This window comes from Pseudomonas sp. IPO3774 (genome assembly GCF_013386835.1).
GTDB lineage: Bacteria > Pseudomonadota > Gammaproteobacteria > Pseudomonadales > Pseudomonadaceae > Aquipseudomonas.
Genome location: NZ_JACAQY010000028.1, coordinates 1 through 57,671 on the forward strand (window position 1 = coordinate 1; position 57,671 = coordinate 57,671).

Annotated in this window: 49 protein-coding genes (1 of these 49 running past the window's edge); 14 read left to right on the top strand and 35 right to left on the bottom strand. The window is 60.5% G+C overall.

Translation table 11 applies throughout. From position 1 onward, the window contains the following. Positions 1–291 precede the first annotated feature (291 nt). Together HYE77_RS16500 and pdeM are read left to right on the top strand one after the other, a co-directional pair. Entirely contained in the window at positions 292–2,769 is a 2,478-nt protein-coding gene (locus HYE77_RS16500) for a ligase-associated DNA damage response DEXH box helicase (RefSeq protein WP_177036970.1), read from the top strand. After that, positions 2,769–3,425, top strand: coding sequence for a ligase-associated DNA damage response endonuclease PdeM (pdeM, locus tag HYE77_RS16505; protein ID WP_003219271.1), 657 nt, complete (start codon positions 2,769–2,771; stop codon positions 3,423–3,425). Before HYE77_RS16500 ends, pdeM begins: the two co-directional genes overlap by 1 nt. Positions 3,426–3,456: 31 nt before the next feature. Here pdeM and HYE77_RS16510 read toward each other — a convergent pair whose 3' ends face one another. Together HYE77_RS16510 and dcd are read right to left on the bottom strand one after the other, a co-directional pair. Then, a complete protein-coding gene (locus HYE77_RS16510) occupies positions 3,457–3,660 on the bottom strand; it encodes a hypothetical protein (RefSeq protein WP_003219272.1) in 204 nt (67 codons plus the stop codon). 107 nt (positions 3,661–3,767) lie between these two features. Continuing rightward, positions 3,768–4,334 carry a dCTP deaminase gene (dcd, locus tag HYE77_RS16515; protein WP_003219273.1) on the bottom strand — a complete coding sequence of 189 codons (567 nt, stop codon included), beginning with the start codon at positions 4,332–4,334 and terminating at the stop codon, positions 3,768–3,770. Between the two features lie 378 nt (positions 4,335–4,712). Here dcd and HYE77_RS16520 point away from each other — a divergent pair, with 378 nt between their 5' ends. Continuing rightward, positions 4,713–4,922: a cold-shock protein gene (locus tag HYE77_RS16520; protein ID WP_002554837.1), complete on the top strand. Its 210-nt coding sequence runs from the start codon at positions 4,713–4,715 to the stop codon at positions 4,920–4,922. Positions 4,923–5,256: 334 nt separating this feature from the next. Here HYE77_RS16520 and rpoS read toward each other — a convergent pair whose 3' ends face one another. From rpoS to HYE77_RS16560, 8 genes are all read right to left on the bottom strand, one after another. Beyond that, positions 5,257–6,261: an RNA polymerase sigma factor RpoS gene (gene rpoS / locus HYE77_RS16525; protein ID WP_003219274.1), complete on the bottom strand. Its 1,005-nt coding sequence runs from the start codon at positions 6,259–6,261 to the stop codon at positions 5,257–5,259. A gap of 105 nt (positions 6,262–6,366) precedes the next feature. Further along, on the bottom strand, positions 6,367–7,203 hold the full coding sequence (locus HYE77_RS16530) for a peptidoglycan DD-metalloendopeptidase family protein (protein WP_032898924.1): 837 nt from the start codon (positions 7,201–7,203) through the stop codon (positions 6,367–6,369). 210 nt (positions 7,204–7,413) lie between these two features. Further along, positions 7,414–8,049: a protein-L-isoaspartate(D-aspartate) O-methyltransferase gene (locus tag HYE77_RS16535; protein ID WP_010176736.1), complete on the bottom strand. Its 636-nt coding sequence runs from the start codon at positions 8,047–8,049 to the stop codon at positions 7,414–7,416. Between the two features lie 41 nt (positions 8,050–8,090). After that, on the bottom strand, positions 8,091–8,840 hold the full coding sequence (surE, locus tag HYE77_RS16540) for a 5'/3'-nucleotidase SurE (protein WP_003219278.1): 750 nt from the start codon (positions 8,838–8,840) through the stop codon (positions 8,091–8,093). After that, complete coding sequence (truD, locus tag HYE77_RS16545) at positions 8,828–9,886, bottom strand: tRNA pseudouridine(13) synthase TruD (protein ID WP_003219280.1); 1,059 nt, start codon at positions 9,884–9,886, stop codon at positions 8,828–8,830. The genes surE and truD overlap by 13 nt, the downstream gene beginning before the upstream one ends. Next, positions 9,883–10,356 (bottom strand): 2-C-methyl-D-erythritol 2,4-cyclodiphosphate synthase, encoded by a 474-nt coding sequence (gene ispF, locus HYE77_RS16550; protein ID WP_003219282.1) that lies wholly within the window; start codon positions 10,354–10,356, stop codon positions 9,883–9,885. The genes truD and ispF overlap by 4 nt, the downstream gene beginning before the upstream one ends. Before the next feature lie 54 nt (positions 10,357–10,410). Then, positions 10,411–11,256 carry an S-formylglutathione hydrolase gene (gene fghA, locus HYE77_RS16555; RefSeq protein WP_003219284.1) on the bottom strand — a complete coding sequence of 282 codons (846 nt, stop codon included), beginning with the start codon at positions 11,254–11,256 and terminating at the stop codon, positions 10,411–10,413. 8 nt (positions 11,257–11,264) lie between these two features. Further along, positions 11,265–12,377: an S-(hydroxymethyl)glutathione dehydrogenase/class III alcohol dehydrogenase gene (locus HYE77_RS16560; RefSeq protein ID WP_008432216.1), complete on the bottom strand. Its 1,113-nt coding sequence runs from the start codon at positions 12,375–12,377 to the stop codon at positions 11,265–11,267. 109 nt (positions 12,378–12,486) lie between these two features. On the opposite strand from HYE77_RS16560, the gene HYE77_RS16565 reads away from it, so the two are divergent. Together HYE77_RS16565 and HYE77_RS16570 are read left to right on the top strand one after the other, a co-directional pair. Beyond that, a complete protein-coding gene (locus tag HYE77_RS16565; RefSeq protein ID WP_003219287.1) occupies positions 12,487–13,383 on the top strand; it encodes a LysR substrate-binding domain-containing protein in 897 nt (298 codons plus the stop codon). A 69-nt stretch (positions 13,384–13,452) separates the two neighbouring features. Next, on the top strand, positions 13,453–16,491 hold the full coding sequence (locus HYE77_RS16570; protein ID WP_177069005.1) for a dermonecrotic toxin domain-containing protein: 3,039 nt from the start codon (positions 13,453–13,455) through the stop codon (positions 16,489–16,491). Positions 16,492–16,494: 3 nt separating this feature from the next. On the opposite strand, the gene ispD is transcribed toward HYE77_RS16570, so the two are convergent. The 23 genes from ispD to rpsB all read right to left on the bottom strand — a co-directional run bounded on the left by ispD (position 16,495) and on the right by rpsB (position 42,672). Further along, positions 16,495–17,205: a 2-C-methyl-D-erythritol 4-phosphate cytidylyltransferase gene (ispD, locus tag HYE77_RS16575; protein ID WP_003219291.1), complete on the bottom strand. Its 711-nt coding sequence runs from the start codon at positions 17,203–17,205 to the stop codon at positions 16,495–16,497. After that, positions 17,202–17,480: a cell division protein FtsB gene (gene ftsB / locus HYE77_RS16580; protein ID WP_003219292.1), complete on the bottom strand. Its 279-nt coding sequence runs from the start codon at positions 17,478–17,480 to the stop codon at positions 17,202–17,204. The genes ispD and ftsB overlap by 4 nt, the downstream gene beginning before the upstream one ends. A gap of 171 nt (positions 17,481–17,651) precedes the next feature. Continuing rightward, on the bottom strand, positions 17,652–18,941 hold the full coding sequence (eno, locus tag HYE77_RS16585) for a phosphopyruvate hydratase (RefSeq protein WP_003219294.1): 1,290 nt from the start codon (positions 18,939–18,941) through the stop codon (positions 17,652–17,654). A 156-nt stretch (positions 18,942–19,097) separates the two neighbouring features. Then, positions 19,098–19,943: a 3-deoxy-8-phosphooctulonate synthase gene (gene kdsA / locus HYE77_RS16590; protein ID WP_003219295.1), complete on the bottom strand. Its 846-nt coding sequence runs from the start codon at positions 19,941–19,943 to the stop codon at positions 19,098–19,100. A 5-nt stretch (positions 19,944–19,948) separates the two neighbouring features. Then, positions 19,949–21,580 (bottom strand): CTP synthase, encoded by a 1,632-nt coding sequence (locus tag HYE77_RS16595; protein WP_003219298.1) that lies wholly within the window; start codon positions 21,578–21,580, stop codon positions 19,949–19,951. A gap of 273 nt (positions 21,581–21,853) precedes the next feature. Beyond that, positions 21,854–23,173: a tRNA lysidine(34) synthetase TilS gene (gene tilS / locus HYE77_RS16600; protein ID WP_177069006.1), complete on the bottom strand. Its 1,320-nt coding sequence runs from the start codon at positions 23,171–23,173 to the stop codon at positions 21,854–21,856. Between the two features lie 175 nt (positions 23,174–23,348). Continuing rightward, entirely contained in the window at positions 23,349–24,296 is a 948-nt protein-coding gene (locus HYE77_RS16605) for an acetyl-CoA carboxylase carboxyltransferase subunit alpha (protein WP_003219302.1), read from the bottom strand. A gap of 139 nt (positions 24,297–24,435) precedes the next feature. Continuing rightward, positions 24,436–27,957 carry a DNA polymerase III subunit alpha gene (dnaE, locus tag HYE77_RS16610; protein ID WP_177008896.1) on the bottom strand — a complete coding sequence of 1,174 codons (3,522 nt, stop codon included), beginning with the start codon at positions 27,955–27,957 and terminating at the stop codon, positions 24,436–24,438. 75 nt (positions 27,958–28,032) lie between these two features. Continuing rightward, positions 28,033–28,665, bottom strand: a complete 633-nt coding sequence (rnhB, locus tag HYE77_RS16615; protein WP_003219305.1) for a ribonuclease HII — start codon at positions 28,663–28,665, stop codon at positions 28,033–28,035. Next, the gene (lpxB, locus tag HYE77_RS16620; RefSeq protein ID WP_087694922.1) at positions 28,662–29,801 is read right to left on the bottom strand and encodes a lipid-A-disaccharide synthase; all 1,140 of its coding nucleotides are present in this window, start codon (positions 29,799–29,801) and stop codon (positions 28,662–28,664) included. Before lpxB ends, rnhB begins: the two co-directional genes overlap by 4 nt. A gap of 2 nt (positions 29,802–29,803) precedes the next feature. Further along, positions 29,804–30,580, bottom strand: a complete 777-nt coding sequence (gene lpxA / locus HYE77_RS16625; protein WP_003219308.1) for an acyl-ACP--UDP-N-acetylglucosamine O-acyltransferase — start codon at positions 30,578–30,580, stop codon at positions 29,804–29,806. Further along, on the bottom strand, positions 30,577–31,017 hold the full coding sequence (gene fabZ, locus HYE77_RS16630) for a 3-hydroxyacyl-ACP dehydratase FabZ (RefSeq protein WP_003219309.1): 441 nt from the start codon (positions 31,015–31,017) through the stop codon (positions 30,577–30,579). The genes lpxA and fabZ overlap by 4 nt, the downstream gene beginning before the upstream one ends. A gap of 110 nt (positions 31,018–31,127) precedes the next feature. After that, a complete protein-coding gene (lpxD, locus tag HYE77_RS16635; protein ID WP_102368229.1) occupies positions 31,128–32,183 on the bottom strand; it encodes a UDP-3-O-(3-hydroxymyristoyl)glucosamine N-acyltransferase in 1,056 nt (351 codons plus the stop codon). Between the two features lie 3 nt (positions 32,184–32,186). Beyond that, positions 32,187–32,690 (bottom strand): OmpH family outer membrane protein, encoded by a 504-nt coding sequence (locus HYE77_RS16640; protein ID WP_003219314.1) that lies wholly within the window; start codon positions 32,688–32,690, stop codon positions 32,187–32,189. 45 nt (positions 32,691–32,735) lie between these two features. Beyond that, the gene (gene bamA, locus HYE77_RS16645) at positions 32,736–35,123 is read right to left on the bottom strand and encodes an outer membrane protein assembly factor BamA (RefSeq protein ID WP_008432225.1); all 2,388 of its coding nucleotides are present in this window, start codon (positions 35,121–35,123) and stop codon (positions 32,736–32,738) included. A 74-nt stretch (positions 35,124–35,197) separates the two neighbouring features. After that, entirely contained in the window at positions 35,198–36,550 is a 1,353-nt protein-coding gene (gene rseP, locus HYE77_RS16650; RefSeq protein WP_177069007.1) for a sigma E protease regulator RseP, read from the bottom strand. A 53-nt stretch (positions 36,551–36,603) separates the two neighbouring features. Then, entirely contained in the window at positions 36,604–37,794 is a 1,191-nt protein-coding gene (gene ispC, locus HYE77_RS16655) for a 1-deoxy-D-xylulose-5-phosphate reductoisomerase (RefSeq protein WP_087694925.1), read from the bottom strand. Then, positions 37,791–38,597: a phosphatidate cytidylyltransferase gene (locus tag HYE77_RS16660; protein WP_008432232.1), complete on the bottom strand. Its 807-nt coding sequence runs from the start codon at positions 38,595–38,597 to the stop codon at positions 37,791–37,793. Before HYE77_RS16660 ends, ispC begins: the two co-directional genes overlap by 4 nt. Further along, entirely contained in the window at positions 38,597–39,352 is a 756-nt protein-coding gene (uppS, locus tag HYE77_RS16665; RefSeq protein ID WP_003219323.1) for a polyprenyl diphosphate synthase, read from the bottom strand. Before uppS ends, HYE77_RS16660 begins: the two co-directional genes overlap by 1 nt. Before the next feature lie 17 nt (positions 39,353–39,369). Next, on the bottom strand, positions 39,370–39,927 hold the full coding sequence (frr, locus tag HYE77_RS16670) for a ribosome recycling factor (protein WP_003219325.1): 558 nt from the start codon (positions 39,925–39,927) through the stop codon (positions 39,370–39,372). After that, entirely contained in the window at positions 39,924–40,667 is a 744-nt protein-coding gene (gene pyrH, locus HYE77_RS16675) for a UMP kinase (RefSeq protein ID WP_003219327.1), read from the bottom strand. The genes frr and pyrH overlap by 4 nt, the downstream gene beginning before the upstream one ends. Before the next feature lie 211 nt (positions 40,668–40,878). Beyond that, entirely contained in the window at positions 40,879–41,742 is an 864-nt protein-coding gene (tsf, locus tag HYE77_RS16680; protein ID WP_008432237.1) for a translation elongation factor Ts, read from the bottom strand. Positions 41,743–41,934: 192 nt separating this feature from the next. Next, positions 41,935–42,672: a 30S ribosomal protein S2 gene (rpsB, locus tag HYE77_RS16685; protein ID WP_003219330.1), complete on the bottom strand. Its 738-nt coding sequence runs from the start codon at positions 42,670–42,672 to the stop codon at positions 41,935–41,937. 385 nt (positions 42,673–43,057) lie between these two features. On the opposite strand from rpsB, the gene map reads away from it, so the two are divergent. The 3 genes from map to dapC all read left to right on the top strand — a co-directional run bounded on the left by map (position 43,058) and on the right by dapC (position 47,850). Beyond that, positions 43,058–43,840, top strand: coding sequence for a type I methionyl aminopeptidase (gene map, locus HYE77_RS16690; RefSeq protein WP_003219332.1), 783 nt, complete (start codon positions 43,058–43,060; stop codon positions 43,838–43,840). Positions 43,841–43,901: 61 nt separating this feature from the next. After that, a complete protein-coding gene (locus HYE77_RS16695; RefSeq protein ID WP_003219334.1) occupies positions 43,902–46,604 on the top strand; it encodes a [protein-PII] uridylyltransferase in 2,703 nt (900 codons plus the stop codon). Between the two features lie 46 nt (positions 46,605–46,650). After that, complete coding sequence (gene dapC, locus HYE77_RS16700; protein ID WP_177069008.1) at positions 46,651–47,850, top strand: succinyldiaminopimelate transaminase; 1,200 nt, start codon at positions 46,651–46,653, stop codon at positions 47,848–47,850. A gap of 138 nt (positions 47,851–47,988) precedes the next feature. On the opposite strand, the gene HYE77_RS16705 is transcribed toward dapC, so the two are convergent. Then, a complete protein-coding gene (locus tag HYE77_RS16705) occupies positions 47,989–49,632 on the bottom strand; it encodes a Na+/H+ antiporter (RefSeq protein ID WP_003219338.1) in 1,644 nt (547 codons plus the stop codon). Positions 49,633–49,845: 213 nt separating this feature from the next. Between HYE77_RS16705 and HYE77_RS16710 the strand changes: the two genes are divergently transcribed. From HYE77_RS16710 to HYE77_RS16725, 4 genes are all read left to right on the top strand, one after another. Further along, positions 49,846–50,208 (top strand): ArsC family reductase, encoded by a 363-nt coding sequence (locus tag HYE77_RS16710; RefSeq protein WP_003219341.1) that lies wholly within the window; start codon positions 49,846–49,848, stop codon positions 50,206–50,208. A 33-nt stretch (positions 50,209–50,241) separates the two neighbouring features. Then, positions 50,242–51,276 (top strand): 2,3,4,5-tetrahydropyridine-2,6-dicarboxylate N-succinyltransferase, encoded by a 1,035-nt coding sequence (dapD, locus tag HYE77_RS16715; RefSeq protein WP_003219342.1) that lies wholly within the window; start codon positions 50,242–50,244, stop codon positions 51,274–51,276. Positions 51,277–51,345: 69 nt separating this feature from the next. Beyond that, the gene (locus HYE77_RS16720) at positions 51,346–52,551 is read left to right on the top strand and encodes an aminotransferase class V-fold PLP-dependent enzyme (protein WP_177069009.1); all 1,206 of its coding nucleotides are present in this window, start codon (positions 51,346–51,348) and stop codon (positions 52,549–52,551) included. Then, positions 52,548–52,961, top strand: a complete 414-nt coding sequence (locus HYE77_RS16725) for a SufE family protein (RefSeq protein WP_177069010.1) — start codon at positions 52,548–52,550, stop codon at positions 52,959–52,961. The genes HYE77_RS16720 and HYE77_RS16725 overlap by 4 nt, the downstream gene beginning before the upstream one ends. A gap of 117 nt (positions 52,962–53,078) precedes the next feature. Here the strand turns inward: HYE77_RS16725 and tcdA are convergent, their stop codons facing one another. Next, complete coding sequence (tcdA, locus tag HYE77_RS16730) at positions 53,079–53,888, bottom strand: tRNA cyclic N6-threonylcarbamoyladenosine(37) synthase TcdA (RefSeq protein WP_003219345.1); 810 nt, start codon at positions 53,886–53,888, stop codon at positions 53,079–53,081. A 219-nt stretch (positions 53,889–54,107) separates the two neighbouring features. Between tcdA and HYE77_RS16735 the strand changes: the two genes are divergently transcribed. Further along, on the top strand, positions 54,108–56,699 hold the full coding sequence (locus HYE77_RS16735; RefSeq protein ID WP_003219347.1) for a glycosyltransferase: 2,592 nt from the start codon (positions 54,108–54,110) through the stop codon (positions 56,697–56,699). A gap of 238 nt (positions 56,700–56,937) precedes the next feature. Then, positions 56,938–57,671, top strand: partial view of a succinyl-diaminopimelate desuccinylase gene (dapE, locus tag HYE77_RS16740; RefSeq protein ID WP_008430488.1) — the 5' portion only. The gene runs 418 nt beyond the window's last position; only the first 734 of its 1,152 coding nucleotides appear in the window; its start codon is at positions 56,938–56,940; its stop codon lies beyond the right edge, outside the window.

Genomic DNA, 57,671 nt, shown 5'->3' on the forward strand with positions numbered 1-57,671 from the left:
GGTAAATCGGCAAGGATGCCGATTTAGCCGCGCCGGGCCATGGATGGCCCGTCGCGGCGGCCCGCGGAGCCGTGCCGGAGTGCGGGCATGCCGAGCCTAGGCGAGGCACCGAGTGGTGGGGCAAAGACCTTTTGGTTACTTTTGGGGCGTTTGCCAAAAGTGACCCGCTGTAAGAGCGGAACCATAGGCGGCCGTTACCTAAATAACGGATATACACCCCCCCCAAAAAATCGCAGTTAAACCTTTCCCCCACCCCACAGGTCTCTGAATTACACCCCCAGAGCCCCAAGCATGGCCAAATCCCCCAACTTCGCCAAAGACTGGTTCACCGCCAAGGGCTGGAAACCGTTCGCCTTCCAAAAAGACGTATGGCACGCAGTCAAGGAAGGCCAGTCGGGACTGCTCCACGCCAGCACCGGCGCCGGGAAAACCTACGCCCTGTGGTTCGCCGCCCTCAACCGCTTCGCCATCACCGAAACCACACCCCGCAAACGCAAAGCCCCCGCCGAACCGCTGGCCGTCCTGTGGATCACCCCAATGCGCGCCCTGGCCGCCGACACCGCCCGCGCCCTTGAGGCCCCGCTCGAATCACTGAAAATCCCCTGGACCGTCGGCCTGCGCACCGGCGACACCAGCAGCAGCGAACGCGCCCGCCAAACCCGCCGTCTGCCCACCACCCTGATCACCACCCCGGAAAGCCTCACGCTGATGCTCGCCCGCGCCGACAGCCAGCCCAGCCTGTCGCACCTGCGCATGGTGGTAGTGGACGAATGGCACGAACTGATCGGCAACAAACGCGGCGTGCAATTGCAACTGGCCCTCGCCCGCCTGCGGCAATGGCACCCCGAGCTGATTGTGTGGGGCATTTCTGCAACCCTGGGTAATCAGGCCCACGCGTTGGAGGTGTTGATCCCACAAGGCGGCGGGATCAACGTCCAAGGCCAAACCACCAAACAGTTGCGAGTGGACACCCTGTTGCCACCGGTTATCGAGCGCTTTCCGTGGGCCGGCCATATCGGCCTGAAAATGCTCCCGCAAGTGGTGGCCGAAGTCGATGCCAGCAGCAGTTGCCTGGTGTTCACCAACACACGGGCACAATCGGAAATCTGGTACCAGGCCCTGCTCGACGCGCGCCCCGACTGGGCCGGAGTGATTGCCCTGCACCACGGCTCGCTGTCCCGGGAAACCCGGGACTGGGTGGAGCGAGCCCTGAAGGAGGGGCAACTGAAGGCCGTGGTGTGCACGTCGAGCCTGGACCTGGGGGTAGATTTCCTGCCGGTGGAACGGGTACTGCAGATTGGCTCCGCCAAGGGCGTAGCCCGGCTGATGCAGCGCGCAGGGCGCTCCGGCCACGCACCGGGCCGGCCTTCGCGGGTCACGCTGGTGCCAACCCACAGCCTGGAAATGGTGGAAGCCGCTGCCGCGCAGGACGCCATCGCTGAACGGCGCATAGAAGCGCGCCAGTCGCCTCACAAGCCGCTGGATGTGCTGGTGCAGCATCTGGTGAGCATGGCGCTGGGCGGCGGCTTTGTGCCGGATGAGCTGCTGGCGGAGGTGCGCACCGCGTGGGCCTATCGTGACCTGAGCGCAGCAGACTGGGCCTGGGCCCTGGGCTTCGTGCGCCATGGTGGCCTGTCGCTGACGGCCTACCCGGATTACCGCCGGGTCGAGCCGGACGAACACGGCATCTGGCGCGTCCCCGACGCACGCCTGGCGCGGCGCCATCGCATGAGCGTGGGTACGATCGTCAGCGACGCCAGCATCCAGCTGAAATTCTGGAGCAAAGGCGGCGGTGGCAAGACCCTGGGCAGTGTCGAGGAAGGCTTTATTGCACGACTGAAGCCAGGGGATGGTTTCCTGTTCGCCGGCCGCTTGCTGGAGTTGGTACGGGTGGAAAACATGACTGCTTATGTGAAGCGCAGCACCGCGAAAAAGGCTGCCGTGCCACGCTGGAACGGCGGGCGCATGCCTCTTTCCAACGAGCTGGCCCAGGCGGTGGTCGAGCGCTTTGATGCAGCTGCCCACGGTCACTATCTCGGCCCGGAGATGCAAGCGGTGCAACCCTTGCTGGAAACCCAGCTGCGCTGGTCCGGACTGCCGACCCGCGATCACTTGCTGGCCGAGGCCCTCAAGTCCCGGGAGGGCTGGCATCTGTTCCTGTATCCGTTTGCCGGGCGCCAGGTGCATCTGGGGCTGGCGAGCCTGCTGGCCTGGCGCGTCAGCCGGCGGCAGGCGGTGACGTTCTCGATTGCGGTCAATGACTATGGGCTGGAACTGCTGAGTGCCACCGAAGTGGATTGGCCTGAGTTATTGGGCGGCGAACTGCTGAGCGCGGATCATCTGCTGGATGACGTGGTAGCCAGCCTGAATGCCGGTGAGCTGGCCCTGCGACGTTTTCGCGAGATCGCGCGGATCGCCGGGCTGGTGTTCGCAGGCTATCCGGGCGCGCCGAAAAGTACGCGTCAGGTCCAGGCTTCCAGCGGTTTGTTCTTTGAGGTATTCAAGCAATATGACCCGCAGAACCTGCTGCTGACCCAGGCCGGGGAAGAAGTCCTGCGGGATGAGCTGGATATTCGTCGCCTGGAAGAGACCTTGCGCCACCTGTCTGGGTTGAAGCTGGACCTGCATCGCATCAAACGGCCTACGCCGTTGGCCTTTCCGCTGCTGGTGGAACGTTTTCGGGAAAGCCTGAGCTCGGAAAAACTCTCGGAGCGGATTGCGCGGATGGTCAAGGATCTGGAAAAAGTCGCCGATAACGGGAAGCCCTGATGCCCGCTCATTACCCGATACATCTGGCGGAAGAAGCGCTGTGGTTGCTGGCGGACAAGGCAGTGTACTGGCCTGCGAGAAAGTGCCTGCTGATCGCCGACGCGCATTTTGGCAAGGCGTCGGCCTATCGCAGCCTGGGCCAGCCAGTGCCACAGGGCACGACGACGGCCAACCTGCAGCGCCTGGACCGGTTGTTGGCGGCTTTCCCCGGCGCGCAGGTGATCTTTCTCGGCGACTTTCTCCACGGGCCCGGCTCTCACGCCAGCGGCACCCTGAACGCCCTGAGAGCCTGGCGTGAGCGTCATGCAGGCGTGGCGCTCACGCTGATTCGCGGCAACCACGACAAACGCGCTGGCGACCCGCCTGGCGATCTGAATATTGAGGTGGTGACCGAACCCTTGCTGATGGGCCCGTTTGCCTTGCAGCACGAGCCCGACGCCCATGCCAGCCACCATGTGCTGGCCGGGCACGTGCATCCGGTGTATCGCCTGCGGGGCAAGGGCCGGCAAAGCTTGCGCCTGCCGTGCTTCCTGATCGGCAACCAAGTCAGCCTGCTACCGGCGTTCGGCGCTTTTACCGGGGGTTATTCAGTGACGCAGGAAGAAGGCAGCCGGATCTTCGTGATCGGAGACCAGGAAGTATGGCCAGTGCGTTGAGCAACTGACCATTGGCGACACGTGCAGGAAATCAGGCCACAGGGGCGGGAGGCGGTTCGTCAGGGAGAGTGGGTTCGCCAGGCTCTTCAGGCTGGTTGGGCCAGGGATCATCGGGACCTGGCTGGCCGGGAATGCCGCCTGCGGCGGGATCGGCCATCAAGGACCAGGCCATCACACCAATCTGGTTGGGTTCAAGCCGGGCGAGTTCGGCGCTGATTCGCGGATCGAGCTTCATAGGGGACTCCTCAAGCGTGGCCCGGCGCGTTGTGCACGCGTCGGGGCAGTACACCCAATAGAGTGCATGCCCGCTGACAAATTCCCTTAGCCTGTAAGACGATTCGATCAAGTGCGTGGGAGAGTGACGCCGCGCTGGCCCTGATACTTGCCGCCACGGTCCTTATAGGACACTTCGCACTCTTCGTCGGATTCGAAGAACAGCATCTGCGCCACGCCTTCGTTGGCGTAGATTTTTGCCGGCAAGGTGGTGGTGTTGGAGAACTCCAGGGTGACGTGCCCTTCCCATTCCGGCTCCAGCGGCGTCACGTTGACGATGATGCCGCAGCGCGCGTAGGTGCTTTTGCCCAGGCAGATAGTCAGGACATTACGCGGGATACGGAAGAATTCGACGGTGCGCGCCAGGGCAAAGGAGTTTGGCGGGATGATGCAGACGTCGCTCTTGACGTCGACGAAGCTTTTTTCGTCGAAGTTTTTCGGATCGACGGTTGCCGAGTTGATGTTGGTGAACACCTTGAACTCATCGGCGCAGCGTACGTCGTAGCCGTAGCTGGAAACCCCGAACGAGATCAGCCGCTCAGCGCCTTCGCCACGCATCTGGCGCTCCACGAAGGGCTCGATCATGCCGTGCTCTTGCGCCATGCGGCGAATCCACTTGTCCGATTTGATGCTCATGGCGGGTGTCCTGAATAGCGAGGTGAAAAAATTCTGTTGGGCATCTTACCGGGGCTGGCCCCGTGGTTCAAAGGGGCGGCTGTTTTTCTTGGCGCCGCGCAGCCCCTGCTGGGCGGGGCGCACCTTCAATTGTGGGGTGTTGGTGCGGTATCAGGGTGCCGCCAGTCACGAAAATAGAGAAACCTTCGGAAATACCATTGGCACGTTCCGGAAAAAGGGTTAAGGTGGCGCCACTGTGCTGCTTGTGTCACTGAGAATCTCTACACGATATGTTGAATTTCGATCCAACCATCTCCAAGAATTTTTCCTGCTCTTTGCACTCAGTCTCGGCCAGGGCTTTTCCTGAGTCGCAGTTAACTTTGTCCAAGGAGATACACCATGTCTAATCGCCAAACTGGTACCGTTAAGTGGTTCAACGATGAAAAAGGCTTCGGCTTCATCACTCCACAATCCGGTGACGACCTGTTCGTTCACTTCAAAGCTATCCAATCCGACGGCTTCAAAAGCCTGAAAGAAGGCCAACAGGTTTCTTTCATCGCTACCCGCGGTCAGAAAGGCATGCAAGCTGAAGAAGTTCAAGTTATCTAACTTGTACTGATTTAGTCGAAAAGCCCCGCCCTCAAAAGCGGGGCTTTTTTGTGCCCGCTCGTTCCTACGCTCTGCGTGGGAATGCCTCTTGTGACGCTCTGCATCACGCTTTGAGACGCGGAGCGTCCTGGGCTGCATTCCCACGCAGAGCGTGGGAACGAGCAAAGAGGGGCTTTTTTTGTGCTCGGGATTTGCCAATCACACGATGTAATTCCATGCACAAAAAAATGTGGGAGCGGGCTTGCTCGCGAAAGCGGTGAATCAGTCGCCAGATAGGCTGACTGAAACACCGTATTCGCGAGCAAGCCCGCTCCCACATTTCATCCTGCGTCGTTTATTGAAACAACGACTCACTCGACAAGCCATTCTTCTCGAGGATCTCGCGCAAGCGCTTGAGGCCCTCGACCTGGATCTGCCGCACCCGCTCACGGGTCAAGCCAATCTCCAGGCCAACATCTTCCAGGGTGCTGCTTTCGTGGCCGCGCAGCCCGAAGCGGCGAATCACCACCTCACGCTGTTTGTCCGTCAGCTCCGAAAGCCACTGGTCGATGCTTTGCGACAGATCGTCGTCCTGCAGCAACTCACATGGGTCCGTAGGACGATCATCGGTCAGGGTGTCCAGCAGGGTTTTATCCGAATCCGGACCCAGCGAGACATCGACGGAAGACACCCGCTCATTGAGACCGAGCATGCGCTTGACCTCTCCCACCGGTTTTTCCAGCAGGTTGGCGATTTCTTCAGGCGAAGGTTCATGATCGAGTTTCTGTGTCAGCTCACGCGCCGCCCGCAGGTAGACGTTGAGCTCCTTGACCACATGGATCGGCAACCGGATCGTACGGGTCTGATTCATGATCGCCCGTTCGATGGTCTGACGAATCCACCAGGTGGCGTAGGTCGAAAAGCGGAAGCCCCGCTCAGGGTCGAACTTTTCCACCGCCCGGATCAGGCCGAGATTGCCTTCCTCGATCAAGTCCAACAGGGACAGCCCACGATTGACGTAGCGTCGGGCGATTTTCACCACCAGTCGCAGGTTGCTCTCAATCATGCGCTTGCGCCCAGCCGGATCGCCCTTTTGCGACAAGCGCGCAAAATGGACTTCTTCTTCGGGAGTGAGCAGAGGGGAAAAGCCGATTTCATTGAGGTACAACTGAGTCGCGTCGAGCGCCCGTGTGTAATCAATGTACTTGTGTTGCTTTAACGCGGTGGAGTTCTTGGATTTGGTGCGAACTGAAGGTACAGCAGGTCCCTCATTCGACATCGATTCCGTATCGATGACAGTCTCCATAAGGAGAACCTCATCGTCGATGTCAAACTCCGGCGCTTCTTTACTGAGAGCCATTGTTATAGTCCTTTGGTGAGTTCGACCTCAAGCTCAAGCGACGCCTTTATCCTTGGCAACGCTGGAGCCTGTTCCTACTACGTAAGGAACAGGCTGTGCAACACATCAACGACGGGGAAGGAATTGCAGCGGATCAACAGGCTTCCCTTGGCGGCGAATCTCAAAGTGCAGTTTCACCCGGTCTGTACCAGTTGACCCCATTTCGGCAATTGTCTGTCCGACTTTGACCTGCTGCCCCTCCCGAACCAACAGCCTGCGGTTGTGACCGTAGGCACTGACGTAGGTATCGCTGTGTTTGATGATGACCAGCTCGCCGTAGCCCCGTAAACCACTCCCGGCGTACACCACTGTCCCATCAGACGCAGCTAAAACAGGCTGTCCCAAATCCCCGGCGATATCAATGCCTTTATTCAAACTACCGTTTGAAGAGAATTTTCCAATAAGGATGCCATTTGAGGGCCATCCCCAGCCGGTCGGTGCGGGCCCCGCCGGCGGCATCGGCGCAGGTGCCGGCTTGCTCGCAACGCTAGGCGCGGCGGTGCCTGCAGGCCGGGTGATGATGGTGGTCTTGCTCGAAGACGACGGCGAAGAAGCCGTGTTTGTGACTACCGCGGTCGGTGTTGAACCGGTTCGTCCATCGAAACGAATGGTCTGACCTGGATGTATCGTGTATGGCACAGGGATGTTGTTACGGGCGGCGAGCGCCTTGTAATCCCAGCCATAACGAAAGGCGATCGAGAACATCGTATCGCCCTTGCGCACGACGTATTGGCCTGTGGTAACGGTAGGTTTCTGCGGTACCGCGTTATTGCGGTCGACCACCCGCGCACCACCGGATGGCGTGCTTGAACAAGCCGCCAGCAAGGAACTCAAGACAAGGCCAATCACCAGTCGCTGAAAGCTTGTTTGACTCATACGCTGTGCAATGACCGTGAGACTCACCCGCCGCTCCCTTTGTGGTGGCTGACTATGAACGCCTGTATCAGGCTTGAAATATGACGCAAGTATAACTGGCCGTTGGGTTTTTACTGGAAACACGACTCTAAAGAAAATTTCATCATGTTTAACTCCGACGGCTGATGGTGTGGACTCAACAGACCCCGCTGTAAGACACATACCCGGCAATAGAATTCAGTACGCAGAAATAATTGATCAGGCCAGCGGACCGTTGAGCAGCGGGACAAAACGCACGGCGCCGAGCACATGCCGGGAAAAGCCCTCTTCCTCGCGAATGATCAACATTAATTGTTGCACTTCGCCGGAGCCCACCGGAATCACCAGCCGCCCGCCGGGAGCCAGTTGATCGAGCAAGGCCTGGGGCACGTCGGTCGCCACCGCGGTGACGATAATGCCGTTGTATGGCGCCAGTGCCGGCCAGCCTTCCCAGCCATCACCCCAACGGAACACCACGTTGCGCAGGTTCAACTCCACCAGGCGTTCCTTGGCCCGGTCTTGCAACACCTTGATGCGCTCCACGGAAAACACCCGCTCCACCAGCTGCGACAACACGGCCGTCTGGTAGCCGGAGCCGGTGCCGATTTCCAGCACCTTGTCCAGCGGGCCCGCCGCCAGCAGCAACTCACTCATCCGCGCCACCATATAGGGCTGGGAGATGGTCTGGTTGTGGCCGATGGGCAAGGCTGTGTCTTCATAGGCGCGGTGCGCCAGGGCTTCATCGACAAACAGATGCCGCGGGGTACGCCGGATGACTTCCAGCACCTGGGCATTGGACAGCCCTTCTTCATACAGGCGCTGGATCAATCGCTCGCGGGTGCGCTGGGAGGTCATCCCGATGCCCCGGCGCAGCAGGTCGTCTTGTTCACGAGCCATCAGCGCAGCCCCTCCAGCCAGCCATCGAGGCTACTGAAGGCATCACTGAAGGTGCGATCGAGTTGCAACGGGGTAATCGAGACATAACCTTGCATCACCGCATGAAAGTCCGTGCCCTCGCCACCGTCCTCGGCATCGCCGGCAGCGGCAATCCAGTACCCTTCCCTGCCACGCGGGTCGACCACCTTCAGCGGCGCTGCCGCACGGGCGCGGTGGCCGAGGCGGGTCAGCTGGATACCGCGAATGTGGTCCAGGGGCAGATTGGGAATATTGACGTTGAGCACCGTGCGCGGCGGCAGGACCAGGGTGTCATGGGCCTCCACCAGCTTGCGGGCGAAATACGCCGCAGTCGCCAGGTTGTCCAGTTGACGGGACGCAAACGAAAAAGCGAACGAGGTCCGACCGAGGAAGCGCCCTTCAAGGGCTGCCGCCACCGTACCGGAATACAGCACGTCGTCACCCAGGTTGGCGCCCAGGTTGATCCCGGAAACCACCAGGTCCGGCTCGCGGTCCAGCAGGCTGTTGATCGCCAGGTGCACGCAGTCGGTCGGCGTGCCATTCACGCTGATAAAGCCGTTGGGCAACGTCTGTGTATGCAACGGACGGTCGAGCGTCAGCGAGCTGCTGGCGCCGCTTTTGTCCTGGTCCGGGGCAACCACCACGCACTCGGCGTAATCCGCCAGCGCAGCATGAAGCGCGGCAAGGCCGGGTGCAGTGACCCCGTCGTCGTTAGATATCAGAATACGCATGGGCTGTCCGTCTGCCCCACCGGCACCAGATCTACAAGCTCGCGCACCAAGACAGTGGCGAAGCATCCAGCCGGCAGGACGAATTCCAATTGCAGAATGTCAGGTTCGGGATAATGCCACGTCAACCCGCCAATGGGCAGTCGAAGAATGCGACGTTCCTGGCTCATGCCGGCATTCACCAGCCAATCCCGCAGTTCGGCTTCACCGTCGGCAATCGCCTGTTCCAGCGCGAAGGTTGCTCCCGCCGCCGGCGAATCACCTTCGCCCCACTGCGGGCCGGTGGGATGCAGGTCGAGGATTGCCAGGCGCGGGTCGCTGCATTCAGCCTCCCCCGCCGGGAAAAAGCTGCGGCTGTCGGTAAACGCCAGCAAGTCACCGACCTGGGCGCGCTGCCAGGAACCGTCGGCCACCCGCGCCGCCAGCACTTTATTGAACAGGAAGCTGCGGGCCGTCGAGAGCAGGCGCGAACGCACATTGCGCTGCTCCGGCAAGGCCTTGCGCGCCGCCCAGTCACGGGCATCGACGACGTTGCCGCCGTTATGGCCGAAACGCTGGGCGCCGAAATAGTTGGGAATGCCTTGCCGGGCGATCAGTTGCAGGCGGGCGTCGATGGCCGCCGCATCCCCGGCAAACTGGGTCAGGCGCAAGGTAAAGCCGTTGGCCGAATGCGCGCCGCGCTGCAGCTTGCGCTTGTGACGGCCGGTCTTGAGGATCTTCAGGGTGTCGTTTTCAGCCGCGCTCAGGTCCGGGTCCGCCTTGCCCGGCAACTGCACGCTGAACCACTGGCGTGTCAGCGCCTGGCGGTCCTTGAGCCCGGCGTAGCTGACGGTACGCAACGGCACGCCCGCCGCCTTGGCAATCCGCCGCGCCGCCTCTTCGGTATTCAGGCCGCGCTTTTCCACCCACAACCACAGGTGTTCACCCTCGCCGGTCAGCGGGATATCCAGCACTTCATCCACCTGGAAGTCTTCAGCGGTGGCCTTCAGAACAGCGCTGCCCAAGGCCTCGCCATAGGCACGCGGGCCCAGCAGTTGCAGATCATTCATGCGCGCAGCAACAAGGCAACGGAGTGCACGGCAATGCCCTCTTCGCGACCGGTAAACCCGAGCTTTTCGGTGGTGGTGGCTTTTACGTTCACTTGATCCAACTCAACTTGAAGATCCGCGGCAATCAGCGCGCGCATCGTTTCGATATGCGGTGCCATCTTGGGCGCCTGGGCGACGATGGTGTTGTCGACGTTGCCGACCTTCCAGCCCTTGGCATGGATCAAGCCGACCACGTGACGCAACAGCACACGACTGTCCGCGCCCTTGAAGGTCGGGTCGGTATCCGGAAAGTGCTTGCCGATGTCGCCCAACGCGGCTGCGCCGAGCAAGGCATCGCTCAAGGCATGCAGCACCACGTCGCCGTCGGAATGAGCCAGCAACCCGTGGTGGTGCGCGATCCGCACGCCGCCCAGGGTGATGAAATCGCCTTCGGCGAAACGGTGCACATCATAGCCGTGGCCAATACGCATAAAAAAACGCCCCGATTTAATTCAGGGCGTGATTCTACCTACTTTTGCCTCACATTAACCGAGCAAAGCGCGCGCGTGATGGCGTAAATGGTCTTCGATGAAGCTGGCGATAAAGAAGTAGCTGTGGTCATAGCCCGGTTGCAGACGCAGCTCCAGCGGATGGTTCGCCGCCCTGGCCGCCTGTTGCAACGCTTCAGGCTTGAGCTGCACCGCGAGGAAATCGTCGCGGTCGCCCTGGTCCACCAGCAATGGCAGCTTTTCCGAGGCTTCGCTGATCAACACGCAGGCATCCCATTCGCGCCATTTCGAGCGCTCTTCGCCCAGGTAGCGGGAGAATGCCTTCTGGCCCCACGGGCAATCCATCGGGTTGTTGATCGGCGAGAACGCCGACACCGACTGATAACGCCCCGGGTTGCGCAAGGCACACACCAGCGCACCATGGCCGCCCATGGAGTGGCCGCTGATCCCGCGTTTGGCCGACGCCGGGAAATGCGCCTCGACCAATGCCGGCAACTCCTGCACCACGTAGTCATGCATCCTATAGTGCTGGGCCCAGGGCTCCTGGGTGGCGTTCAGGTAGAAACCGGCGCCCAGGCCAAAGTCCCAGGCGTTGTCCGGATCACCCGGCACACCGGGGCCGCGCGGGCTGGTGTCCGGCGCAACAATGATCAACCCCAGCTCGGCTGCCATGCGTTGCGCGCCGGCCTTCTGCATGAAGTTCTCATCGGTGCAGGTCAGGCCCGATAGCCAGTACAGCACCGGCAATTTGCCGCCCTGCTCCGCTTGCGGTGGCAGGTACACGGCGAAGGTCATGTCGCAACCCAGCACGTCGGAATGATGCTTGTAGCGTTTATGCCAGCCGCCGAAGCTTTTCTGGCACGACAGGTTTTCCAGACTCATGGCCGACCTCAGAAGTGAATGACGGTGCGGATGCTCTTGCCTTCATGCATCAGGTCAAACGCCTTGTTGATATCTTCCAGGCCCATGGTGTGGGTGATGAACGTATCCAGCGGGATTTCACCGGCCTGGGCCATTTCCACATAGCTTGGCAACTCGCTGCGACCGCGCACGCCGCCGAACGCCGAACCGCGCCAGACGCGGCCGGTGACCAGTTGGAACGGACGGGTCGCGATTTCCTGGCCGGCACCGGCCACACCGATGATCACCGACTCGCCCCAACCTTTGTGGCAGCACTCAAGGGCCGCACGCATCAGTTGGACATTGCCGATGCACTCGAAGGAAAAGTCGACGCCGCCGTCGGTCAAATCGACGATCACGTCCTGGATCGGGCGGTCGTAGTCTTTCGGGTTGATGCAGTCGGTGGCACCCAGCTGCCTGGCGATTTCAAACTTGGCCGGGTTGATGTCGATGGCAATGATGCGGCCGGCCTTGGCTTTCACCGCGCCGATCACCGCCGACAGGCCGATGCCGCCCAGGCCGAAGATGGCCACGGTGTCGCCTGGCTTGACCTTGGCGGTGTTGATCACTGCACCGATACCGGTGGTGACGCCACAGCCCAGCAGGCAGACTTTTTCCAGCGGCGCTTCTTTGGGAATCTTCGCTACGGAGATTTCCGGCAGCACGGTGTATTCGGAGAACGTCGAAGTGCCCATGTAGTGGAAAATCGGCTGGCCCTTGTAGGAAAAGCGCGAGGTGCCATCTGGCATCAGGCCTTTGCCCTGGGTGGCGCGAATCGCCTGGCAGAGGTTGGTCTTGCCCGACAGGCAGAATTTGCACTTGCCGCATTCCGGGGTGTACAGCGGGATCACGTGGTCGCCCACCGCCACCGAGGTCACGCCTTCGCCGATGGCTTCAACCACGGCGCCGCCTTCGTGGCCGAGGATCGACGGGAAAATGCCTTCCGGGTCCGCGCCCGACAGGGTGTAGGCATCGGTATGGCACACACCGGACGCCACCACCCGCAACAGCACCTCGCCCGCCTTGGGCATGGCCACATCCACTTCAACGATCTCGAGGGGTTTCTTGGCTTCGAAGGCTACGGCCGCGCGGGACTTGATCATCCGGTTTCTCCATCGGGTTAAAAACGTAAGGCCGGCAGTGTAAAACATGCTCATCTGATTAATAATCCAGACAAAAGCAAAACATTATTGCCGTACAGGGACAATCAGCATGCTGGAAAACCGCTGGGAGGGCATCGACGAGTTCGTCGCCGTGGCCGAATGCAGCCAATTCACCGCGGCCGCCGAGCGCCTGGGCGTGTCGTCGTCCCATATCAGCCGCCAGGTCGCGCGACTGGAAGAGCGCCTGCAAACACGCTTGCTGTATCGCAGCACGCGCAAGGTGACACTGACCGAAGCCGGCCAGACCTTCCTGCAACATTGCCAGCGATTGCAGGACGGTCGCGAAGAAGCCTTGCGCGCCGTGGGCGACCTGGCCAGCGAGCCCAAGGGAATGTTGCGCATGACCTGCGCAGTGGCTTACGGCGAGCGTTTTATCGTGCCGCTGGTGACGCGGTTCATGGCGCTTTATCCGCAATTGCGCGTGGACGTGGAATTGACCAACCGCCAGCTGGACCTGGTGCACGAAGGCCTGGACCTGGCGATTCGCCTCGGGCGCCTGGCGGATTCGCGCATGGTTGCCAGCCGCCTCGCGCCGCGGCGTATGTACCTGTGCGCGTCACCGTCCTACCTGGCCAGGTACGGGCGGCCACATAGCTTGTCGGAGTTAAGCCGGCATAACTGCCTGATCGGCAGCTCGGATATTTGGCAACTGGCCCAGGACGGGCGCGAATTTTCCCAGCGGGTACAGGGAAACTGGCGCTGCAACAGCGGGCAAGCGGTGCTGGATGCGGCCCTGCAAGGTGTCGGTCTTTGCCAGTTGCCGGACTATTACGTGCTGGAGCATTTGCACAGCGGCGCACTGGTGTCGTTACTCGAAGCCCATCAACCGCCCAACACCGCGGTTTGGGCGCTGTACCCACAACAACGCCACCTTTCGCCCAAAGTGCGAAAACTGGTGGACTTTCTCAAGGAGGGCCTGGGCAACCACCCCGTCTACCTGCGATAGACAGCTACCGCCCATGCAGCGCCTGAGTGCCGGTAAATAGCCTTTTTTACTGCGTAACCAGGCACCCCCATGATAACCAACGGCCCGCAACTCCAGCGCATCAGTCATTTCGTTCGCAAGGTCCTGGCGGATTTCCCCGTACCTTCGCAAATCGCCGCCCAGTTGATCCGCGAGCGGGTACAGCCCCTCAGCCAGGTCGAGTTCGACCCGGATACCACCCTCCTCGCCACCCTCGAATACAACACCGACAATCCCAATGCGGCCTTCACCGCCGTGGTGATCCAGTCGATGTCGCTGACCGAGGCCATGATCTGCAATGCGCCCCAGCCCCCGGGCGGCATGCTCAATACCACCGGGTTTTCCACCACTGCACCTTATTTCAATATTGTCAGCGAGCTGCCGCGCTTGATGGATAACCGGATTCCGGCAATGTTCAACGAAGAGTTCATCGTCTCGGGCTGGATCCCGCCAAGGCGTTATGAGGCGCTGTATCTGCAAAGCCAGCCCCAGGTTTACGACCCGAGCACGCAGCTGCAGATTTCACCAAAAACCTTCAGGCACATCGTTAACTCAAGCCATTTCGAACAAACCTACGACGAGGCGATCGGCAAGTTCTGGAACAGCCACCGGGAAAACTACAACACCCTGATGCGCATCGCGTTCACCAAAGCCTATCTGGAACAGTTCCATGAGTTCACCCTGACCGTGGCAGAGAGACAGCTGGCGGCACGGGCGGCGGGAATCGGCATCGACAAGAACCACGACAACCTCACCCTGGAGGATTTCCAGGAGCCCTATCGCCTCGACCCAAACCTGTCCCTGCGGCTATTGCGCGTTCACAACAGCGAATCCACCGACATCCTGACCATCACCGATAACCAAAGCCAGGTGACCCTGCTCTATATCCCGGGCAACTCCTCGCCCTTCCATGGGTTCAATAACCCGGCAGACATGCGCAGTTGGCTGGTGGAAACGGCAAGGGACGCCACTCAACGCAAGGCGCTGACCCAACACTTCGACGAGGACGCCATCGACTCCGGCCTGATCTACAGCGGCGTGGAGGAGGCACTGGTGGGGATGGCGGTGTTTCCGAAGCCGGCAACCTCCCCGGGTTTGTTCAACAGCCTGCGGGCCGATAACTACTGGGATCCCGAGCAGTACATCAATAACCCGATGTATCCGGCACTGGGCAGTAACCCGTTTGAGTTCATCGCCCGGCAGATCAGGGTACGCCTTGCAAAAGTAGCGGCGCGAAGCTTTATTTCGCCCCTGGATACGCTCAAGGCCGACACCCTGGATGCCCTGGAAAAAGCCTGCATCCTGGCGATTCCCGTGGCACTGGCCATGGGCAACGCGCTACTGGCGGAATTTTGCTTCCTGACCTCCGGCGCGACTGAAATGGTGGTGGGTGCCGACGACCTGCTGCGCGGCAAACCCCACGCGAAGGAGCGCATTGTATTCGGCGCCCTTAACGCGCTGCCGGTGGTCGCCCATGGCGTGTCCAAGGGGCTCAAGGGCCTCGAAAGCCTGCGCCCCACCCTGGGCCCGGCAGTACGCCAGGATGCGGGCCGGATCAGCGTCAGCGCCATCAACGAAACCTCCATGGCGGCCAACACCGAGACGCGCACCCTGAGCCCACGGATGACTCCCGGCGGCCTGCAGACCATCCGGATTCACGGCGACCTGTACCTGACCTACAAGACCCCCAATGAATCAGGCTTCTTCGAACTGTTCGTAATGGCTCCCAACGCGCCAAACACGCTGCAATCCACCGGCCTGTATGCCATCCAGAGCGCCGACCTGAAATGGCGCACGGCCGGGCTGGCCGGCGGAGGCGCATTTCGCAATGCCTGGCAAAGGGTCTACACGCTGTTCGGCGGCCCGCAACACTCGACGTTCTACAGTGCCTACGAGATGCCACCCCCCGCACGCGAGACCGTTTCGGAGATGCTCACCGACACCAGTTCGTTTTCGGAAAACCTTGAACCCGTGGGCAGCGGTGCCCAGCCGGTGAAAGACACCCGCAAGTTGTTTTTCGAGAAAAGAACCAAGCTGTCTGAAGATGCCACGATATTCTTTGCCAACTTGTCGTTTTCACCGATGCGGCCCGTGCTTCCAAGGCTCAGCCTGAATGAATCGCAGCCGACTATCATTCAAAAACTGCTGCACGCCAGCGACGGCCTGGTGATCGGCGAAAGCCATGGAGCCCTGTCGAGCAAGGCGTTCCTGATCAACAACATGCCGCTGTTGGCCAGCGAGGGGGTCAAACGCCTCTATTTCGAGCATCTGCTGACGGATGTACACATGCCCTTGCTCAAGGCGTTCTACCGTACCCGAAGCGCGGTGATGCCCGAGGAACTCAAGGGCTTCCTCAACAACATCTACCCGCCGTTGCGCGACCGGCACTACTCGTTCGTCAACATCGTCACCGCAGCCCGTGACGCCGGGATCAAAACCCAGCCGATCGACTGCACTGTCAGCTACATGCTGCGCGACCTGCCCGACACCGCCGACAACTTGCGCCAGCGCATGATGAACTACTACGCCACCGAGGTGATTCAATGGATCCAGACCACCAAGCCGCGCCCGGGAAAATGGGTCGCACTGGTGGGTGACAGCCATACCAATACCTACAAAGGGATTCCGGGGATCGCCGAACTCACCGGCAGCATCGGCCTGCGGATCGAGGATGCAGCGGCTGGCGGGCACCTCGGCGTCGAAGTGGACACGGGACGCACCGCCAGCCTGGGCATCGGCAAGGGTGAGGGAACGGTCAAGGCCAACCTGGTCCTGCGGGTGGACCGCGCCAGCTTGCAACGCCCGGCGCAACCGGCGCCCGCCCCCTCCCAGCCCCAGGCCAGGACGCCACAGACGCTGCTGACCAAGCCAGGCCAGTTCATGCTGACCCCGGCCACCGTCACGACACCGGCACACCTTCACTACCGTTCACGGCGAGGCGACGTACGCCATTTCAGGATCGATCAACAGGGCGGCCGATACGCCATCAGCGCGCCCGGTTGGGCCGTGGACGGCAAACCGTTCGACAGCATTCAGGCACTGGTGGATGAGTTCAAGACCCCGGCCGGGGTTGAACAGATGACGGTGTGAGCGTCAGGAAGACTGGAAAGTCCGACGCTGGCGCAGCCATTCTAGGTCTTCCGGGCGCGTGACCTTGAGGTTGTCGGAACGGCCTTCGATCAGGCGAGGCGCATGCCCGGCCCATTCCATGGCCGAGGCTTCGTCGGTGATGACCACGTCCGAGACCAGGCTGTCGGCCAAGGCCCGGTGCAGCGCGCCAAGGTGGAACATCTGCGGGGTGTAGGCCTGCCAGATCGGCGTGCGATCAACCGTTTCCAACACGCGCCCGTGCTTGTCGGCGCGCTTGAGGGTGTCCCGCGCCGGCACGGCCAGCAGCCCACCCACGCTGTCGTCGGCCAGTTCAAAGAGCAACTTGTCCAGGTCATCGCGGCTGAGGTTCGGCCGGGCGGCGTCATGCACCAGCACCCAATCGTCATCGCTCGCGCCCTGGCCGTGCAGGTAAAGCAAGGCATTGAGGACCGAACCCGAGCGCTCTTCGCCGCCGTCAACGCGCACAATGCGTGGGTCGGTGGCGCAAGCCAGGGTCGGCCAGTAAGGATCATCCATCGCAACGCTGACCACCAGCCCCTTGAGGCCCGGATGATCGAGGAAACAGCCAAGGCTGTGTTCGAGAATAGTGCGCCCACCCAATTGCAAGTACTGCTTGGGACGGTCCGCGGCCATACGGGCACCCACGCCCGCGGCAGGAATCACAGCCCAGAAGGCCGGTGACGAAATGCTCATTGGGCCAACTGGTAGAGGGTTTCGCCCTCCTTGACCATGCCCAACTCATGGCGAGCCCGCTCTTCAACGGTCTCCATGCCTTTTTTCAATTCAAGTACTTCGGCATCGAGCACGCGATTGCGCTCCAGCAACACCTCGTTTTCGGCGTGCTGTGCGGCAATTTGCTGGGTCAGTTCGGTGACCTGCGCCAAGCTGCCATTCCCCACCCAAAGGCGGTACTGCAGGCCAGCCAGCAGCAAGAGCAAGACGAGGAACAACCAATTGGGACTGCGCATCGAATATCGGGTATCCAGTGAAAAAAGACAGCCATGCAAAACTTTTGCAGCAACTGATAGCACGAAGCCTGGAAAAACCAGGCTTGTGCTTGTTAGTCATGAGATTAGCGCCGAAATTCACGCTGCCGTGATTTTTCCGACGTAATCCGCTGACCTTTTACCATTTAACAATCAGCCGCGAAACTCGCTGCGACCGTTGTACTTGGCTTTGCCGCCCAGTTGCTCTTCGATACGCAGCAATTGGTTGTACTTGGAAACGCGATCGGAACGGCACAGGGAACCGGTCTTGATCTGCCCAGCCGAAGTGCCCACGGCCAGGTCGGCAATGGTCGAGTCTTCGGTTTCGCCGGAGCGGTGGGAGATCACGGCGGTGTAGCCCGCAGCCTTGGCCATCTGGATGGCTTCCAGGGTTTCGGTCAGGGTGCCGATCTGGTTGAACTTGATCAGGATCGAGTTGGCGATCTTTTTGTCGATGCCTTCTTTCAGGATCTTGGTGTTGGTCACGAACAGGTCGTCGCCCACCAGTTGGATCTTCTCGCCGATCTTGTCGGTCAACACTTTCCAGCCAGCCCAGTCGGACTCGTCCAGGCCGTCTTCGATCGAGATGATCGGGTAGCGCTCGGTCAGGCCCTTGAGGTAGTCAGCAAAACCTTCCGAGGTGAAGACGTGGCCTTCGCCGGACAGGTTGTACTTGCCGTCTTCGTAGAATTCGCTGGCCGCGCAGTCCAGGGCCAGGGTCACGTCGGTGCCCAGCTTGTAGCCAGCGTTGGCCACGGCTTCGGAGATCACTTTCAGTGCATCTTCGTTGGACGCCAGGTTCGGCGCGAAACCACCTTCGTCACCCACTGCAGTGCTCAGGCCACGGGCCTTCAGCACAGCCTTGAGGTGATGGAAAATCTCGGTGCCCATGCGCAGGCCTTCGGAGAAGGTCTTGGCGCCAACCGGCTGCACCATGAATTCCTGGATGTCGACGTTGTTATCAGCGTGCTCGCCACCGTTGATGATGTTCATCATCGGAACCGGCATCGAGTAGACACCCGGGGTACCGTTCAGGTTGGCGATGTGGGCGTACAGCGGCAGGTCCTGGTCCTGTGCAGCGGCCTTGGCAGCGGCCAGGGACACGGCGAGGATGGCGTTGGCGCCCAGGCTGCCTTTGTTTTCGGTACCGTCGAGCTTGATCATCGCGTGATCGAGGGCTTTCTGGTCAAGTGGATCCTTGCCCAGCAGCAGGTCGCGGATCGGGCCATTGATGTTGGCCACCGCCTTGAGTACACCCTTGCCCAGGTAACGGCTCTTGTCGCCATCACGCAGTTCAAGTGCTTCGCGGGAACCTGTGGAAGCACCGGACGGCGCGCAGGCGCTGCCGATGATGCCGTTATCGAGAAGCACGTCGGCTTCGACGGTAGGGTTGCCACGGGAGTCGAGAACTTCACGACCTTTGATGTCGACGATTTTTGCCATTGTTGTAAACACTCCAAAGTTGACGAAAACGACGCAGCTGAAGGAAATCTTTTGACCGACCGCAAGGGTGGAACAACGGGCAGGCTTGCAGGCGACAAGGCTCAGGCCTGCGGGCCTGAGCGTAAAGCGAGGGAAAGTCTACCGGAGAAATGGCGCTTACGCGGTCTCTACCGTCGGAAAACTCTTGACCAGGTCGTCCAACTGCTTCAACTGGGCCAGGAATGGCTCCAGCTTGTCCAGGCGCAGGGCGCATGGGCCGTCGCACTTGGCGTTGTCCGGGTCCGGGTGGGCTTCCAGGAACAAACCTGCCAGGGACTGGCTGATGCCGGCCTTGGCCAGGTCCAGTACCTGGGCACGGCGCCCGCCAGCGGAATCGGCGCGACCACCGGGCATTTGCAGCGCGTGGGTCACGTCGAAGAACACTGGGTATTCGAACTGTTTCATGATGCCGAAACCGAGCATGTCCACCACGAGGTTGTTGTAGCCGAAGCTCGAACCACGCTCGCAGAGGATCAACTGGTCGTTACCCGCTTCCACGCACTTGTTCAGGATATGTTTCATTTCCTGAGGCGCGAGGAACTGGGCTTTCTTGATATTGATCACAGCGCCGGTCTTGGCCATCGCGACCACGAGGTCGGTCTGGCGCGACAGGAAGGCCGGCAACTGGATGATGTCGCACACCTCGGCAACCACGGCAGCCTGCTCAGGCTCGTGGACGTCGGTGATGATCGGCACGCCGAAGGCTTGCTTGATGTCCTGGAAGATCCGCATGCCTTCTTCAAGGCCCGGGCCGCGGTAGGAGGTCACGGACGAACGGTTGGCCTTGTCGAAGCTGGCCTTGAATACGTAGGGGATACCGAGTTTCTCGGTCACCTTCACGTACTCTTCACAGACCTGCATCGCCATGTCGCGGCTTTCCAGCACGTTCATGCCGCCGAACAGCACCATGGGCTTGTCGTTGGCAATCTCGATGTCGCCTACGCGAATGATCTTCTGGGCCATCAGGTTTACGCCTTCTTCTGATGTTGCGTCAGTGCTGCTTTAACGAAGCCGCTGAACAACGGGTGACCGTCGCGCGGGGTCGAGGTGAACTCCGGGTGGAACTGGCAAGCCACGAACCATGGATGATCCGGTGCTTCAACCACTTCAACCAGCGCGCCATCACCGGAACGACCGGAGATTTTCAGGCCGGCTTCCATGATTTTCGGCAGCAGGTTGTTGTTCACTTCGTAGCGGTGACGGTGACGCTCGACAATCACGTCCTTGCCGTAGCAATCGTGAACCAGGGACCCCGGCTCCAGCAGGCAATCCTGCGCGCCGAGGCGCATGGTGCCGCCCAGGTCGGAGGCTTCGGTACGGGTTTCGACGGCGCCGGTGGCATCTTCCCACTCGGTGATCAGGCCCACGACCGGATGGCCGCTGGTGCGATCGAACTCGGTGGAGTTGGCGTCTTTCCAGCCCATTACGTTACGGGCGAACTCGATGACCGCCACTTGCATGCCCAGGCAGATACCCAGGTACGGCACCTTGTTCTCACGAGCGTACTGGACGGCAGTGATCTTGCCTTCCACGCCACGCAGACCGAAGCCGCCCGGAACCAGGATGGCATCAACGCCTTCCAGCAGCGCGGTGCCCTGGTTCTCGATGTCTTCGGAGTCGATGTAGCGCAGGTTGACCTTGGTACGGTTGCTGATGCCCGCGTGGCTCATCGCCTCGATCAGCGACTTGTAGGCGTCCAGCAGCTCCATGTACTTGCCGACCATGGCGATGGTGACTTCATGCTCAGGGTTGAGCTTGGCGTCGACCACGGCTTCCCACTCGGACAGATCGGCGCCGCCACATTGCAGGCCGAAGCGCTCGACGACAAAATCATCCAGGCCCTGGGAATGCAGGATGCCCGGGATCTTGTAGATGGTGTCGGCGTCTTCCAGGGCGATTACCGCACGTTCTTCAACGTTGGTGAACTGGGCGATCTTGCGACGGGACGCGATGTCGATCGCGTGGTCGGAGCGGCACACCAGCACGTCCGGCTGCAGGCCGATGGAACGCAGTTCCTTGACCGAGTGCTGGGTAGGCTTGGTTTTGGTTTCGCCGGCGGTGGCGATGTACGGCACCAGCGTCAGGTGCATCAGCATCGCGCGCTTGGCGCCGACTTCGAAACGCAACTGGCGGATGGCTTCGAGGAACGGCTGGGATTCGATGTCACCCACGGTGCCACCGATCTCGACCATTGCCACGTCGGCATCGCCTGCACCCTTGATGATGCGGCGCTTGATTTCGTCGGTGATGTGCGGGATCACCTGGATGGTTGCACCCAGGTAGTCACCACGGCGCTCCTTGCGCAGCACGTGCTCGTAGACACGGCCGGTGGTGAAGTTGTTGTTCTGGGTCATGGTCGTGCGGATGAACCGCTCGTAGTGGCCCAGGTCCAGGTCGGTCTCGGCGCCGTCGTGGGTGACGAACACCTCACCGTGCTGGAACGGGCTCATGGTGCCCGGGTCAACGTTGATGTACGGGTCCAGCTTGAGCATGGTGACCTTAAGTCCCCGCGCCTCCAGGATGGCCGCCAATGAAGCGGAGGCAATGCCTTTCCCCAATGAAGAAACAACACCGCCCGTGACGAATATGTAGCGCGTCATGAAAAACCCTAGAAGTCTGCGTTAAAGCGGTCCGAGCCGCCGGGGAAAGCGAAGGAAGGCCGAAGCCCCCGATCACCTGCATTAATCACAGTGCACCTTTCAAAAAAACCGCCGCGTTGTGACAGACCAGCAATGAAACACCGGTACGTTGATCGCTACACATTTTTTGGAATCGCCCAGCAAAGACTGCTTGGTAATCGGCAACTGCTGCGATTCAGGCGAATCCACAGAAGTTGTATCAAGAAGGGAGCGTAGTCTACCGGAAAGGCTCTATCAGCTCAAACCTTGATCGCAGGTTGGTGGCATCCAATGTAATTGCCAGCCGGTACCGCCACCCGCCGCAAGCCCCGGCAGGTTGGCCACAGCCAGCAATTGCTGGCCCTGATACAGCAGCGGCAATCTGCCACGGATGAAGCCTGGTACCGCACTTTCGTTAAGCAAGCGCTTCAGGTCGCGCCGGCCCCGGCCTGGCAATTCCATGATTTCACCGCCCTGGCGATAACGGATGCTCAGGGGGCCTTCGGGTGCACTGCCGCTGAAGCGCACTTGGCCGTTACCGGGTAACTGTAGTGGGTTTTGCGGGTGCGGCCAGCTCACCGATGCGTCAGAAAATTCCGACCAACTGGCAGGTAACCACCAGATAAGCCCACCACAACGGTGCAATTGACCGTCGGCCAGGCGCCACAGTGGCTGTGCATCGTGTTTGGCGTCGCGCAAGGTCGCCCAGCCGGTCCAGTGGTCGCTGTCGGGCAAGCGTGTCAACGGTGTCAGCCAGTGCCTAAGTGCGTTGCGCTGGCGGGCATCGGAGAGCGCGGCAAGCGGTTCAAGGGTCAGCGAAGGCAATGCCAGCCAGGGAAACACCGGGTGCTGGCTGGCGGCCAGCAGGTCCATCTGCGCCAGTTCGTCGAGCAAGCCGTGGGCTTCGCTCAGATGTTCGGCGCTGCGGGCCATGGTGCTGACGGCTTGGGGCCAACGTTCAGTCAGGTGTGGGAAAACATGGTGGCGCAGGTAATTGCGGGAGAAACGCGGATCAGCGTTCGACGGGTCTTCGATCCAGGTCAATTGATGTTCACGGGCGTAGGCTTCAAGCTCGGCGCGAGACACATCCAGCAAGGGTCGCACCAGATAGCCATCTGCCAAAGGGCGCTGCGCGGGCATTGCCGCCAGGCCACGCACGCCAGCCCCACGCAACAGCCGAAACAGTAAGGTTTCTGCCTGATCGTCACGGTGCTGGCCCGTGACCAGCAACTCCCCTGCCCCGGTGACCTCGGCAAACGCCTGATACCGCGCGTCACGGGCCGCGCGCTCCAGGCTCGCGCCAGGTTGCACCTGCACGCGGATCACCCGCAAAGGCACGCCCAAGGCGTCGCACACGAACTGGCAATGGGCCGGCCACGCATGCGCCGCAGCTTGCAGCCCATGATGAACATGGATAGCGCTGAGTGGCGGGAGCTTGTCGATTTTGGCCCGCGTGGCCAGGAGGTGCAGCAGGACGGTGGAGTCGAGGCCGCCGGAGAAGGCGATATGCCAGGCCGGGGCGCAGCGCCAGGGCGCGACGGCTTGCAGGAGCTTGGCGGTTAACGTGGGCTTCATAGCAAAGTACGCCATCAATCTGGAATGCGATAACCCAGCATACACAAGGCAATGTGGGAGCGGGCTTGCTCGCGAATGCAGTGTGTCAGTCGCCAACTATCTTGACTGAATCACCGCCTTCGCGAGCAAGCCCGCTCCCACACAAGCCAGCTCCCACATTTAGTAACGCGTCGGCTTAGAGACCGTAGCTCATCAGTCGCTCGTAACGACGGGCCAGCAGCGCCTCGTTGTCGAACTTCTTGAGCATCGCCAGCTGCGAGCTGAGTTCGGCACGAATGGTCGCGGCAGCGGCAGCCGGGTCACGGTGGGCGCCGCCCAATGGCTCGGCGATCACTTTATCCACGATACCCAGGCCTTTCAGGCGATCGGCAGTTATGCCCATGGCTTCCGCGGCATCCGGTGCCTTCTCGGCGGTTTTCCACAGGATCGAGGCGCAACCTTCCGGCGAGATCACCGCGTAGGTGGAATATTGCAGCATGTTCAGCTGGTCGCAGACGCCAATCGCCAATGCGCCGCCGGAACCGCCTTCGCCGATCACGGTAGCGATGATTGGCGTCTTCAGGCGCGCCATTACCCGCAGGTTCCAGGCAATCGCTTCGCTCTGGTTGCGCTCTTCCGCGTCGATACCCGGGTAGGCGCCCGGGGTGTCGATGAAGGTCAGGATCGGCATCTTGAAGCGCTCGGCCATTTCCATCAGGCGGCAAGCCTTGCGGTAGCCTTCAGGGCGCGGCATGCCGAAGTTGCGGCGGACTTTCTCGCGCACTTCACGGCCTTTCTGGTGACCGATGACCATCACTGGCTGGTCGTCCAGGCGAGCGATACCGCCCACGATGGCGGCGTCGTCGGAGAAGTGACGGTCGCCGTGCAGTTCGTCGAACTCGGTGAAGATATGGTCGATGTAGTCCAGGGTGTACGGACGGCGCGGGTGGCGGGCCAGGCGCGCGATCTGCCAGCTGGTCAGCTTGCCGAAGATGTCTTCGGTAAGCGTGCTGCTCTTGTCTTGCAGGCGAGCGATTTCATCGCCGATATTCAGCGAATTGTCATTGCCGACCAGGCGCAGCTCTTCGATCTTGGCTTGCAGGTCAGCGATCGGCTGTTCGAAATCAAGAAAATTCGGGTTCATAAGCGTCCGTCTTGGGTCGACGGCCAAGGAGTGCCTGGCCAGCCGGTTGTCTATTCGCGCCCTACCTTAAGGGAGAGGCGCGGTTAGGTCGAGATTAAATGTTCGGTCGAGATCAGGCGATCTTCGTACTGCCTGACCGTCAACGGTATTGGAGGAAGACGTTGTCACGCCCGAACTGGTCACGCAATGCTTGAATCAAGCCATCGGCGGGGTCAATTCGCCACGTCTCGCCAAACTGCAACATCGCCTTGGCGTCGTTGCCGGTGTACTCCATGGTCACCGGGCAGGCGCCACGGTGGCGTTTAAGCAAGTCACCCAACCAGCGTAGCTGATCACCTTTGAGCGCATCGGTCTTGACCTTCAGGCGCAGGCTTTCGGCCAGGTTGGTGCGAGCATCTTCCATGCTCATCACGCGCTTGATCCGCAGGCGCAGGCCGCCGGAGAAGTCGTCGTTGCTGACCTCCCCTTCCACCACCACCATCGCGTCGGTCTGCAACAGCGACTGGGCGGAATGGAAGGCATCGGCAAACAGCGAGGCTTCGATCCGGCCCGAGCGGTCGTCGAGGGTGATGAAACCCATCTTGTCGCCCTTTTTATTCTTCATCACCCGCAGCGCGATGATCATGCCTGCGACGGTCTGGGTATCCCGCGCCGGCTTCAGGTCGATGATGCGCTGGCGGGCGAAACGCCGGATTTCACCTTCATATTCGTCAATCGGGTGACCGGTGAGGTACAGGCCCAGGGTGTCTTTCTCACCCTTGAGGCGCTCCTTGAGGGTCAGGTCCTTGGCCTTGCGATGGTTGGCGTAGACGTCGGCATCTTCTTCGACGAACAGCCCACCAAACAGGTCGGCGTGGCCGCTGTCGTGGGTGCGTGCGGTCTGCTCGGCGGCCTTGATCGCTTCTTCCATGGCGGTCAGCAATACCGCGCGGTTGCGGTCGATATTGGCCTGGTACGCCTTCGGCTCGTCATGGAAGTACGGGCCCAGGCGATCCAGGGCGCCGCTGCGGATCAAGCCATCCAGAGTACGTTTGTTGATGCGCTTGAGGTCGACCCGGGCGCAGAAATCGAACAGGTCCTTGAACGGCCCGTCCTGACGCGCTTCGGTAATCGCCTCCACCGGGCCTTCGCCCACGCCCTTGATCGCGCCGAGGCCATAGATGATGCGGCCTTCGTCGTTCACCGTGAACTTGAACTCGGAAGTGTTCACGTCCGGCGCGTCGAGGCGCAGCTTCATGGTGCGCACTTCCTCGATCAAGGTCACGACCTTGTCGGTGTTGTGCATATCCGCAGACAGTACCGCCGCCATGAACGGCGCCGGGTAGTGAGCCTTCAGCCACGCAGTCTGGTAAGACACCAGGCCATAGGCGGCAGAGTGGGATTTGTTGAAGCCGTAACCGGCGAACTTTTCCACCAGGTCGAAGATGTTACCGGCCAGGTCGGCATCGATGTTGTTGGTGGCGCAACCTTCAATGAAGCCACCGCGCTGCTTGGCCATTTCCTCGGGCTTTTTCTTACCCATGGCTCGACGCAGCATGTCCGCGCCGCCGAGGGTATAGCCGGCCATGACCTGGGCAATCTGCATCACCTGTTCTTGATACAGGATGATGCCGTAGGTCGGTGCCAGTACCGGCTTGAGACCTTCGTACTGGTAGTCGGAGTGCGGGTAAGCCAGCTCGGCACGCCCGTGCTTACGGTTGATGAAGTCATCCACCATGCCCGATTGCAGCGGGCCCGGACGGAACAGGGCCACCAGTGCGATCAAGTCTTCCAGGCAGTCGGGCTTGAGCTTTTTGATCAGCTCTTTCATGCCGCGGGATTCAAGCTGGAACACGGCCGTGGTTTCGGCTTTTTGCAGCAGGCTGTAGGTCGGCTTGTCATCCAGCGGGATAAACGCGATATCCAGCGGTGGCTCATTGACCTTGGCGCGGTCGCGGTTGATGGTCTTCAGCGCCCAGTCGATGATCGTCAGGGTACGCAGGCCGAGGAAGTCGAACTTCACCAGGCCGGCCGCCTCCACGTCGTCCTTGTCGAACTGGGTTACCAGGCCGTCGCCTTCTTCGTCGCAATAAATCGGCGAAAAGTCGGTCAGCTTGGTAGGCGCGATTACTACACCACCGGCGTGTTTACCGACGTTACGCACCACGCCTTCGAGCTTGCGCGCCATGTCCCAGATTTCAGCCGCTTCTTCATCGACCTTGATGAAGTCCCGCAGGATTTCTTCCTGCTCGTAGGCTTTTTCCAGGGTCATGCCGACTTCAAACGGAATCATCTTCGACAGGCGGTCAGCCAGGCCGTAGGACTTGCCCTGTACCCGGGCCACGTCGCGAATTACCGCTTTCGCCGCCATGGAACCGAAGGTGATGATCTGGCTTACCGCGTTACGGCCGTATTTCTCGGCCACGTACTCAATAACTCGGTCGCGACCATCCATGCAGAAGTCGACGTCGAAGTCGGGCATCGATACCCGTTCCGGGTTAAGGAAACGTTCGAACAGCAGGTCGTATTCCAGCGGGTCGAGGTCGGTGATCTTCTGCACATAGGCCACCAGCGACCCGGCACCCGATCCACGGCCAGGCCCCACCGGCACGCCGTTGCTTTTGGCCCACTGGATAAAGTCCATTACGATCAGGAAGTAACCGGGGAACCCCATCTGGATAATGATATCCAGCTCGAAATTCAGGCGGTCGACGTAGACCTGGCGCTTGGCTTCATAATCTTCAGTGGTGTCCTTGGGCAGCAGGACGCTCAGGCGTTCCTCCAAACCGTCGAACGAGACCTTGCGGAAATACTCGTCGATGGTCATGCCATCGGGAATCGGGAAGTTGGGCAGGAAGTGCTTGCCCAGCTTCACTTCAATATTGCAGCGCTTGGCAATTTCGACGGAGTTTTCCAGGGCCTCGGGCAGGTCACTGAACAGCTCGGCCATTTCATCGGCGCTTTTGAGGTACTGCTCTTCGCTGTAGTTTTTCGAGCGGCGCGGATCGTCCAGCGCCCGGCCTTCGCCGATGCATACGCGGGTTTCGTGGGCCTCGAAGTCTTCCTTCTTGATAAAGCGCACATCGTTGGTCGCGACCAGCGGCGCGCCAAGCTTTTCAGCCAGGGCCACAGCGGCGTGCAACTGCTCTTCATCGTTGGGGCGGTTGGTGCGCTGGATTTCCAGGTAGAAACGGTTGGGGAACACCTCCATCCACTCACGGGCGAGCACTTCAGCCTCATGAGGATTGCCGCCCAACAGCGCGATACCGATTTCACCCTCTTTGGCCGCCGAGAGCATGATCAGCCCTTCGCTGGCTTCGGCCACCCACTCGCGCTCGATGATGATCGAGCCATTGCGCTGGCCATCGATAAAGCCACGGGAAATCAGTTCGGTGAGGTTGCGATAACCCACGCCGTTCATCGCCAACAGGCTGATGCGGCTCAGTGGGTTATCCGGGTCCTTGTTCGACAGCCACAGGTCGGCACCGCAGATCGGCTTGATGCCGGCGCCCATGGCGGCCTTGTAGAACTTGACCAGGGAACACATGTTGTTCTGGTCGGTCACCGCCACGGCAGGCATGTTCATGCCCACCAGCGTTTTGACCAGGGGTTTGATCCGTACCAGGCCGTCGACCAGGGAGTATTCAGTGTGCAGGCGCAGGTGAACGAATGAAGCCGGCATAGTGATCCTGTACAAAACGTGGAGACAACAAGGCCCGGATTGTACCGGGCCTTGGCAAAAACATCAGCCTTGCTGCTAAACCTCGATCAGGCTTTCCCGAGCCTCGAAAGCCTGGCGAACCGGGGCAAACGAGCGGCGGTGGATCGGGGTCGGGCCCAGGCGAGCCAAAGCTTCCAGATGAACGGGCGTTGGATAGCCTTTGTGCCCGCCGATGCCGTAGCCGGGATAGATCAATTCGAAAGCCGCCATTTCACGGTCACGGCTGACCTTGGCCAGGATCGATGCAGCGGCAATCGCCGGCACTTTGCTATCACCCTTGACCACCGCTTCTGCGGGCATCGTCAGCTTCGGGCAGCGGTTGCCGTCGATCATCGCCATTTTTGGCGTGATATGCAGGCCTTCAATGGCGCGCTGCATGGCCAGCATGGTGGCGTGCAGGATGTTCAGTTTGTCGATCTCTTCGACTTCAGCGCGGGCGATGTGCCAACTCAGGGCTTTCTCGCAGATCTCGTCGTAGAGTTTTTCGCGACGGGCTTCGGTGAGTTTCTTCGAATCGTTGAGGCCAAGGATCGGACGGTTTGGATCGAGAATCACCGCGGCGGTGACGACTGCGCCGCACAGCGGGCCGCGTCCGACTTCGTCAACACCGGCAACCAGGTCAAGGGCATCGGCGACCAGGCTGAAATCCAGGCCCATTTGCGTCTTCATAGGGCTTCCTGCTTATGACCGATCAACGTCAGCACGGCATCCGCCGCCTGGTTCGACGCATCACGGCGCAAGGTGCGGTGAATTTCGTCGAAACCACGGGTCTGCTCTTCGCCACCGTCGATCAACGGGAAAAGGGTTTGCGCCAGGGCTTCAGGCGTCGCATCGTCCTGCAACAACTCGGGCACCAACAGACGCTGGGCCAGCAAATTCGGCAGGGAGATGTAGGGGCTTTTGACCATACGCTTGAGAATCCAGTAGGTCAGCGGCGCCAGGCGATAGGCAACGACCATTGGGCGCTTGTAGAGCAAGGCCTCAAGGGTCGCGGTGCCGGAGGCGATCAGCACCGCATCGCACGCAGCCAGTGCCAGGTGCGAGCCCCCGTCGAGCAGGGTCAACGGCAAGTTGCGCCCTACCAGCAATTCTTCAATTTGTGCACGGCGCTGAGGACTGGCGCATGGCAATACGAAGCGCACACCCGGCTTCAGCGCCTGCAGGCGTTCGGCTGCATCAAAAAACAGCGCGCCGAGACGACCGACTTCGCCGCCACGGCTCCCCGGCATCAAGGCCACCAGCGGACCTTCGGGCAAACCCAGTTCGGCACGCGCGGCAGCACGGTCGGCCTGCAGAGGAATGGTATCGGCCAGGGTGTGCCCTACAAACCGCACCGGCACGCCCTTCTCTTCGTAGAACCTGGCCTCGAAGGGCAGCAGGGTCAGCATCAGGTCGCAGCCTTCGCGAATCTTGAGCACGCGCTTTTGCCGCCACGCCCACACGGACGGGCTGACGTAATGCACGGTCTTGATCCCGGCCTGACGCAATTTGAGTTCGATATTGAGGGTGAAGTCCGGCGCGTCGATTCCGATAAAGACGTCGGGCTTTTCTTCGATCAGGGTCTGGATCAGCTTTTTGCGACGGGCCAGCAGCTCGCGCAAACGGCCCAGCACCTCCACCAGCCCCATGACCGACAAGCGTTCCATAGGGAAGTAGGACGTCAGGCCTTCAGCCTGCATCAACGGACCGCCGACACCGATGAATTCAACCGCCGGATGCTGGAGCTTGAGGGCCCGCATCAGGCCTGCACCGAGAATATCGCCGGAAGCTTCTCCGGCCACCAACGCTATACGCAGCCTGGCCATGATCAGCGGGTGATGCCGCGAGTCGACGACTGGATAGAGTCACGGAATATCGCGACTTCCGGAAACAATGCGGCTGGCTCCGTCAGTTCGATCAAGGCCTGGTCGACCGTCAGCCCCTGGCGGTAAACCACCTTGTAGGCGCGGCGCAGGGCGTGGATCGCGTCTTCGCTGAAGCCCCGACGGCGCATGCCTTCGAAGTTCATGCTGCGGGCCTCGGCCGGGTTGCCGAATACGGTGACGAACGCCGGAACGTCCTTGCCGATGGCGGTACCCATGCCGGAAAAGCTGTGGGCGCCGATATGGCAGTACTGATGCACCAGGGTAAAACCGGACAGGATCGCCCAATCGTCAACGTGCACATGGCCGGCCAACGCAGTGTTGTTGACCAGGATGCAATGGTTGCCGATTACGCTGTCATGACCGATATGGGCATAAGCCATCACCAGGTTGTGGTCACCGAGGGTAGTCTCGGCACGGTCCTGGACAGTACCGCGGTGAATGGTCACGCCTTCACGGATGATGTTGTGATCACCGATTACCAGACGTGTTTCTTCACCCTTGTACTTCATGTCCGGGGTGTCTTCGCCTATCGATGAGAACTGATAGATACGATTGTGTTTGCCAATCCTCGTCGGGCCTTTGAGGATCACATGCGGCCCGATGACTGTCCCCTCGCCGATTTCCACACCTGCGCCGACGATCGACCAAGGGCCGACCTCAACGTCGGCGGCCAGTACGGCCGTCGGATCGATGATTGCGCGAGGGTCAATCAAACTCATAGTTTGCGTTCCGCACAGATGATTTCAGCCGAGCACACCGGCTTGCCGTCGACCGAGGCCTGGCATTCGAACTTCCAGATCTGGCGCTTGCAGCTGATGAACTTGGCTTCAAGGATCAACTGGTCACCCGGAGTTACCGGGTTGCGGAAGCGCAGTTTGTCAGAGCCCACGAAATAGTAGAGCGTGCCATCGGCAGGCTTCAGGTCGAGCATTTTGAAACCAAGGATACCGGCAGCCTGGGCCATCGCTTCGATGATCAATACGCCTGGCATGATGGGATGCGCAGGGAAGTGACCGTTGAAGAACGGTTCGTTGATGCTGACATTCTTGTAGGCACGAATGCGCTTTTCCTCAACATTGAGGTCCGTGACCCGGTCCACCAGCAGGAATGGGTAACGGTGAGGCAGGTATTCGCGAATCTCGTTGATGTCCATCATTTCGGGGGGAAGCCTGTAATAAAGATTGGGAGCGTGCGGACTAAGGCACGCCCCTCTAGCAAATCAAGGAGGCAGTCTAGCGGCTGTGCACACTTGATATGGAAATGGTATCAGCCATCTGATGAAGCATTACCGCCAGGGGTCACGTCCCCAACACGCTTTTCCAGATGTTTCAGGCGCCGAGCGATATCGTCGAGCTGCCTCAGACGCGCCGCGCTCTTGCGCCATTCGGCCGCAGGCTGCATGGCCGTACCGGATGAATAGGACCCAGGCTCGGTAATCGAATGGGTCACCATGGTCATGCCGGTGATGAATACGTTGTCGCACACTTCGATATGGCCCACCAGGCCAACACCCCCGGCGAGCATGCAATGCTTGCCGATCCTGGTGCTGCCGGAGATCCCCACGCAGGCGGCCATGGCGGTGTGATCGCCAATCTGCACGTTGTGGGCGATCTGAATCTGGTTATCCAGTTTCACGCCGTTACCAATGACGGTATCGGCCAGGGCCCCGCGGTCAACGGCAGTGTTGACGCCAATTTCAACGTCATCGCCAATCAACACGCCGCCCACTTGGGCAATCTTGTGCCAGACACCCTTCGAGTTGGCGAAGCCGAAGCCCTCGCCGCCAATCACGGCACCGGACTGAATCACCACACGCTCACCGATACGCACGTCGTGGTACAGGGTTACACGCGGAGCCAGCCAGCCACCGGCACCAATCTCGCTGCGCGCGCCGATAAAACACTGGGCACCCAGCGTTACACCCGCCCCGATGCGTGCACCGCTTTCAATCACCACAAAAGCACCGATGCTCGCGGCAGGGTCAACCTGAGCGTCATCGGCGATCACCGCCGTCGGATGGATACCGGCGGGGGCCTTGGGTTTCGGATCGAACAGGTGCGACACCCGGGCATACGCCAGGTACGGATCGGCAACAACCAGCGCGTCCCCGGCAAAACCTTCGGCGTCAGCGGCCTTCAGCAGCACGGCTGCGGCGCGGCTTTCGCCCAGGTATTTACGGTATTGGGGGTTTGCCAGGAAGCTCAACTGAGCTGGGCCAGCCTCCTGCAAGGTGGCTAGCCCAGTGATTTCCTTCTCCGCGGAGCCACGCAAGGTGGCTCCCAGGAACTCGGCCAATTGGCCGAGCTTGATAGTCGCAGTCATGGCTTACTTCAGCTGATTCATGCGCTCGATCACCTGACGGGTGATGTCGTACTGAGGTTTAACGTCGATGACTGCACCGCGTTCGAATACCAGGTCAAAGGCACCTTTCTTGATGACTTCTTCCACAGCGCTGTCGAGTTTCGGCTTCAGCTGCTTGAGCATTTCGCGGTCGGCAACAGCCTTGGCTTCGTTCAGTTCCTTGGACTGGAACTGGTAGTCACGGGCCTTTTGCTTGAATTCAAGCTCCAGACGCTCGCGCTCGCCTTGCTGCATCTTGTCGCCACCGGCTACCAGACGATCCTGGATGCCCTTGGCGCTGCTTTCCAGCGTCTTGAGCTTGGTCAGTTGAGGACCGAATTTCTTCTCGGCATCTACGGCATATTTCTTGGCCGCATCGGATTCCAGCAGCGCCATCTGATAGTTCAGAACGGCAATTTTCATTTCGGCAAAGGCCGGGGTCGCTACCAGGACAGTCGCCAGGAGAACCAATTGAGTCAACTTACGCACGATGCACTCCTACAGAATCCGTTGTCGTTATCTTGGGTCAGACGCTTAGAACGTCTGGCCGAGGGAGAATTGGAAAATCTGGGTTTCAGCGTTATCCGGTTTCTTGACCGGCATGGCCAGAGCAAAGCTCAATGGGCCAAGCGCGGTAACCCAGGTCACACCGACACCGACAGAGCTTGCCAGGTTGCTGAAGCTCACATCGTTGCACTGCGTGTTGGACTTCGAGCCATTCGGGTTGGTGACCTGTTCGCACTTGGAGTCGAACACGTTACCCACATCCCAGAAGACCGAAGTACGCAGGGAACGTTGATCTTTAACGAATGGCAGCGGGAACAGAATCTCAGCACCACCCTGGATCAGCACGTTACCACCGAATGGCAGCGGGTCGTTGTCCGAGTCAGCCACAGTCCCCTGGTTACCGGTCACACCCACGCCACGGCTTGGGGTACCACGAGGACCCAAGGTGCTGTCCTTGAAACCACGTACCGAGTTGAAACCACCCGCATAGTAGTTCTCATAGAACGGCAAGCCGCTGGTCGAACCGTAACCGTCGCCATAACCCAGCTCGGTGTGCAGGCGCATGGTGTAGTTTTCGCTCAAAGGCTGGAACAACTGGCCACGGTAGTCGAGTTTGAAGAACGACAGGTCGCTGCCCGGCGTGGTGGCTTCCAGGGTCAGGCTCTGGGAATGGCCGCGGGTCGCGAGTACGCCTTTGTTCAGGGTCGATTCCGACCAACCGGCCGAAGCCTTGAAGTTCAGGAACTGGTCGCCTTCTTTACGCACGAAGTTGAAGATCTCATCCACGGTGTACACACCGGTCTTGATCTTGTCCTGCTGCGCGGTCAGGCCGAAGGTCAGACGCGAGGTCTCACTGATCGGGTAACCAATGTTGGCACCAACACCGAAGCTGTCGATTGCATAGCTTGCAACGTCAACGTCGAGGTCTTTGTAGTCGGTTGTGCGATAGAAGGCGTTGTAGCCCAGGCTCACGCCGTCAGCAGTCCAGTAGGGGTCGACATAACCGAAGTTATAGCGGCTCTGGTATTCGCTTCGGGTCAGGCCGATGGAAACCTTGTTACCGGTACCGAGGAAGTTGTTCTGGGTGATCGAACCACCGAGGATCAGGCCGGCACTCTGGGCGAAACCGACACTGGCGGTAATCGAACCGGAGGCTTGCTCTTCTACGGCGTAGTTCACGTCAACCTGGTCATCCACACCCGGTACAGCCGGGGTTTCAACGTTGACTTCCTTAAAGAAGCCCAGGCGCTCGAGGCGAACCTTGGACTGGTCGATCAGGTAAGTCGACGCCCAGCCACCTTCCATCTGACGCATTTCGCGGCGCAGCACTTCGTCGGCAGACTTGGTGTTGCCACGGAAGTTGATGCGGTTCACGTAGGCACGCTTGCCCGGGTCTACAACGAAGGTGATGTCCACGGTGTGGTCTTCGTCGTGCGGGGTCGGTACGCCGTTGACGTTGGCGAAGGTATAGCCTTCGTTACCCAGGCGACGGGTGATCAGCTCGGAGGTGGTGGTCATCAGCTTGCGCGAGAACACCTGGTCCTTCTGCACCAGCAACAGGGACTTGACCTGGTCTTCAGGCACTTTCAAGTCGCCGCTGAGCTTGACGTCACGAACCTTGTACTTCTCGCCTTCGTTGACGTTGACAGTGATATAGACGTGCTTCTTGTCCGGGGTGATGGACACCTGGGTCGAAGCGATATCCATGTTGATATAGCCGCGGTCCAGGTAGTAGGAACGCAGGCGCTCCAGGTCACCGGAGAGTTTTTCACGGGCATACTTGTCATCGTTCTTGAAGAACGACAGCCAGTTGGTGGTCTTGAGTTCGAACAGGTCGATCAAGTCGTCATCAGCAAACTTGGTGTTACCCACCACGTTGATGTGCTGGATGGCCGCCACGGTGCCTTCGTTGATGTTGACCTTCAGGCCGACGCGGTTACGCGGTTGCGGCACCACTTCGGTCTCGACGGTAGCCGAGTAACGACCCTGGGCAACGTACTGGCGTTGCAGTTCGTTACGCACGCCTTCGAGGGTGGCACGCTGGAAGATCTCGCCTTCGGCAAGGCCGGATTGCTTGAGGCCTTTCATCAAGTCCTCAGTGGAGATCGCCTTGTTGCCTTCGATCTCGATACTGGCGACAGAAGGTCGCTCGACGACAGTGATGACGAGGACGTTACCTTCGCGACCCAGCTGGATATCTTGAAAGAACCCGGTTTTGAACAGCGCACGAGTGGATTCCACCAGGCGACGGTCATCAGCCTGTTCCCCGACGTTCAACGGCAAGGCACCAAAGACGCTACCCGCGGAAACCCGCTGGAGGCCGTTGACGCGAATATCGGAGATGGTGAAGGACTCGGCGTGAACTTCGGCGATCATCAATACGGTGAGAACCGCAGTTAGCAGCAGACGTTTCATGAAGTCCTTTCTTATTCCAACTGGCAATAAACAAACTGCCGCAAAATGCGGCAGATTCGCAATTCAGCGAAGCGTTACAGTCGTCCCAGATCGTTGACCAGGGCTAATAACATCACCCCGACCACCAAACTGATACCGATCTGTATCCCCCAACCCTGCACCCGATCCGACAAGGGGCGACCACGCGCCCACTCGACCAGATAAAACAACAGATGCCCCCCATCCAATACTGGAATGGGCAACAAATTCAGAACCCCAAGGCTAATACTCAGATAAGCCAGGAAATTCAGGAAATCTACAACGCCCGACTGGGCAGAAGCGCCCGCCACTTTAGCAATGGTTATCGGTCCACTCAAGTTTTTTACCGAGAGCTCGCCGAACAACATTTTCTTGAGGGAATCGAGGGTCAGCACACTCATGGTCCAGGTGCGTCTCGCACCCTCGCCAATCGCCGCCAACGGCCCGAAGCTGACCTCTCGAACCATCGAAGGTGGCCAATCGACACCTTTAACGCCGGCCCCCAGGTAACCCCCGACTGCCTTGGCTTCCCCACGAACCGCCAGGGTCACAGGGACGTCGATTTGAGCACCATCGCGCTCAACTTTCAGCACAATTTTGGTATCAGGGCGTACACGCACCAGGTCGACCACCTGCTGCCAGTCACTCAGCGCCTGGCCATCGAGGGCCAGCAGGCGATCACCGGTTTTCAGACCCGCGGCCTGGGCCGGCCCCTTCGGATCCAGCTCCGCCAGCACCGGCGGTAAGGCCGGACGCCATGGGCGAATGCCCAGAGATTTGATCGGGTCAGGCTCATCGGAGCCTTTCAGCCAGTGATCCAGGGCCAGCTCGCGCGAGGTTTCGGTGGTGGAGTCCTGATCGCGCACCACCAGTTTCACGATGCCGCTTTCACCCAGGCGACGCACCAACTGCAAATTGACGGCACCCCAGCCGGTGGTTGGCTCGCCATCAACTGCAACAATTTCTTGCCCGGCAGTCAGGCCGGCCTTCGCCGCCATGCTGTCGGCCTCGACGGCACCGATCACCGGACGCACCTGCTGACTACCCAACATGGCCAGGACCCAGAAGAACACCATCGCCAACAGGAAATTTGCGATCGGGCCTGCCGCGACGATGGCGATGCGCTGACGAACGGTCTTGCGGTTGAAGGATTGATCCAACTGATCAGCCGGCACTTCGCCTTCGCGCTCGTCGAGCATCTTGACGTAGCCGCCCAATGGAATGGCCGCAATTACGAACTCGGTGCCACGACGGTCGTGCCAGCGCAGCAACGGCATGCCGAAGCCTACGGAAAAGCGCAGTACCTTGACGCCGCAACGACGCGCGACCCAGAAATGGCCGAACTCGTGGAAGGTAACCAGCACACCCAGAGCAACCAGGGTGCCGACAATCATGTAGAGCGCACTCATCTAATTTCTCCGCATTTCAATCCAGTGCCTGAAGGCTTGAACACACCCAGAGGCTAACGCGTATTGCGGCTCAACCACTGCTCGGTCAAGGCCCGGGCCTTTGCATCCGCTTCGAACACCGCGCCCAGATCATTCACCGGGACGACGGGCTCAAGGCTCAAAACGTCCTCGATGATACCCGCGATCTGCGGAAAGCGGATGCGCCGGTCCAGAAACGCCGCCACAGCCACTTCATTGGCCGCATTCAGCATCGCCGGGGCACTGTTACCCGCCTCCGCAGCTTGCCGCGCAAGACGCAGGCAAGGGAAGCGTTGCTCGTCGGGCGCTTCGAAGTCCAGACGGGCAATGGCAAACAGATCCAGCGGCGCAACACCCGAGTCAATCCGCTCAGGCCATGCCAGGGCATTGGCGATCGGCGTACGCATGTCCGGATTGCCCAGTTGGGCCAATACCGAGCCATCCACATAGTCCACCAGGGAATGAATCACACTTTGCGGGTGGATCACCACCTCGACCTGGTCCGGCCGGGCATCGAACAACCAGCAGGCCTCAATCAGCTCCAGGCCCTTGTTCATCATGCTCGCTGAATCCACCGAGATCTTGCGCCCCATGGACCAGTTCGGGTGAGCGCACGCCTGATCGGGAGAAACATGCTCCAGATCGGCCAGCGGCGTCTGCCGGAACGGACCACCGGAGGCTGTCAGCAGAATCCGGCGCACGCCGACCTGGCTCAACCCGCGGGCGAAATCACCAGGCATGCATTGGAAAATCGCGTTGTGCTCGCTGTCGAGCGGCAACAGCACGGCGCCGCTCTTGCGCACCGCCTGCATGAAGAGTGCCCCGGACATCACCAGGGCTTCTTTGTTGGCCAGCAGAATCTTCTTGCCCGCATCAACGGCCGCTAGGGTCGGGCGCAAGCCGGCAGCGCCGACAATCGCCGCAACCACGGTGTCGACCTCAGGGTCTGCCGAAACCTGGCACAACCCCTCCTCCCCCACCAATACCTGAGTCGCCAGGCCCGCAGCGCGCAAGTCATCCTGCAAACCACGTGCAACTGCCGCTTCGGGCACTACTGCGTATTGCGGCGCGTGCCGCACACACAGTGCCAGCAGTTCACTCAGGCGACTGAAACCGGTCAAGGCGAATACTTGATAACGCTCGGGATGACGGGCAATCACATCCAGGGTGCTTAGCCCCACCGAGCCGGTAGCGCCCAGCACGGTTACCTGTTGCAGGCGGCTCACGAGGCAGCCATCCACAGCAGTACGGCAAAGATCGGGATCGCGGCAGTCAGGCTGTCGATACGGTCCAGCACGCCACCGTGACCCGGCAGCAGGTTACTGCTGTCCTTGATCCCGGCCTGGCGCTTGAACATGCTTTCGGTCAGGTCACCTACCACCGAGATGAACACCACCACGGCTGCGCCCACCAGACCCAGTAGCATTTCCTTGACGGTCCAGCCACGCACCACACCGACCACCACGGTAATCACCAGGGTCAACGCCAGGCCGCCATACACGCCTTCCCAGCTTTTGCCCGGGCTGACAGCCGGCGCCAGCTTGCGCTTGCCGAAGGCACGCCCGGAGAAATAGGCGCCGATATCGGCACCCCACACCAGGACCATCACCGCCATGATCAGCCAGTTACCCAGTTGCATGTGCTTGATGTAGACCAGGCCCTGCCAGGCAGGCAACAGAATCAAAAGGCCAATCACCAGCTTGCAGGCAACACTGGACCAGTGACTGCTGGTGCCCGGATAGGTCAGCACCAGATAGGTCGCCAACGCCCACCACAACACCGCCGCACCCAGCACCCAGGGCGCCACGTCCGGCAGGATGTACATCAGGAACATCAACAACGCCACGACAGCGGCATACACCACACGAGGCAACTGCGCGGCGAAACCCGCCAGGCGCGCCCATTCCCAGGCACCCAGGGTCACAACCAGGCCGATGAACAGCGCGAAGTTCGCACCTTCAAGCAGGAAAAACCCGCACAGGGCAATAGGCAGCAGGATCAGCGCCGTGATGATTCGTTGTTTAAGCATTAAACCCGGGCTCCAGCTTCGATCTGCTCGCTCGTTTTACCGAAGCGACGCTGACGGGAAGCGAAATCGGCCAGCGCATTGCGCATGGCATCGTGTTTGAAGTCCGGCCAGAACAGGTCGGAGAAGTACAGCTCGGTATAGGCCAACTGCCACAACAGGAAGTTGCTGATGCGATGGTCGCCACCGGTACGAATGCACAGGTCCGGCAACGGCAGGTCGCCGGTCACCAGGCAGGTTTGCAAGAGTTCGGGGGTGATGTCTTCCGGGCGCAGATGGCCGGCCTGCACTTCCCGCGCTAGACGCTGCGCGGCCTGGGCAATATCCCACTGGCCGCCGTAGTTGGCTGCGATCTGCAGCACAAAACGGTTGCTGCCGGCAGTGATCGCCTCGGCTTCGCGCATGGCCGCCTGCAGCTCCGGATGAAACCGCGAACGGTCACCGATGATACGCAGGCTGATGTTGTTCTCGTTCAGGCGCTTGGCCTCGCGGCGCAGGGCCTTGAAGAACAGGTCCATCAAGGCACTGACCTCCTCGGCCGGGCGCTGCCAGTTTTCACTGGAGAACGCGAACAGGGTCAATACTTCGACCTTGGCCTCGGCGCACACCTCGATCACGGCTCGTACAGCGTCGACACCCGCTTTATGCCCGGCAACGCCCGGCATAAAGCGCTTCTTCGCCCAGCGATTATTCCCGTCCATGATGATCGCGACATGGCGCGGCACCACGGAGGGCACAGTCTGCTTGGTCTTTTCCATGAAGGCGTCCTGACCCCTTATACGGCCATCAGGTCCTTTTCTTTATCTTCCGTGGCCTTGGTGATCTGGGCCTCGGCATCTTTAGTCAGCTTGTCGATATCAGCAACGGCACGGCGCTCTTCGTCTTCGCTGATTTCCTTGTCCTTGACCAGCTTCTTCAGGTCACCCAAGGCATCACGACGGATGTTGCGCACGGCAACACGCGCGTCTTCCGCTGCACTGCGCGCCTGCTTGGTGAAGCCCTTGCGGGTTTCTTCGGTCAGGGCAGGCATGGAGATCAGCAGCAATTCGCCCAGGTTGGTCGGATTGAGGTTCAAACCGGCGCTCTGGATGGCCTTGTCGACGGCGCCGAGCATGTTGCGCTCGAAAGCAACGACTTGCAGGGTGCGCGAATCTTTTACAGTGATGTTGGCCACTTGGGTGATCGAGGTATCAGCGCCGTAGTAAGGCACCATCACGCTGCCCAGGATGCTTGGGTGGGCCTTGCCGGTACGAATCTGGCCAAACGCATGGTTCAGGGATTCCAGGGATTTTTGCATGCGCTCTTGAGCGTCTTTTTTGATTTCGTTGATCATTGTTCGATTTCCTCGATCAGAGTCCCTTCCGCGCCGCCGTGTACGATGTTCAGCAGGGCGCCGGGCTTGTTCATGTTAAATACGCGCAGCGGCATCTTGTGGTCGCGGCACAAGCAAATTGCCGTCAGGTCCATCACGCCCAGCTTGCGATCCAGTACTTCATCATAAGTCAGATGATCGAACTTCTCGGCATGTGGGTCTTTGAATGGGTCTGCAGTGTAGACACCGTCAACCTTGGTGGCCTTGAGCACCACGTCCGCGTTGATCTCGATACCACGCAGGCAAGCTGCCGAATCGGTGGTAAAGAATGGGTTGCCGGTACCGGCCGCAAAAATCACGACTTCCTTGGCATCCAGGTGACGCATGGCCTTGCGACGATCATAGTGATCCGTTACGCCAACCATGGAAATAGCCGACATCACGATCGCGGTGATATTGGCGCGCTCCAGCGCATCACGCATGGCCAGGGCGTTCATCACAGTGGCCAGCATGCCCATGTGGTCGCCTGTCACCCGATCCATGCCGGCAGCGCTGAGTGCCGCGCCACGGAACAGGTTGCCGCCGCCGATCACCAGACCGACCTGGACACCGATACCGACCAGTTGGCCGACTTCCAGCGCCATGCGATCGAGTACTTTGGGATCGATCCCAAACTCTTCCGAGCCCATCAGGGCCTCGCCGCTAAGCTTGAGTAGAATGCGTTTATAGCGAGCCTGATGACCACTGCCCTGCTGAGCCATTGCGAATCTCTCCTGCGGCGTATTTTTTGAAAATTCTTGGCAAGCCGTTTACGGCCTGCGTTCACTCTAGCTTGACGCTGTCACAGCGCCATCGGAACACGGCTTTGTAAGCCAGTTCCAAAGGGAAACCAATAAAAATCGATCACCCCATTTGAAAAGAGGCTGCGCGCGTAAGCGGGCAGCCTCTTTTGGGCGACAGTTAAAAACTGTCTTACTTCTTGGTGGCAGCCAGCTGGGCAGCAACTTCTTCAGCGAAGTTGTCGACCGGCTTCTCGATGCCGTCGCCTACTTTGTAGTAGGTGAAGGAAACGATTTCAGCACCGGCTTTCTTGGCCAGTTCGCCAACCTTGATTTCAGGGTTCTTGACGAACGCCTGCTCAACCAGGGAAGCCTCAGCCAGGAACTTGCTGATACGGCCCTTGACCATGTTTTCAACGATGTTTTCAGGCTTGCCTTTGATTTTCTCTTCGTTCAGCTGCAGGAACACGGCTTTCTCGCGTTCGATGGCTTCAGCAGAAACTTCCGATGGCAGCAGGAATTCAGGGTTGCTGGCCGCTACGTGCATAGCGATGTCTTTGGCCAGTTCAACGTTGCCGCCTTTCAGGGCAACCACAACACCGATCTTGTTGCCGTGCAGGTAAGCACCCACAACGTCACCTTCAACGCGGGTCAGGCGACGAATGTTAACGTTCTCGCCCACTTTACCCACCAGAACCAGACGATCAGCTTCTTGAGCTTCGATCAGCGGAGCCGCGTCGGTCAGCTTGTCAGCGAATGCTTTTTCAACGCTGGCAGCGACGAAGTTCTTGAAGTCGTCTTGCAGGGCCAGGAAGTCGGTCTGCGAGTTAACTTCCAGGATAACGGCCGATTTGCCGTCTTCCTTGATTGCGATGGCGCCTTCAGCAGCGACGTTGCCTGCTTTCTTGGCAGCCTTGATGGCGCCCGAAGCACGCATGTCATCAATGGCTTTTTCGATGTCGCCGCCGGCCTTGGTCAAGGCCTTTTTGCAATCCATCATGCCTTCGCCGGTACGCTCACGCAGTTCTTTAACCAACGCTGCAGTAATCTCTGCCATTTTCAAAATCCTCTTGGATAGGTTTTCAACCATTCCACCCGATTGAACGGGCGATCAATTCTTCCCGAACCACCCTTGTAGGCCGCTGCACGTTACAAATGTTGTAGCTGCGCTGCCGACAAATGGTTTTCGAGGTGGCAAAAAGGGGGCCAAGCCCCCTTTTTGCTTACTGAGTCAACGCCAAGGCGTCAGTTACTCAGCTGCAGCTACCGGAGCTTCTTCAACGAACTGCTCGGTACCGCCAGCAACGTGGTTGCGACCACGGATTACAGCGTCAGCCATCGAACCCATGTACAGCTGGATAGCGCGGATTGCGTCATCGTTGCCTGGGATGATGTAGTCAACGCCTTCCGGGCTGCTGTTGGTATCGACTACGCCGATAACCGGGATGCCCAGCTTGTTGGCTTCGGTGATCGCGATGCGCTCGTGATCAACATCGATAACGAACAGTGCGTCAGGCAGACCGCCCATGTCCTTGATACCACCCAGGGAACGATCGAGCTTTTCCAGGTCGCGAGTGCGCATCAGCGCCTCTTTCTTGGTCAGCTTGGCGAAAGTACCGTCTTCGGCTTGCACTTCAAGGTCACGCAGACGCTTGATGGAAGCACGGATGGTTTTGAAGTTGGTCAGCATGCCGCCCAACCAGCGGTGATCGACGTACGGCGAACCGCAACGTGCTGCTTCTTCAGCAACGATCTTGCCAGCGGAACGCTTGGTGCCGACGAACAGAATCTTGTTTTTGCCCTGGGCCAGGCGCTCTACGAAAGTCAGAGCTTCGTTGAACATTGGCAGGGTTTTTTCAAGGTTGATGATGTGGATCTTGTTACGCGCGCCGAAAATGTATTTACCCATTTTCGGGTTCCAGTAACGGGTCTGGTGACCGAAGTGCACACCGGCCTTCAGCATATCGCGCATGTTGACTTGGGACATGATAGTTCCTTAATAAGTCGGGTTTGGCCTCCACGTATCCCAATGACCAACCAGCGGCATTCGCCTCCGGCACCCAGGTCATCGTGTCGACACGTGTGTGGATTTAAGCTTTGCGGGGTATCCCCGGAAAGCGGCGCATTTTATACCACAGAGCTTGCAAAAACGAAACCCGCAATCACATTTGCCGTCAGTCGCTTTTGCCTAAGCCTTTGAATAGAGCCAGAATGCCCCCATCCTTATAGACAGAAGCGATCGCCAGACGCTCATGGTTTCACCCTTGCGTCTGCTAGAATCGCGTTTTTTGGGCTTGTGCGAATTCTGCAACCTTTTGTCGCACACCCGTAAACCGTATTGATTTCAGCGCGTCGCGCTAGAGAGAGCCTGTATGACCGTAACCCTCAAAACCGCCGAAGATATCGCTGGCATGCGTGTTGCCGGCAAACTGGCTGCCGACGTCCTGGAAATGATTGCCGAACACGTCAAGCCCGGCGTCACCACCGAAGCGCTGGACCGCATTTGCCACGACTATATCGTCGACGTGCAAAAGGCCATCCCTGCGCCGCTGAACTACAAGGGTTTCCCCAAGTCGATCTGCACCTCGATCAACCACGTGGTGTGCCACGGGATTCCCGGCGACAAGCCGCTGAAGGACGGCGACACCCTGAACATCGACGTCACCGTCATCAAGGACGGCTACCACGGCGACACCAGCCGCATGTTCCACGTCGGCACCGTGCCGGTCTGGGCCGAGCGCCTGTCGCAAGTCACCCAGGAATGCATGTACAAGGCCATCGAGATCGTCAAGCCTGGCTGCCGCCTGGGCGACATCGGTGAAATCATCCAGAAGCACGCTGAAAAGAACGGCTTCTCGGTGGTGCGCGAGTTCTGCGGCCACGGCATCGGCAAGGTGTTCCACGAAGAGCCACAGATCCTGCACTACGGCCGCGCCGGCACCGGCATGGAACTCAAGGCAGGCATGACCTTCACCATCGAGCCGATGATCAACCAGGGCAAGGCCGACACCAAGGTGCTGGGCGACGGCTGGACCGCCATCACCAAGGACCGCAAGCTCTCGGCGCAGTGGGAACACACCCTGCTGGTGACCGACACCGGCTACGAGATCTTCACCCTGCGTGCCGACGACACGATTCCCCGCGTTTCGGCGTAATGTTTGCACCGGTTTTCTAATAGCGACGCTGTGACCCATAGATAGAAAGGAAAACCGATCGATGCCCCAGGTGGATCCCGAACTCTTCGACCGTGGCCAGTTCCAGGCGGAACTGGCACTGAAGGCCAGCCCCATCGCCGCCTTCAAGAAGGCCATTCGTCAGGCCCGCGAGGTGCTCGACGGGCGCTTTCGTACCGGCCGCGATATCCGCCGGCTGATCGAGGACCGCGCCTGGTTCGTCGACAACATCCTGCAAAAGGCCTGGGAACAGTTCAGCTGGAGTGAAGACGCCGATATCGCCCTGGTGGCGGTCGGCGGCTACGGCCGTGGCGAACTGCACCCCTACTCCGACATCGACCTGCTGATCTTGCTGGACAGCGCCGATCACGAGATCTTTCGCGACTCCATCGAGCGTTTTCTGACGCTGTTGTGGGACATCGGCCTGGAAGTCGGCCAAAGCGTACGCTCGGTGGACGAGTGTGCCCAGGAAGCCCGCGCCGACCTGACGGTGATCACCAACCTGATGGAAAGCCGCACCATCGCCGGCCCCGAGCGCCTGCGCCAGCGCATGCTGGAAGTCACCAGCACCGCGCACATGTGGCCAAGCAAGGACTTCTTCCTGGCCAAGCGTGCCGAGCAGAAAGCCCGGCACCACAAGTACAACGACACCGAATACAACCTGGAACCCAACGTCAAAGGCTCACCGGGCGGGCTGCGGGACATCCAGACGATTTTGTGGGTCGCCCGTCGCCAGTACGGCACCCTGAACCTGCGCGCCCTGGCCGGGGAAGGCTTCCTGGTGGAGAGCGAAAACGCCCTGCTGGCCTCCTCCCAGGAATTCCTCTGGAAAGTGCGCTACGCGCTGCACATGCTGGCCGGGCGCTCCGAAGACCGCCTGCTGTTCGACCACCAGCGCTCCATCGCCACCCTGCTGGGGTTTGAAGGCGAAGACGCGAAGACCAGCATCGAAAGTTTCATGCAGCAGTACTACCGCGTGGTGATGAGCATTGCCCAGCTCAGCGACCTGATCATCCAGCACTTCGAAGAAGTGATCCTGGCCCCGGAAGACGAAGCACCGCCGCAGCCGATCAACGCGCGCTTCCAGCTCCACGATGGCTATATCGAGGCACGCAACGACAACGTGTTCAAACGCACGCCGTTCGCCATGCTGGAAATCTTCGTGTTGATGGCCCAGCAGCCGGAAATCAAGGGCGTACGCGCCGACACCATTCGCCTGCTGCGGGAAAACCGTCACCTGATCGACGACGATTTCCGCCACGACATCCGCAATACCAGCCTGTTTATCGAGCTGTTCAAGTGCAAGATCGGCATCCACCGCAACCTGCGGCGCATGAACCGCTACGGGATCCTGGGGCGCTACCTGCCGGAGTTCGGTTTTATCGTCGGGCAGATGCAGCACGACCTGTTCCACATCTACACGGTGGACGCCCACACCCTGAACCTGATCAAGCACCTGCGTAAGTTGCAGTACACCCAGGTGTCAGAGAAATTCCCGCTGGCCAGCAAGCTCATGGCGCGTCTGCCCAAGCCGGAATTGATCTACCTCGCCGGCCTGTACCACGACATCGGCAAGGGCCGGCATGGTGATCACTCGGAAATTGGCGCAGTGGACGCCGAAGCGTTCTGCCAGCGTCACCAGTTGCCGCTGTGGGACAGCCGCCTGATCGTGTGGCTGGTGCAGAACCACCTGGTGATGTCCACCACCGCCCAGCGCAAGGACTTGTCCGACCCGCAGGTGATCCACGATTTTGCCCAGGCCGTCGGCGATGAAACCCGCCTCGACTACCTGTACGTGCTCACCGTGTCCGACATCAACGCCACCAACCCGACGCTGTGGAACTCCTGGCGCGCCAGCCTGTTGCGCCAGCTCTACACCGAGACCAAGCGCGCGCTGCGTCGCGGCCTCGAGAACCCGGTGGACCGCGAAGAACAGATCCGCCGCACCCAAAGCGCGGCCCTGGATATTCTGGTGCGTGGCGGCAATGACCCGGACGACGTCGAGCAACTCTGGTCGCAACTGGGAGACGACTACTTCCTGCGCCACACCGCCGGCGACGTGGCCTGGCACAGCGACGCGATCCTGCAGCAGCCGGCCGATGGCGGCCCACTGGTGCTGATCAAGGAAACCACCCAGCGCGAGTTCGAGGGTGGCACCCAGATCTTCATCTACGCGCCCGACCAGCACGACTTCTTCGCCGTGACCGTGGCGGCGATGGACCAGCTCAACCTGAACATTCACGACGCCCGGGTCATCACCTCCAGCAGCCAGTTCACCCTCGACACCTACATCGTGCTCGACACAGAAGGCGAGTCCATCGGCGACAACCCGGAGCGGGTGAAAAAGATCCGCAAAGGCCTCACCGACGCGCTGCGCAATCCTGACGACTACCCGACCATCATCCAGCGTCGGGTGCCGCGCCAGCTCAAGCACTTTGCTTTTGCCCCCGAGGTGACCATCCACAACGACGCCCAGCGCCCGGTGACGGTGCTGGAACTCAGCGCGCCGGACCGCCCGGGCCTGCTGGCACGGATCGGCACGATCTTCCTGGAGTTCGACCTGTCGTTGCAGAACGCCAAGATTGCGACCCTGGGCGAGCGGGTGGAAGACGTGTTCTTCATTACCGATGCCGACAACCAGCCGCTTTCCGACCCTGAACTGTGCCGACGCTTGCAGGAAGCCATCGTCCAGCAGTTGAGCGTCAATCAGGAGACCGGCGTCGAGATGTCACGCTTGAGCATCTGACCGACCGCCCATTTTCAGCTTCCAATGAATTGAACGAGATTTATCGATGAACAACGCCCTGAACCAACTGCAGCCCTACCCGTTCGAGAAATTGCGCGTCCTGCTGGGCAGCGTCACGCCGAACCCGGACAAACGCCCCATCGCCCTGTCCATCGGTGAGCCGAAGCACAAATCCCCGCAGTTTGTCGCCGAGGCGCTGGCCAACAACCTGGACCAGATGGCGGTGTACCCCACCACCCTGGGCATTCCCGCCCTGCGCGAAGCCATTGGCGCCTGGTGTGAACGCCGTTTCAGCGTGCCCAAGGGCTGGCTTGACCCGGCGCGCAACATCCTGCCGGTGAACGGCACCCGTGAAGCGCTGTTCGCCTTCACCCAGACCGTGGTCAACCGCGGCGACGACGCGCTGGTGGTCAGCCCGAACCCGTTCTACCAGATCTACGAAGGGGCTGCGTTCCTCGCCGGGGCCAAGCCGCATTACCTGCCGTGCCTGGATGAAAACGGCTTCAACCCGGATTTCGACGCGGTATCGCCGGACATCTGGAAACGCTGCCAGATCCTGTTCCTGTGCTCGCCAGGCAACCCCACCGGTGCACTGATTCCCGTCGACACCCTGAAAAAGCTGATCGCCCTGGCTGACGAATACGACTTCGTGATCGCCGCCGACGAGTGCTACAGCGAGCTGTACTTCGACGAACAAACCCCGCCGCCAGGCCTGCTCAGCGCTTGCGTGGAACTGGGCCGCCAGGACTTCAAGCGTTGCGTGGTGTTCCACAGCCTGTCCAAGCGCTCCAACCTGCCGGGCCTGCGCTCGGGCTTTGTGGCCGGCGATGCCGAAATCCTCAAGGGCTTCCTGCTGTACCGCACCTACCACGGTTGCGCGATGCCGGTGCAAACCCAACTGGCGAGCATTGCTGCCTGGCAGGACGAAGCCCACGTGCAGGCCAACCGTGACCTGTACCGGGAGAAGTTCGATGCGGTGCTGGCGATCCTGAAGCCGGTGCTGGACGTGCAAAACCCGGACGGCGGCTTCTACCTGTGGCCGAATGTGAAGGGCGACGATGCGGCGTTCTGCCGGGACTTGTTCGTGGAAGAACACGTGACCGTGGTACCGGGCTCGTACCTGTCGCGGGAAGTGGACGGGGTCAACCCGGGCGCCGGGCGTGTACGCCTGGCACTGGTTGCGCCGCTGGCAGAGTGTGTGGAAGCGGCGACGCGGATTCGCGACTTTATTACCCGCAATAAATAACCGCGCTGAATGTGGCGAGGGAGCTTGCTGTGGCGAGGGAGCTTGCTCCCGCTGGAGTGCGCAGCGCTCCCGCTTTTTTGGGGCCGCTACGCAGCCCAGCGGGAGCAAGCTCCCTCGCCACAAGCAAGCACCGCAGTGTTATTTGATATGACCCAGATTCGCCTCGCTCATATCCAGATCCGCCAACACCTCCCGTAGCACATCATCACCAATCTGATGGTGACGGCTCAGGCTATACAGTTCCAGACGCTGCGCCCGCAGGGCCTTGAGCCGCAACTTGCGCTCCAGTTGATCCATCTGCAACGCCAGCGCCTGGGCTTCGGCCGAATCGTTGAACACTTCCAGTTGATGACGATACTCCGACATCAACCGCGCCTTGAGCTCGGTGGCCAAGGCTGCCTGGGCGGCATCCTGGGGTGCAGCTTCAGCGGGTTCTTCGGCTTCCAGGGCATGGATAGCAGCCACGGCGGTCTTCTTCCAGGCCTCGCGCACTTCATTGTGGCGTTTCTCATCCGGGCTCTTCTCGATGCCGCGCAACAGCAGCGGCAAAGCGATGCAGGCCGCGACCAACGACAGCAGGATCACACCGGCGGCGATGAAGATCAGCAGGTCGCGCTCGGGAAAATCCTGCCCCGGCGCAAGCAGTAACGGTACCGACATCACACCCGCCAGGGTCACGGCACCGCGTACGCCACCGACGGTCAGCAACCAGCAGGACCGCGCGGTGGGCACCAGCGTCAGCTCACTTTTCCCACGAATCCGGCGCAATAAACCCGACAGGCGCCAGATGCTTTGCACCCAGATAAACCGCAACACCACCAGCACCAGGAAAATCGCGATCACGTCCAGGCAGCGATACAACAAGGTCGGCCACAGCGTCGGCTCGTGACTGACCACCGCCTTGATGATGTCAGGCAGTTGCAGGCCCAGCAGCAGGAAGATCAAGCCGTTGAACGCAAACTCCAGCAGCGACCAGACACTGCGGTTGAGCAACCGGGTGCTGGTCTGGCGCGGCAGCAGGTCGAGCCAGCTTTGCATCATGCCCGCAGCCACCGCCGACAGGATGCCCGAGGCGCCAAGGCGTTCCGCCAGCACGTAGGCGGCGAATGGCAGCAACAACATGAACACCACGTGCGTCGCCGGGTCGTCCCAGCCCCGGGCGATCATCCAGGCACGCAGGCGGCCGACCAGCCAGCTCAACGCCACACCGACCGCCAGGCCACCCACGGCCACCAGCACAAAGGTGAGGCTCGCATCCGCCAGCGAGAACACGCCGGTCAGCGCCGCCGCCAGGGCGAACTTGAAGGTCACCAGGCCCGAGGCATCATTCATCAACGCCTCGCCCTGGAGCATGTGCATCAGTGGCGTCGGCAAGCGGTTCTGGGAAATGGCCGACACCGCCACGGCATCCGTCGGCGACAACACGGCCGCCAGGGCGAAGGCCACCGGCAGGGGAATACTCGGCAACAACCAGTGAATGAAGTAACCGGCCCCCACCACCGTAAACAGCACCAACCCCACCGCCAGCGTCAGGATCGGCCCGCGCAGGCGCCACAATTCACGCTTGGGCATGCGCCAGCCATCAGAGAACAGCAGCGGCGGCAGAAACAGGAAAAGAAACAACTCAGGGTCCAGGGCGACATGCAGCCCCAGGGTCGGCCAGGCCAGCAACGCACCGGCGGCGATCTGCACGAGTGGTAACGGCAGTGGGATCACACGCCCGACAAGGCGCGAAACGCTGACCAGCATCAGCAGGATAAGTACGGTGTAGGCGGTTTGCATAACGCGGGATTCCCAGACAATCAACTTGCAACAACACACATCAGGCAACAACTCGCCGTTGAAGTGCCATATTAGCCGCCTATGCTGCGCGATGGCCTTTGCACAAAAGTCGCACACGAGCAAAACGTAAGTGTGACGAGCGGCGCCGAAAGCCGCTGGCCATGGCATAATCCGTGACCTTTAATCTGCGTGAGCCCAAAGGGGGGCAATTCCTTGACCGCTTCAAGCAAAACGTTGCACCTTTTCGGCATCAAAGCCTGCGACACCATGAAAAAGGCGCGCACCTGGCTCGATGAGCACGCTATCCAGTATGAGTTTCATGACTACAAGACGGCCGGTATCGACCGCGAACACTTGACCCAATGGTGCAATGAGCACGGTTGGCAGGTGGTTTTGAACCGTGCGGGCACCACCTTTCGCAAACTCGAAGACGAACGCAAAGCCGATCTCGACCAAGCGAAAGCCATTGAATTGATGCTCGCGCAACCCTCGATGATCAAGCGCCCGGTGCTTGATCTCGGTGACAAAACCCTGATTGGCTTCAAGCCAGATAGCTATTCGGCGGCCCTCAAGTAGGCCAGCCCACTCCATTTTTGTAGAGGTAACAGCATGTCCAATTCCCTGTTCAGCCTGGGCTTCGGCGTCGGCACTCAGAACCGCCAAGGTGCTTGGCTGGAAGTGTTTTACGCACAACCGCTGCTCAATCCATCGGCTGAAATCATCGCGGCCATCGCGCCGATCCTCGGTTACACCGAAGGCAACCAGGCGATCACTTTCACCGTCACCCAGGCCCTGCAACTGGCTGACGCGCTCAAGGGCGTCGACGCTGCCCAAGCCGCCCTGTTGAGCCGCCTGGCTGAAAGCCACACGCCGCTGGTCGCCACCCTGCTGGCCGAAGACGCCGCACTGACCTCCACGCCTGAGGCCTACCTCAAGCTGCACCTGCTGTCCCATCGCCTGGTCAAGCCTCACGGCCTGAGCCTGGCCGGTGTGTTCCCGCAGTTGCCGAACGTGGCCTGGACCAGCCAGGGCGCAATCGACATCAATGAGCTGGCCGAGCGTCAACTGGAAGCGCGCCTGCGTGGCGACCTGCTGGAAGTGTTCTCGGTGGACAAGTTCCCGAAGATGACCGACTACGTGGTGCCGAGCGGCGTGCGTATCGCTGATGCCGCGCGCATCCGCCTGGGCGCCTACGTAGGCGAAGGCACCACCGTGATGCACGAAGGTTTCGTCAACTTCAACGCCGGTACCGAAGGCCCGGGCATGATCGAAGGCCGCGTGTCGGCTGGCGTGTTCGTCGGCAAGGGTTCGGACCTGGGCGGCGGTTGCTCCACCATGGGCACCCTGTCGGGTGGCGGCAACATCGTGATCAAGGTCGGCGAAGGCTGCCTGATCGGCGCCAACGCCGGTATCGGTATCCCGTTGGGCGACCGCAACACCGTGGAGTCGGGCCTGTACGTGACCGCCGGCACCAAGGTTGCGCTGCTGGACGAGCAGAACCAGCTGGTCAAGGTGGTCAAGGCCCGCGAGCTGGCCGGCCAACCGGACCTGCTGTTCCGCCGCAACTCCGAGACCGGTGCCGTGGAGTGCAAAACCCACAAATCGGCCATCGAACTGAACGCAGCGCTGCACGCTCACAACTAAGCAGCGACTCGATGCCACTAACGGCCCGCGCCTGACCGGTGCGGGCCGTTTATACGAGTCTTGATCACCATGCTTGTGCCCTCTCCCTGGCGCGCCGATTTTCCGGCCATCGCCACCCTGCAACGGCAAGACCAGACCTATCTGGACAACGCCGCCACCACGCAAAAACCTCAAGCCCTGCTGGACGCCATCAGCCATTACTACGCCAATGGCGCAGCCAATGTGCACCGTGCACAGCACTTGCCGGGCGCCCATGCGACCCAGGCTTTCGAGGACAGTCGCAGCAAGGTGGCACAGTGGCTGAACGTCGGTGACGAGGGGCAAATCATCTTCACCCACGGCGCGACATCGGCGCTGAACCTCCTGGCTTATGGCCTTGAGCACCTATTCAACCCGGGCGACGAGATTGTCATCAGCGCCCTGGAGCACCACGCCAACCTGCTGCCGTGGCAGCAACTGGCCAAGCGTCGCGAGCTGGCGCTGGTGGTACTGCCGCTTGACGATGACGGCTTGATCGACCTGCAAGCCGCCGCCCAACTGATCGGCCCGCGCACCCGCCTGCTGGCGGTGAGCCAACTGTCCAACGTACTCGGCGCCTGGCAGCCGTTGCCGCATTTGCTGGCACTGGCCAAGGCCCACGACGCCCTGACGGTGGTCGATGGCGCCCAGGGCATCGTGCATGGTCGCCATGATATGCAGGCCCTGGGCTGCGACTTCTACGTGTTTTCCAGCCATAAACTCTACGGGCCGGACGGCGTCGGCGTGCTGTATGGCCGCACCGAAGCCCTGCATCACCTGCGCCATTGGCAGTTTGGGGGCGAGATGGTGCAGCACGCTGATTATCAAAGCGCCAGTTTCCGCCCGGCGCCCCTCGGCTTCGAAGCCGGGACTCCGCCGATCGCCAGCGTGATCGGCCTGGGGGCAACCCTGGATTACCTGAGTTCCCTGGACCAGCAGGCGGTGACGGCTCACGAAGCCGCCCTGCACGACTACCTGTTGCGTGGCTTGCAAGCGCGCAATGGCGTGCGCTTGCTGGGGTCGCCGCACGTCGCCCTGGCCAGCTTCGTGGTGGAAGGCGTGCACAACGCCGACCTCGCCCACTTGCTGACCGAACAAGGGATTGCGGTGCGCGCCGGCCATCATTGTGCGATGCCGCTGCTCAAGCAGATGGGATTGTCGGGGGCGATTCGGGTGTCGTTGGCGCTGTACAACGACTCCGATGACCTGGAGCGCTTTTTTGAAGCGCTGGATCAAGCCCTGGATATGTTGCGATGAGCTTGCCGACTGAGGCTGTTGTCGCGCTGGAAGCGTTCCAGGCAGTCGGCAGTTGGGAGCAACGAGCCCGCCTGCTGATGCAATGGGGCGAGCGGCTGCCCGCCTTGCCGGATGAAGACAAGGTCGACGCCAACCTGGTGCAGGGCTGTGAAAGCCTGGTGTGGCTGGTGGGGCGCTTGCAGGATGGGCATTGGCAGTTTGCCGCCAGCAGCGATGCACGGCTGATACGCGGGCTGGTGGCGTTGTTGCTGGCGCGGGTCAACGGTGTGTCTGCCGCCGAACTGCAAGCCGTCGACTTGCCCGGCTGGTTTGAGCAACTGGGCCTGTCGCGGCAGTTATCGCCGTCGCGCAGCAATGGGTTGAATGCGGTGCTGCAGCGCATGCGGCATCTGAGCCTCACACAAAACTAAATGTGGGAGCGGGCTTGCTCGCGAAGGCGGCGTGTCAGTCACCGGAGATGTCGACTGATACACCGCTTTCGCGAGCAAGCCCGCTCCCACATTTTGATCTTCATTCCAGACTGAGATCTAAGGGGCCTTGACCCTGTCAGCAGGCCGGCGCACCCCGGCCACTATCTTGTCCACCGCCTTGGTCGCGGCCACCATGCCGAAGGTCGCAGTCACCATCATCACCGCGCCAAACCCGCCGGCGCAGTCCAGCTTCACGCCATCCCCGACAAAACTCTTCTGCAAACAGATGCTGCCGTCCGGCTTCGGGTAACGCAGCTGTTCGGTGGAGAACACGCAGGGCACGCTGTAATGGCGGGTCACAGTGCGGGAGAAGCCATAATCGCGACGCAACGTGGAGCGCACCTTCGACGCCAGCGGGTCATTGAACGTACGGTTCAAGTCACACACCTGAATCAACGTCGGATCAATCTGCCCGCCCGCGCCGCCGGTGGTGATGATCTGGATCTTGCGCCGCTTGCACCAGGCAATCAGTGCGGCCTTGGCGTTCACACTGTCGATGCAGTCGATCACGCAATCGATATTGGGCGTGATGTACTCGGCCATCGTCTCGCGGGTCACGAAATCCGCCACCGCGTGCACGGTGCAATCCGGGTTGATGCCTTTCAGGCGCTCGGCCATGACCTCGACCTTGGCCTTGCCCACGGTGCTGTCCAGCGCATGCAGCTGGCGGTTGCTGTTGCTGACGCATACATCATCGAGGTCAAACAGCGAAATCTCGCCCACGCCGCAGCGAGCGATGGCTTCCGCCGCCCACGAACCCACCCCGCCCACGCCGACGATGGCCACATGGGCCGCCTTCAGGCGCTCCAGGCCTTCAATGCCATACAAGCGCGCGACGCCGGCAAACCGTGGATCTTCTGTACTCATGACCATTACCCCAAAAACCGGCGCGCATTATAGGGCTACACAGCGACAAGTTTTAAACTACAAGCTACAAGTAAGAGAACTTACGACGAGTTGCACTGCCCAATGTCCGGTTTTTCCCGGCTTGCTGTACGGTCGGTGAAAGGCCAGTGTAGGATGCGCGCCGTTCGGCGCAGGCCGACACCTCTTTTCGTTCCACACCCTTTGGAACCCGAAATAGCCATGTCATCGCGTAAATTTGGACTCAACCTGGTGGTGGTGCTGGCAATTGCCGCGCTGTTCACCGGCTTCTGGGCGCTGATCAACCGCCCGGTCAATGCCCCTAACTGGCCCGAGCAGATCTCCGGTTTTTCGTACTCGCCGTTCCAGCAAGGCCAGTACCCACAGAAAGACCAGTATCCGACCGACGATCAAATGCGTCAGGACCTTGCGATCATGAGCAAGCTGACGGACAACATCCGTACCTACTCGGTCGACGGCACCCTGGGGGATATCCCCAAGCTGGCGGAAGAATTCGGCCTGCGGGTGACCCTGGGGATCTGGATCAGTCCGGACCTCGAGCGCAACGAGCGCGAGATCCAGCGCGCCATCGAAATCGCCAACAGCTCCCGCAGCGTAGTGCGGGTAGTGGTGGGCAACGAGGCGCTGTTCCGTGAGGAAATCACTCCGGAAGCGCTGATCGTGCTGCTGGATCGGGTACGGGCCGCCGTCAAGGTGCCCGTAACCACCTCAGAGCAATGGCACATCTGGGAACACAACCCGCAACTGGCCAAGCACGTCGACCTGATCGCCGCGCACATCCTGCCGTACTGGGAACATATCCCGGTGGACAAGGCCGGCCAGTTCGTCCTCGATCGCGCACGGGACCTGAAGAAGACCTTCCCGAAAAAGCCGCTGTTGCTGTCGGAGGTTGGCTGGCCGAGCAACGGCCGGATGCGTGGCGGTGCTGACGCCTCCCCCGCCGACCAGGCGATTTACCTGCGCACGCTGGTTAACACGCTGAACCGCCAGGGCTACAACTACTTCGTGATCGAAGCGTTTGACCAGCCATGGAAAGCCAGCGACGAAGGCTCTGTAGGCGCCTATTGGGGCGTGTTCAACGCCGCACGCCAGCAGAAATTCAACTTTGATGGCCCGGTGGTCGCGATTCCGCAATGGCGAGTGCTGGCGATCGGCTCGGTGGTGCTTGCGCTGCTGTCCCTGACCCTGCTGATGATCGACGGCTCGGCCCTGCGCCAGCGCGGCCGTACGTTCCTGACCTTTATCGCGTTCCTGTGCGGGTCGGTATTGGTGTGGATCGGTTATGACTACAGCCAGCAATACAGCACCTGGTTCAGCTTGACGGTGGGCTTCCTGCTGGCACTCGGCGCCCTGGGCGTATTTATCGTGTTGCTGACCGAAGCCCATGAGCTGGCCGAAGCAGTCTGGACCCACAAACGCCGGCGTGAATTCCTGCCGGTTGAAGGGGATTCGGACTACCGCCCGAAAGTCTCGATCCACGTGCCGTGCTACAACGAGCCGCCGGAGATGGTCAAACAGACCCTCGACGCCCTGGCCGCCCTCGATTATCCGGACTACGAAGTCCTGATCATCGACAACAACACCAAGGACCCGGCCGTGTGGGAGCCGGTGCGCGACTACTGCGAAACCCTCGGCCCGCGCTTCAAGTTCTTCCACGTCTCGCCCCTGGCCGGTTTCAAGGGCGGCGCACTGAACTACCTGATCCCGCACACCGCCAAGGATGCCGAAGTGATCGCGGTGATCGACTCCGATTACTGCGTGTCGCCAAACTGGCTCAAGCACATGGTGCCGCATTTCGCCGACCCGAAAATCGCCGTGGTGCAGTCGCCACAGGATTATCGCGACCAGAACGAAAGCACCTTCAAGAAGCTCTGCTACGCGGAATACAAAGGCTTCTTCCATATCGGCATGGTCACCCGCAACGACCGTGACGCGATCATCCAGCACGGCACCATGACCATGACCCGCCGCTCGGTGCTGGAAGAGCTGGGCTGGGCCGACTGGTGCATCTGTGAGGATGCCGAGCTGGGCCTGCGGGTCTTCGAGAAGGGCCTGTCGGCGGCGTACTACCACGACAGCTACGGCAAGGGCCTGATGCCCGATACCTTTATCGACTTCAAGAAACAGCGTTTCCGCTGGGCCTACGGCGCGATCCAGATCATCAAGCGCCACACTGCGAGCCTCTTGCGCGGCAAGGACACCGAGCTGACCCGTGGCCAGCGCTACCACTTCCTCGCGGGGTGGTTGCCGTGGGTGGCCGACGGCATGAACATCTTCTTCACCGTGGGCGCCTTGTTGTGGTCGGCGGCGATGATTATCGTGCCGACGCGGGTTGACCCGCCGCTGCTGATTTTCGCGATCCCGCCACTGGCGTTGTTCGTGTTCAAGGTCGGCAAGATCATCTTCCTCTACCGTCGTGCGGTGGGTGTGAACCTGAAAGATGCGTTCTGCGCGGCACTGGCCGGGCTGGCGTTGTCGCACACCATCGCCAAGGCGGTGCTGTACGGGTTCTTCACCACCAGCATTCCGTTCTTCCGTACACCGAAGAACGCCGATAACCACGGTTTCTGGGTGGCGATCTCCGAAGCCCGGGAAGAGATGTTCATCATGCTGCTGTTGTGGGGTGCGGCACTGGGGATTTACCTGGTGCAGGGCCTGCCGAGCAATGACATGCGCTTCTGGGTGGTGATGTTGCTGGTGCAGTCGCTGCCGTATGTGGCGGCGCTGATCATGGCGTTCCTGTCGTCGCTGCCGAAACCGGCACCGAAGCAAGAGCCTGTGGCCGCTGCTTAAAATCCTGCGCAATGCACTAAACGGCGGCCTCTGGCCGCCGTTTTGCTATAAGATAACGGCCATTTTGTGAGACTTGGCCCAGGCCATTGCTTTGTGTGGGAGCGGGCTTGCTCGCGAATGCGCCGGGTCAGTTCATACATTGTTGACTGACACTCCGTATTCGCGAGCAAGCCCGCTCCCACACAAGCCCCCCCTCCCACATAAGCCTTGCGCCCTGACATGCTTCTGGAGTTTTTACATGACGGCCCACGCCGACCTTTCGCCGACCCTCCAACTCGCTATCGACCTGATCCGCCGCCCGTCGGTGACGCCGGTCGACGCCGATTGCCAGAAGCTGATGATGCAGCGCCTGGGCGACGCCGGTTTTGCGCTTGAGCCGATGCGCATCGAGGATGTGGATAACTTCTGGGCCACCCACGGCAAACACGAAGGCCCGGTATTGTGCTTCGCCGGCCACACCGACGTGGTGCCGACCGGCCCGGTCAAGGCCTGGCAGAACGACCCGTTCGACGCGCTGATCGATGAAAACGGCATGCTCTGCGGCCGTGGCGCAGCCGACATGAAAGGCAGCCTGGCGGCGATGCTGGTCGCTTCCGAGCGATTTGTGACCGACTACCCGGACCACAAGGGTTCGGTCGCATTCCTGATCACCAGTGACGAAGAAGGCCCGGCGCACCACGGCACCAAGGCCGTGATCGAACGCCTGGCAGCCCGCAAGGAGCGCCTGGACTGGTGCATCGTCGGCGAACCGTCGAGCACCACCCTGGTGGGCGACGTGGTCAAGAACGGCCGTCGCGGCTCCCTCGGCGCCACCCTGACCGTGCGCGGCGTGCAAGGCCATGTGGCCTACCCGCACCTGGCGAAGAACCCGATCCACCTGGCGGCTCCGGCCCTGGCCGAACTGGCCGCCGAGCACTGGGACGATGGCAACACCTTCTTCCCGCCTACCAGCTTCCAGATTTCCAACCTCAA

Excerpts from the sequence above, each read along its gene's own strand:
- kdsA (WP_003219295.1), bottom strand. The coding sequence starts at position 19,943 with ATGGCCCAGAAGATCATTCGCGTAGGCGACATCGAGATTGCCAACGAC.
- HYE77_RS16725 (WP_177069010.1), top strand. The coding sequence starts at position 52,548 with ATGAGCTTGCCGACTGAGGCTGTTGTCGCGCTGGAAGCGTTCCAGGCA.
- ispD (WP_003219291.1), bottom strand. The coding sequence starts at position 17,205 with ATGAGCATTTCGTCACCGGCCTTCTGGGCTGTGATTCCTGCCGCGGGC.
- tcdA (WP_003219345.1), bottom strand. The coding sequence starts at position 53,888 with ATGAGTACAGAAGATCCACGGTTTGCCGGCGTCGCGCGCTTGTATGGC.
- HYE77_RS16595 (WP_003219298.1), bottom strand. The coding sequence starts at position 21,580 with ATGACGCGCTACATATTCGTCACGGGCGGTGTTGTTTCTTCATTGGGG.
- fghA (WP_003219284.1), bottom strand. The coding sequence starts at position 11,256 with ATGAGTCTGGAAAACCTGTCGTGCCAGAAAAGCTTCGGCGGCTGGCAT.
- rnhB (WP_003219305.1), bottom strand. The coding sequence starts at position 28,665 with ATGAAGACGCAAATGGGCCTGGATTTCAGCCTGGTCGCCGATGCCCTT.
- dapC (WP_177069008.1), top strand. The coding sequence starts at position 46,651 with ATGAACAACGCCCTGAACCAACTGCAGCCCTACCCGTTCGAGAAATTG.
- fabZ (WP_003219309.1), bottom strand. The coding sequence starts at position 31,017 with ATGATGGACATCAACGAGATTCGCGAATACCTGCCTCACCGTTACCCA.
- HYE77_RS16660 (WP_008432232.1), bottom strand. The coding sequence starts at position 38,597 with ATGCTTAAACAACGAATCATCACGGCGCTGATCCTGCTGCCTATTGCC.
- bamA (WP_008432225.1), bottom strand. The coding sequence starts at position 35,123 with ATGAAACGTCTGCTGCTAACTGCGGTTCTCACCGTATTGATGATCGCC.
- HYE77_RS16705 (WP_003219338.1), bottom strand. The coding sequence starts at position 49,632 with ATGCAAACCGCCTACACCGTACTTATCCTGCTGATGCTGGTCAGCGTT.
- HYE77_RS16510 (WP_003219272.1), bottom strand. The coding sequence starts at position 3,660 with ATGAAGCTCGATCCGCGAATCAGCGCCGAACTCGCCCGGCTTGAACCC.
- tsf (WP_008432237.1), bottom strand. The coding sequence starts at position 41,742 with ATGGCAGAGATTACTGCAGCGTTGGTTAAAGAACTGCGTGAGCGTACC.
- truD (WP_003219280.1), bottom strand. The coding sequence starts at position 9,886 with ATGAATGATCTGCAACTGCTGGGCCCGCGTGCCTATGGCGAGGCCTTG.
- tilS (WP_177069006.1), bottom strand. The coding sequence starts at position 23,173 with ATGAAGCCCACGTTAACCGCCAAGCTCCTGCAAGCCGTCGCGCCCTGG.
- HYE77_RS16560 (WP_008432216.1), bottom strand. The coding sequence starts at position 12,377 with ATGATCAAGTCCCGCGCGGCCGTAGCCTTCGAAGCCAAGAAACCCCTC.
- HYE77_RS16565 (WP_003219287.1), top strand. The coding sequence starts at position 12,487 with ATGCTGGAAAACCGCTGGGAGGGCATCGACGAGTTCGTCGCCGTGGCC.
- eno (WP_003219294.1), bottom strand. The coding sequence starts at position 18,941 with ATGGCAAAAATCGTCGACATCAAAGGTCGTGAAGTTCTCGACTCCCGT.
- ispF (WP_003219282.1), bottom strand. The coding sequence starts at position 10,356 with ATGCGTATTGGCCACGGCTATGATGTGCACCGTTTCGCCGAAGGCGAT.
- HYE77_RS16500 (WP_177036970.1), top strand. The coding sequence starts at position 292 with ATGGCCAAATCCCCCAACTTCGCCAAAGACTGGTTCACCGCCAAGGGC.
- rseP (WP_177069007.1), bottom strand. The coding sequence starts at position 36,550 with ATGAGTGCGCTCTACATGATTGTCGGCACCCTGGTTGCTCTGGGTGTG.
- HYE77_RS16735 (WP_003219347.1), top strand. The coding sequence starts at position 54,108 with ATGTCATCGCGTAAATTTGGACTCAACCTGGTGGTGGTGCTGGCAATT.
- lpxA (WP_003219308.1), bottom strand. The coding sequence starts at position 30,580 with ATGAGTTTGATTGACCCTCGCGCAATCATCGATCCGACGGCCGTACTG.
- rpoS (WP_003219274.1), bottom strand. The coding sequence starts at position 6,261 with ATGGCTCTCAGTAAAGAAGCGCCGGAGTTTGACATCGACGATGAGGTT.
- HYE77_RS16720 (WP_177069009.1), top strand. The coding sequence starts at position 51,346 with ATGCTTGTGCCCTCTCCCTGGCGCGCCGATTTTCCGGCCATCGCCACC.
- frr (WP_003219325.1), bottom strand. The coding sequence starts at position 39,927 with ATGATCAACGAAATCAAAAAAGACGCTCAAGAGCGCATGCAAAAATCC.
- lpxD (WP_102368229.1), bottom strand. The coding sequence starts at position 32,183 with ATGACTGCGACTATCAAGCTCGGCCAATTGGCCGAGTTCCTGGGAGCC.
- rpsB (WP_003219330.1), bottom strand. The coding sequence starts at position 42,672 with ATGTCCCAAGTCAACATGCGCGATATGCTGAAGGCCGGTGTGCACTTC.
- dapD (WP_003219342.1), top strand. The coding sequence starts at position 50,242 with ATGTCCAATTCCCTGTTCAGCCTGGGCTTCGGCGTCGGCACTCAGAAC.
- HYE77_RS16535 (WP_010176736.1), bottom strand. The coding sequence starts at position 8,049 with ATGACCTCCCAGCGCACCCGCGAGCGATTGATCCAGCGCCTGTATGAA.
- map (WP_003219332.1), top strand. The coding sequence starts at position 43,058 with ATGACCGTAACCCTCAAAACCGCCGAAGATATCGCTGGCATGCGTGTT.
- dcd (WP_003219273.1), bottom strand. The coding sequence starts at position 4,334 with ATGAGCATCAAATCGGACAAGTGGATTCGCCGCATGGCGCAAGAGCAC.
- HYE77_RS16605 (WP_003219302.1), bottom strand. The coding sequence starts at position 24,296 with ATGAACCCGAATTTTCTTGATTTCGAACAGCCGATCGCTGACCTGCAA.
- HYE77_RS16570 (WP_177069005.1), top strand. The coding sequence starts at position 13,453 with ATGATAACCAACGGCCCGCAACTCCAGCGCATCAGTCATTTCGTTCGC.
- surE (WP_003219278.1), bottom strand. The coding sequence starts at position 8,840 with ATGCGTATTCTGATATCTAACGACGACGGGGTCACTGCACCCGGCCTT.
- ftsB (WP_003219292.1), bottom strand. The coding sequence starts at position 17,480 with ATGCGCAGTCCCAATTGGTTGTTCCTCGTCTTGCTCTTGCTGCTGGCT.
- lpxB (WP_087694922.1), bottom strand. The coding sequence starts at position 29,801 with ATGGCCAGGCTGCGTATAGCGTTGGTGGCCGGAGAAGCTTCCGGCGAT.
- HYE77_RS16520 (WP_002554837.1), top strand. The coding sequence starts at position 4,713 with ATGTCTAATCGCCAAACTGGTACCGTTAAGTGGTTCAACGATGAAAAA.
- pdeM (WP_003219271.1), top strand. The coding sequence starts at position 2,769 with ATGCCCGCTCATTACCCGATACATCTGGCGGAAGAAGCGCTGTGGTTG.
- pyrH (WP_003219327.1), bottom strand. The coding sequence starts at position 40,667 with ATGGCTCAGCAGGGCAGTGGTCATCAGGCTCGCTATAAACGCATTCTA.
- dnaE (WP_177008896.1), bottom strand. The coding sequence starts at position 27,957 with ATGCCGGCTTCATTCGTTCACCTGCGCCTGCACACTGAATACTCCCTG.
- uppS (WP_003219323.1), bottom strand. The coding sequence starts at position 39,352 with ATGGAAAAGACCAAGCAGACTGTGCCCTCCGTGGTGCCGCGCCATGTC.
- HYE77_RS16695 (WP_003219334.1), top strand. The coding sequence starts at position 43,902 with ATGCCCCAGGTGGATCCCGAACTCTTCGACCGTGGCCAGTTCCAGGCG.